54 protein-coding genes (1 of these 54 running past the window's edge) are annotated in these 57,671 nt (G+C 54.1%); 19 read left to right on the plus strand and 35 right to left on the minus strand.

The window, feature by feature from the left end; all coding sequences use genetic code 11:
• Positions 1-82: 82 nt before the first annotated feature.
• Positions 83-697 carry a hypothetical protein gene (locus tag ACVBEJ_RS08640; RefSeq protein ID WP_447129224.1) on the plus strand — a complete coding sequence of 205 codons (615 nt, stop codon included), beginning with the start codon at positions 83-85 and terminating at the stop codon, positions 695-697.
• A gap of 36 nt (positions 698-733) precedes the next feature.
• Here the strand turns inward: ACVBEJ_RS08640 and ACVBEJ_RS08645 are convergent, their stop codons facing one another.
• The 4 genes from ACVBEJ_RS08645 to ACVBEJ_RS08660 all read right to left on the minus strand — a co-directional run bounded on the left by ACVBEJ_RS08645 (position 734) and on the right by ACVBEJ_RS08660 (position 4,726).
• Positions 734-2,005, minus strand: coding sequence for a tyrosine-type recombinase/integrase (locus tag ACVBEJ_RS08645; RefSeq protein ID WP_447129225.1), 1,272 nt, complete (start codon positions 2,003-2,005; stop codon positions 734-736).
• A 383-nt stretch (positions 2,006-2,388) separates the two neighbouring features.
• On the minus strand, positions 2,389-3,303 hold the full coding sequence (locus ACVBEJ_RS08650; RefSeq protein WP_447129226.1) for a nucleotidyl transferase AbiEii/AbiGii toxin family protein: 915 nt from the start codon (positions 3,301-3,303) through the stop codon (positions 2,389-2,391).
• Positions 3,296-4,084 carry a type IV toxin-antitoxin system AbiEi family antitoxin gene (locus ACVBEJ_RS08655; protein ID WP_447129227.1) on the minus strand — a complete coding sequence of 263 codons (789 nt, stop codon included), beginning with the start codon at positions 4,082-4,084 and terminating at the stop codon, positions 3,296-3,298. The genes ACVBEJ_RS08650 and ACVBEJ_RS08655 overlap by 8 nt, the downstream gene beginning before the upstream one ends.
• Positions 4,085-4,366: 282 nt before the next feature.
• Positions 4,367-4,726 carry an antirestriction protein ArdA gene (locus ACVBEJ_RS08660; protein WP_447129228.1) on the minus strand — a complete coding sequence of 120 codons (360 nt, stop codon included), beginning with the start codon at positions 4,724-4,726 and terminating at the stop codon, positions 4,367-4,369.
• 95 nt (positions 4,727-4,821) lie between these two features.
• On the opposite strand from ACVBEJ_RS08660, the gene ACVBEJ_RS08665 reads away from it, so the two are divergent.
• The gene (locus ACVBEJ_RS08665) at positions 4,822-5,535 is read left to right on the plus strand and encodes a 16S rRNA (uracil(1498)-N(3))-methyltransferase (protein ID WP_447129229.1); all 714 of its coding nucleotides are present in this window, start codon (positions 4,822-4,824) and stop codon (positions 5,533-5,535) included.
• A 9-nt stretch (positions 5,536-5,544) separates the two neighbouring features.
• Here the strand turns inward: ACVBEJ_RS08665 and ACVBEJ_RS08670 are convergent, their stop codons facing one another.
• The 5 genes from ACVBEJ_RS08670 to fliM are packed head-to-tail and all read right to left on the minus strand — an operon-like array spanning position 5,545 to position 8,955.
• Positions 5,545-6,000: a DUF2721 domain-containing protein gene (locus tag ACVBEJ_RS08670; RefSeq protein ID WP_447129230.1), complete on the minus strand. Its 456-nt coding sequence runs from the start codon at positions 5,998-6,000 to the stop codon at positions 5,545-5,547.
• A 53-nt stretch (positions 6,001-6,053) separates the two neighbouring features.
• Complete coding sequence (gene fliG / locus ACVBEJ_RS08675) at positions 6,054-7,055, minus strand: flagellar motor switch protein FliG (RefSeq protein WP_447129231.1); 1,002 nt, start codon at positions 7,053-7,055, stop codon at positions 6,054-6,056.
• A gap of 15 nt (positions 7,056-7,070) precedes the next feature.
• Entirely contained in the window at positions 7,071-7,682 is a 612-nt protein-coding gene (locus tag ACVBEJ_RS08680) for a CheB methylesterase domain-containing protein (protein ID WP_447129232.1), read from the minus strand.
• Entirely contained in the window at positions 7,679-7,966 is a 288-nt protein-coding gene (locus ACVBEJ_RS08685; protein ID WP_447129233.1) for a FliM/FliN family flagellar motor switch protein, read from the minus strand. Before ACVBEJ_RS08685 ends, ACVBEJ_RS08680 begins: the two co-directional genes overlap by 4 nt.
• Before the next feature lie 2 nt (positions 7,967-7,968).
• Complete coding sequence (gene fliM / locus ACVBEJ_RS08690) at positions 7,969-8,955, minus strand: flagellar motor switch protein FliM (RefSeq protein ID WP_447129234.1); 987 nt, start codon at positions 8,953-8,955, stop codon at positions 7,969-7,971.
• A gap of 261 nt (positions 8,956-9,216) precedes the next feature.
• Here fliM and ACVBEJ_RS08695 point away from each other — a divergent pair, with 261 nt between their 5' ends.
• The 3 genes from ACVBEJ_RS08695 to arsJ all read left to right on the plus strand — a co-directional run bounded on the left by ACVBEJ_RS08695 (position 9,217) and on the right by arsJ (position 11,931).
• Positions 9,217-9,564 (plus strand): metalloregulator ArsR/SmtB family transcription factor, encoded by a 348-nt coding sequence (locus ACVBEJ_RS08695; protein ID WP_447129235.1) that lies wholly within the window; start codon positions 9,217-9,219, stop codon positions 9,562-9,564.
• Complete coding sequence (locus tag ACVBEJ_RS08700; RefSeq protein WP_447129236.1) at positions 9,561-10,565, plus strand: ArsJ-associated glyceraldehyde-3-phosphate dehydrogenase; 1,005 nt, start codon at positions 9,561-9,563, stop codon at positions 10,563-10,565. The genes ACVBEJ_RS08695 and ACVBEJ_RS08700 overlap by 4 nt, the downstream gene beginning before the upstream one ends.
• A gap of 130 nt (positions 10,566-10,695) precedes the next feature.
• A complete protein-coding gene (arsJ, locus tag ACVBEJ_RS08705; protein WP_447129237.1) occupies positions 10,696-11,931 on the plus strand; it encodes an organoarsenical effux MFS transporter ArsJ in 1,236 nt (411 codons plus the stop codon).
• On the opposite strand, the gene ACVBEJ_RS08710 is transcribed toward arsJ, so the two are convergent.
• Genes ACVBEJ_RS08710 through ACVBEJ_RS08725 form a run of 4 tightly spaced genes read right to left on the minus strand, consistent with a single transcriptional unit; the run spans position 11,916 to position 16,775 of the window.
• Positions 11,916-12,065 carry a hypothetical protein gene (locus ACVBEJ_RS08710; protein ID WP_447129238.1) on the minus strand — a complete coding sequence of 50 codons (150 nt, stop codon included), beginning with the start codon at positions 12,063-12,065 and terminating at the stop codon, positions 11,916-11,918. The genes arsJ and ACVBEJ_RS08710 overlap by 16 nt on opposite strands.
• A 7-nt stretch (positions 12,066-12,072) precedes the next feature.
• On the minus strand, positions 12,073-14,637 hold the full coding sequence (locus ACVBEJ_RS08715; protein WP_447129239.1) for a CHASE2 domain-containing protein: 2,565 nt from the start codon (positions 14,635-14,637) through the stop codon (positions 12,073-12,075).
• Positions 14,638-14,678: 41 nt separating this feature from the next.
• Complete coding sequence (locus tag ACVBEJ_RS08720; RefSeq protein WP_447129240.1) at positions 14,679-16,052, minus strand: FecR domain-containing protein; 1,374 nt, start codon at positions 16,050-16,052, stop codon at positions 14,679-14,681.
• A 9-nt stretch (positions 16,053-16,061) separates the two neighbouring features.
• Positions 16,062-16,775, minus strand: coding sequence for a response regulator transcription factor (locus ACVBEJ_RS08725; RefSeq protein ID WP_447129241.1), 714 nt, complete (start codon positions 16,773-16,775; stop codon positions 16,062-16,064).
• Between the two features lie 194 nt (positions 16,776-16,969).
• Between ACVBEJ_RS08725 and dusA the strand changes: the two genes are divergently transcribed.
• Together dusA and ACVBEJ_RS08735 are read left to right on the plus strand one after the other, a co-directional pair.
• Positions 16,970-17,965, plus strand: a complete 996-nt coding sequence (dusA, locus tag ACVBEJ_RS08730) for a tRNA dihydrouridine(20/20a) synthase DusA (protein ID WP_447129242.1) — start codon at positions 16,970-16,972, stop codon at positions 17,963-17,965.
• Entirely contained in the window at positions 17,962-18,405 is a 444-nt protein-coding gene (locus ACVBEJ_RS08735) for a tellurite resistance TerB family protein (RefSeq protein ID WP_447129243.1), read from the plus strand. Before dusA ends, ACVBEJ_RS08735 begins: the two co-directional genes overlap by 4 nt.
• 98 nt (positions 18,406-18,503) lie before the next feature.
• Here ACVBEJ_RS08735 and ACVBEJ_RS08740 read toward each other — a convergent pair whose 3' ends face one another.
• The 10 genes from ACVBEJ_RS08740 to ACVBEJ_RS08785 form a co-directional block, all read right to left on the minus strand.
• Positions 18,504-19,001, minus strand: a complete 498-nt coding sequence (locus ACVBEJ_RS08740) for an STAS domain-containing protein (protein WP_447129244.1) — start codon at positions 18,999-19,001, stop codon at positions 18,504-18,506.
• An 11-nt stretch (positions 19,002-19,012) separates the two neighbouring features.
• The gene (locus tag ACVBEJ_RS08745; protein WP_447129245.1) at positions 19,013-20,227 is read right to left on the minus strand and encodes a PP2C family protein-serine/threonine phosphatase; all 1,215 of its coding nucleotides are present in this window, start codon (positions 20,225-20,227) and stop codon (positions 19,013-19,015) included.
• A 235-nt stretch (positions 20,228-20,462) separates the two neighbouring features.
• Positions 20,463-21,197 carry an MlaA family lipoprotein gene (locus ACVBEJ_RS08750; protein WP_447129246.1) on the minus strand — a complete coding sequence of 245 codons (735 nt, stop codon included), beginning with the start codon at positions 21,195-21,197 and terminating at the stop codon, positions 20,463-20,465.
• A gap of 194 nt (positions 21,198-21,391) precedes the next feature.
• Entirely contained in the window at positions 21,392-22,795 is a 1,404-nt protein-coding gene (locus tag ACVBEJ_RS08755) for a choice-of-anchor I domain-containing protein (RefSeq protein ID WP_447129247.1), read from the minus strand.
• Between the two features lie 307 nt (positions 22,796-23,102).
• Entirely contained in the window at positions 23,103-24,203 is a 1,101-nt protein-coding gene (locus ACVBEJ_RS08760) for an OprO/OprP family phosphate-selective porin (RefSeq protein ID WP_447129248.1), read from the minus strand.
• Positions 24,204-24,581: 378 nt separating this feature from the next.
• Positions 24,582-25,340: an HvfC family RiPP maturation protein gene (locus ACVBEJ_RS08765; RefSeq protein WP_447129249.1), complete on the minus strand. Its 759-nt coding sequence runs from the start codon at positions 25,338-25,340 to the stop codon at positions 24,582-24,584.
• Positions 25,340-26,185 (minus strand): HvfB family MNIO-type RiPP peptide maturase, encoded by an 846-nt coding sequence (locus tag ACVBEJ_RS08770; RefSeq protein ID WP_447129250.1) that lies wholly within the window; start codon positions 26,183-26,185, stop codon positions 25,340-25,342. Before ACVBEJ_RS08770 ends, ACVBEJ_RS08765 begins: the two co-directional genes overlap by 1 nt.
• 29 nt (positions 26,186-26,214) lie before the next feature.
• On the minus strand, positions 26,215-26,529 hold the full coding sequence (locus ACVBEJ_RS08775; RefSeq protein WP_447129251.1) for an HvfA family oxazolone/thioamide-modified RiPP metallophore: 315 nt from the start codon (positions 26,527-26,529) through the stop codon (positions 26,215-26,217).
• Between the two features lie 145 nt (positions 26,530-26,674).
• The gene (gene hrpA, locus ACVBEJ_RS08780) at positions 26,675-30,646 is read right to left on the minus strand and encodes an ATP-dependent RNA helicase HrpA (protein ID WP_447129252.1); all 3,972 of its coding nucleotides are present in this window, start codon (positions 30,644-30,646) and stop codon (positions 26,675-26,677) included.
• A 207-nt stretch (positions 30,647-30,853) separates the two neighbouring features.
• On the minus strand, positions 30,854-32,518 hold the full coding sequence (locus tag ACVBEJ_RS08785; RefSeq protein ID WP_447129253.1) for an AMP-binding protein: 1,665 nt from the start codon (positions 32,516-32,518) through the stop codon (positions 30,854-30,856).
• Positions 32,519-32,598: 80 nt separating this feature from the next.
• On the opposite strand from ACVBEJ_RS08785, the gene ACVBEJ_RS08790 reads away from it, so the two are divergent.
• Together ACVBEJ_RS08790 and ACVBEJ_RS08795 are read left to right on the plus strand one after the other, a co-directional pair.
• Entirely contained in the window at positions 32,599-34,272 is a 1,674-nt protein-coding gene (locus tag ACVBEJ_RS08790) for a formate--tetrahydrofolate ligase (protein WP_447129254.1), read from the plus strand.
• A 71-nt stretch (positions 34,273-34,343) separates the two neighbouring features.
• Complete coding sequence (locus ACVBEJ_RS08795) at positions 34,344-34,871, plus strand: RDD family protein (RefSeq protein ID WP_447129255.1); 528 nt, start codon at positions 34,344-34,346, stop codon at positions 34,869-34,871.
• Positions 34,872-34,985: 114 nt separating this feature from the next.
• On the opposite strand, the gene ACVBEJ_RS08800 is transcribed toward ACVBEJ_RS08795, so the two are convergent.
• From ACVBEJ_RS08800 to ACVBEJ_RS08810, 3 genes are all read right to left on the minus strand, one after another.
• Entirely contained in the window at positions 34,986-35,762 is a 777-nt protein-coding gene (locus tag ACVBEJ_RS08800; protein WP_447129256.1) for a class II glutamine amidotransferase, read from the minus strand.
• Positions 35,763-35,895: 133 nt separating this feature from the next.
• A complete protein-coding gene (locus ACVBEJ_RS08805; protein WP_447129257.1) occupies positions 35,896-36,381 on the minus strand; it encodes a DUF2489 domain-containing protein in 486 nt (161 codons plus the stop codon).
• 1 nt (position 36,382) lies between these two features.
• Entirely contained in the window at positions 36,383-37,639 is a 1,257-nt protein-coding gene (locus ACVBEJ_RS08810) for a DNA recombination protein RmuC (RefSeq protein WP_447129258.1), read from the minus strand.
• Between the two features lie 39 nt (positions 37,640-37,678).
• Between ACVBEJ_RS08810 and murI the strand changes: the two genes are divergently transcribed.
• Positions 37,679-38,476, plus strand: a complete 798-nt coding sequence (gene murI, locus ACVBEJ_RS08815) for a glutamate racemase (RefSeq protein WP_447129259.1) — start codon at positions 37,679-37,681, stop codon at positions 38,474-38,476.
• On the opposite strand, the gene ACVBEJ_RS08820 is transcribed toward murI, so the two are convergent.
• Entirely contained in the window at positions 38,463-39,098 is a 636-nt protein-coding gene (locus tag ACVBEJ_RS08820; RefSeq protein ID WP_447129260.1) for an NUDIX hydrolase, read from the minus strand. The genes murI and ACVBEJ_RS08820 overlap by 14 nt on opposite strands.
• Positions 39,099-39,308: 210 nt before the next feature.
• Between ACVBEJ_RS08820 and ACVBEJ_RS08825 the strand changes: the two genes are divergently transcribed.
• From ACVBEJ_RS08825 to ACVBEJ_RS08850, 6 genes are all read left to right on the plus strand, one after another.
• Positions 39,309-42,044 (plus strand): PD-(D/E)XK nuclease family protein, encoded by a 2,736-nt coding sequence (locus tag ACVBEJ_RS08825; RefSeq protein ID WP_447129261.1) that lies wholly within the window; start codon positions 39,309-39,311, stop codon positions 42,042-42,044.
• A 274-nt stretch (positions 42,045-42,318) separates the two neighbouring features.
• The gene (locus ACVBEJ_RS08830) at positions 42,319-45,804 is read left to right on the plus strand and encodes a UvrD-helicase domain-containing protein (RefSeq protein WP_447129262.1); all 3,486 of its coding nucleotides are present in this window, start codon (positions 42,319-42,321) and stop codon (positions 45,802-45,804) included.
• A 194-nt stretch (positions 45,805-45,998) separates the two neighbouring features.
• Positions 45,999-47,066, plus strand: coding sequence for a 3-deoxy-7-phosphoheptulonate synthase (locus ACVBEJ_RS08835; protein WP_447129263.1), 1,068 nt, complete (start codon positions 45,999-46,001; stop codon positions 47,064-47,066).
• 4 nt (positions 47,067-47,070) lie between these two features.
• Positions 47,071-48,345, plus strand: a complete 1,275-nt coding sequence (locus ACVBEJ_RS08840) for an ATP-binding protein (RefSeq protein WP_447129264.1) — start codon at positions 47,071-47,073, stop codon at positions 48,343-48,345.
• Complete coding sequence (locus ACVBEJ_RS08845) at positions 48,342-48,881, plus strand: response regulator transcription factor (protein WP_447129265.1); 540 nt, start codon at positions 48,342-48,344, stop codon at positions 48,879-48,881. The genes ACVBEJ_RS08840 and ACVBEJ_RS08845 overlap by 4 nt, the downstream gene beginning before the upstream one ends.
• 13 nt (positions 48,882-48,894) lie before the next feature.
• Positions 48,895-49,416: a retropepsin-like aspartic protease family protein gene (locus ACVBEJ_RS08850; protein WP_447129266.1), complete on the plus strand. Its 522-nt coding sequence runs from the start codon at positions 48,895-48,897 to the stop codon at positions 49,414-49,416.
• Between the two features lie 568 nt (positions 49,417-49,984).
• On the opposite strand, the gene ACVBEJ_RS08855 is transcribed toward ACVBEJ_RS08850, so the two are convergent.
• Positions 49,985-50,362 (minus strand): glycine zipper family protein, encoded by a 378-nt coding sequence (locus tag ACVBEJ_RS08855; protein ID WP_447129267.1) that lies wholly within the window; start codon positions 50,360-50,362, stop codon positions 49,985-49,987.
• Between the two features lie 239 nt (positions 50,363-50,601).
• Between ACVBEJ_RS08855 and ACVBEJ_RS08860 the strand changes: the two genes are divergently transcribed.
• Positions 50,602-51,138 carry a sigma-70 family RNA polymerase sigma factor gene (locus tag ACVBEJ_RS08860; protein ID WP_447129268.1) on the plus strand — a complete coding sequence of 179 codons (537 nt, stop codon included), beginning with the start codon at positions 50,602-50,604 and terminating at the stop codon, positions 51,136-51,138.
• Positions 51,131-51,742 (plus strand): hypothetical protein, encoded by a 612-nt coding sequence (locus ACVBEJ_RS08865; RefSeq protein ID WP_447129269.1) that lies wholly within the window; start codon positions 51,131-51,133, stop codon positions 51,740-51,742. Before ACVBEJ_RS08860 ends, ACVBEJ_RS08865 begins: the two co-directional genes overlap by 8 nt.
• Positions 51,743-51,899: 157 nt before the next feature.
• On the opposite strand, the gene ACVBEJ_RS08870 is transcribed toward ACVBEJ_RS08865, so the two are convergent.
• From ACVBEJ_RS08870 to pssA, 7 genes are all read right to left on the minus strand, one after another.
• A complete protein-coding gene (locus ACVBEJ_RS08870) occupies positions 51,900-52,748 on the minus strand; it encodes an SPFH domain-containing protein (protein ID WP_447129270.1) in 849 nt (282 codons plus the stop codon).
• Between the two features lie 70 nt (positions 52,749-52,818).
• Positions 52,819-53,274 (minus strand): NfeD family protein, encoded by a 456-nt coding sequence (locus ACVBEJ_RS08875; protein ID WP_447129271.1) that lies wholly within the window; start codon positions 53,272-53,274, stop codon positions 52,819-52,821.
• 10 nt (positions 53,275-53,284) lie between these two features.
• On the minus strand, positions 53,285-53,518 hold the full coding sequence (locus ACVBEJ_RS08880) for a hypothetical protein (RefSeq protein ID WP_447129272.1): 234 nt from the start codon (positions 53,516-53,518) through the stop codon (positions 53,285-53,287).
• A gap of 186 nt (positions 53,519-53,704) precedes the next feature.
• Positions 53,705-54,151, minus strand: a complete 447-nt coding sequence (gene rimI, locus ACVBEJ_RS08885) for a ribosomal protein S18-alanine N-acetyltransferase (protein ID WP_447129273.1) — start codon at positions 54,149-54,151, stop codon at positions 53,705-53,707.
• Positions 54,144-54,824: a hypothetical protein gene (locus ACVBEJ_RS08890; protein ID WP_447129274.1), complete on the minus strand. Its 681-nt coding sequence runs from the start codon at positions 54,822-54,824 to the stop codon at positions 54,144-54,146. Before ACVBEJ_RS08890 ends, rimI begins: the two co-directional genes overlap by 8 nt.
• Positions 54,825-54,836: 12 nt before the next feature.
• The gene (locus ACVBEJ_RS08895) at positions 54,837-56,396 is read right to left on the minus strand and encodes a 2-isopropylmalate synthase (RefSeq protein WP_447129275.1); all 1,560 of its coding nucleotides are present in this window, start codon (positions 56,394-56,396) and stop codon (positions 54,837-54,839) included.
• Between the two features lie 251 nt (positions 56,397-56,647).
• Positions 56,648-57,502 (minus strand): CDP-diacylglycerol--serine O-phosphatidyltransferase, encoded by an 855-nt coding sequence (gene pssA, locus ACVBEJ_RS08900; protein ID WP_447129276.1) that lies wholly within the window; start codon positions 57,500-57,502, stop codon positions 56,648-56,650.
• A 167-nt stretch (positions 57,503-57,669) separates the two neighbouring features.
• Between pssA and ACVBEJ_RS08905 the strand changes: the two genes are divergently transcribed.
• Positions 57,670-57,671, plus strand: a 2-nt sliver of a protein-coding gene (locus tag ACVBEJ_RS08905) for a DUF4124 domain-containing protein (protein WP_447129277.1). It continues 454 nt past the right edge of the window; a 2-nt sliver of its 456-nt coding sequence is all that appears in the window; the start codon is cut by the window's right edge — 2 of its three bases fall inside, at positions 57,670-57,671; its stop codon lies beyond the right edge, outside the window.

The raw sequence follows: 57,671 nt of genomic DNA on the forward strand, positions 1-57,671 counted from the left end.
CACATCAACGAGAGGAGAAAAAAGCTGGTAAGAGAAAAACCAACTAGGCCATAATCTGGCCTTCCAGGTGGGTCAATTTTAGATGCAAAACCTGGGTCAAATTTGGGTGCAATTTAACAGGTTTCCTGAAAGAAAGATGTGTAGAGCCATTGGAAAAGCGCCGACAACCATTGAAGGTTATCACCCCATTCATGCAATTAGGACATTCCCTGGGCCGTATGAACGCCATTTGGGGCATTACTATGACTTTGACTTAAAACCCCATGAAAACTTATCTAACAGGCTCAATTCAGGCAGGTCTTACGGTAGAGAGCTTTATGGTTATGGCCCTCGTCATACTTGGGTCTACAAGAAATGTATGGGCGCACCGCAACAAGCTTTGGTCGATAATCTCATAGACGTAATGAGGGCTTGTGATGCGGGTAATTTTGGAATCTATGTTGAAAAGATTGGTGGCGGTGTTGCCGTTGAAGGCGACAACGGGCGTAACTGCCGCCCACTGTATGACGAACTTATCAAAGTTCACCTGCAAGGCTATAAGCCCTCTCTCCTTGGCAGTATCACGGGCTTTTTCGGTGGCGCTCAGGTTGGGCCTATGGTCAAAGCCTTTGATCGGTGTGAGAGTGCGGGGAAAGAATTTAGTATGGAGTATGGCACTGAAACCAATAAACTAACTTTTTCCTGTGGAGGCGAGTAAGCCTTATTCCACACTAATAAGACTTACTCATTTCCATTATCCCCTCTTTCTAAAATCTAACCTCACAACATTATCATTCGCAGGTTTTGGCTCCGGTATATTGTCTTCAACAATATCCATGATACGTTTGTACCAAGCATCATATGCCTTGGCTTGTTCTTGCAGATAATCGTGCCTGTCATATGTCTGTACGATTTTCCCCAGACTGTGGCCTAGCATAACCTCGGCTATATGAAACTCAGTGATTGTCGATAGGTTGCTTCTACAAGTACGGCGCAAATCATGTAATGAGAAGTGAGGAATTTCATACCCCTCTCTTCGCCTTAAATACTGCATTATATTGTAGGGTATCTGTAGACCTGCCCTAGGCCCCATTACTTGGTTAGAACCGTCATTCGTAAAAACATACTCACTTCCAACGCTTAAGCTAAAGGCTTCTTTCAGATAGCCTTTGATTGCTGGCGTAATCGGTCTGAGTAGCGGCCTCCCTGTGCTTTTACCCATCTTGTGATTTTCTGGCGGTATCGACCAGACATTATCATTAAAATCGAAATCCTCTTTTTTCGATAAACGAAGTTCACCATTACGGCAGCCATAGATAAGGCAAAGCTTTACAAAAAGCTTATTTTTCGGCGTGATGCGAGACCCATCAATCGCAATCCATACCATGCGAATTTCTTCGTTGTTAAGAACACGGTCGCAAGAACGTTTTTGTATCTGCAAATCTTCCTTAGCGTAGATTTCAGATAATGGATTGACCTTAATAAGCTTTCTTTTGACTGCAAACTTAAGCATCTGCTTGGCATTAACCAATATGCGCTCTGCGATTGCAGGCGACTTTTTGGCTAGGCTTTCCAGAATATCCAGCCATTCATGTAAAGTAATCTTACCTGCGGGAAGCTTTCCGATCCTTGGGAATACGTGAATCTCAAAGCTGCGCTTGATTTCATGGTGTCCTTTTTTGTTATTTATACAGTATGTTTCGTACCAAACATCAAACAAGCCTTCTAAAGACTTGGCGGCGATAATGGCTTGCTTTTCAAGCTGTCGAACGACTTTTGGATCAAAGCCTCGCTCTAGCTTCTTACGAAGACGCTGATTTTCTTCTCTGGCCTCTTTTAACGACAATAGCGGATAAGTGCCAATATCGTACTCTTTGCGCGCATTGTCATAGTAATAGCGCATCATGAAGGTGATCTTACCTTTCGGAGACACGCGCGCATTCAGCCCGTCCCTATCGGATTTGATCAGTTTTTTGGGTCGAAGTTTATTGTGATTAGTCTTTAACCATGTGTCGGTAATACCCATTGCAAATGCTCCAAGTCATAGAATGGGTGTAAATTATTTTTGAGGGGCAAATTTTTAAAAATTTACACCCAAATTTACACCTATTTGGTGTGACTTAGCATGTCCATTCAAGGTAAGACAGGTCAATACGACAACCTCTGACACGTCATAACTTTTTGATTTTATTGTGTTTTGTGTCGCAACGTGACTCAGGGTGGCTTATGGGTCTAACTAGGGGTGCGAGATGATAGCAAACGTTCTTCTCTTATTGATTTCATTGACAAAATTGCTATCCGCCATACACCTAAAACCCTAGTTTGTACTTAAATTTGTACTTGTTCGTTACATTACCCTTTCGGGGCGAAAAAACGCGTTATTTTACCAATAAACAACCGCGCTATAAATTACTGCTCCAGAACACTTTCCAGCTCACTCAATTGTTGCTGATAAGCCTCTGGATTATCTTTCTTGAATTTCTCCAAGTTCAGAAGTTTCCACTTCACCGATGGAAAGTCCTGATAGTCGTAAATCGACCAGTTTGGCTCCAAACGATTCAAGCTCAATAAAAAGGCTTTATCGTCACCGCTCAAACTGGCTTTTACTGTTTCGATAAGCTGAAGCCTTGTGGCCTCATAATCATCGTAACTAAACTCAATCGTCGTCATGCCTTCGAACTGATTTTCAAAAGCCGTGCGCTGATCCAGTAAATGTGGATCAAGCATTTCATGGGTCGGGCGATTACTGCTCACCAGCCCTAGAATAAATCCCTGTTTGATCTCGTCCGTAAAGCCTTCGTTTTCCAGCCCTTCATTTTCAAACAAGAGCTTTACATCAAACAAATCTCTTGGGTGCTGCCTGTCTAGGGCTGCACATAATTTTCCGCCATATAACTGTGCCAACGGCACCAGCGGCATGGCGCAAAACGCATCGAACTGCTCTTGGGCAGCTTCACAAAGGGGCGCTTTGTTGGATTCGCCCAGTAAGCCCCGCCCTACCATATTCACCTCAATCTTGATGAGTACACCGTGCTCATCAAGTTGCAGCTTACAAACCTTATCTTTGTGCTGAACCCGTATCGACGGACGCAGTGCTTCGATACGTTCTTTAATGCGGATCAGGGCCGCATTAATACCCTCTAGCGTCTCGTTACGCTCGGCAATCTCGACATAAGTTAAGTCGATATCCACCGACAGCCTTGGCATATCCCGTACAAAAAGATTGATCGCCGTGCCGCCATGCATGGCAAAGCAGCCTTCTTTGGCGACTTCGGGCAGCACATCCAAAAGAAGCTTGACCTGCTTTTTATAGGCTTCATTCATGAACAGCCTCCCCGTTCACTGACTCAAGAGCCTTGGGCACGGTTATCTGGTACTTCGAAACATAAACACCGTCATTCACGATTGATCGCTTACCTGAACCCAGATCAACCTTATCGAGGCTGATATAGCTAAGCCATTCATGGCCTGCTTTATCCGCCAAGTACAAAAACAGGCGCTTCACTTTCACGGAAGTACAGCCTTCCAGCAAAAGTTGAACACTGGCTGGTCGTAGATTGTTAAGCCCTTCCATTAACTCAAACACTTCCAAAAGCGGTTGAGACTTAGGAGCCAGATAAAGACACTCCATGACCGCACGTGCGGGGCTGGATACTTTTACCTTAAAGCCCTTATGCTCTATTTCTATCAAGCCAAGTTCCGGCGGCAAAAACGATGTCCGTTTACAATCCACACTGACACCCCAATCCCGCTTTTTAAACCAAAGGGGCAAGCTGTCATCCTTGCCGCCAAAGAGCTGTACCGACTTGGTGGCCAACTCCAAATAATGTGCTTTGCCCTGCATGGATAGCGCGGTTTTAGCGGCTGGATGCACAGATAAACCTAACTGGCTTTGCAGGGCATAGATGCCGCCCAGATAGTCCACCTGATCACTATGGCGTATAAGCGCCCCTGTACCGATAGAATCAAACCACTGGCTACGTTTATAGCGTTTCTGCAAATCAAGGCTGTAACCCTGATCAGCAAGCCATGCCGAAGAAAGCACGACGCCCAAAGGCTGAGTGCTGAGCAAATGGTTTAATTTTGACTCGTTTTCGGTACTCATAGTACCAATTTAACTTACTTTTTAAACTAGATCAATCGAAAGGTTTATATTTTATATTTTTTGGGTACTTTAAGTACCTAAAAAGAGGATATTTTAAACTAAGGGCGGCTTTTCCCCCTCATTTGTCGCAATTGAGACGAAAGGGATCAATGGCACTTTTGGGGCTCAGCCTTGGCGAGATTAGGAGACAAGATACGCGAAGCATGAGCGTTTATGGCCATAGGCCGCTGAGCCCCAAAAGTTCGGGCAGTTAAGCCCCTGCCGTGGCAGAGGCTATTCCTATTAATGATTCCAAAATATGTGGACTTCGCGGTATCCCGTCTCGATAGTGAAGATGTCACCGCCAAGCTCAAGATCACGCCCCATCTTTTCATAGTCGATGTAGAACGCTAAGCTTTCGGGTATCTCAGTTGTATCGGTTGTTAGCTCTTCGGCAAAGTCAGCGACGCTTTCATGACAACCTGCATAGTTTTCTTCCATCGCCTTTTTAGCTTCGTCAATCGTTGAAAAATGACTTAGCAACTCGGCGGCTATTTCTCCGTGCTCCTCTATAAAACACGCGATTTCATGCGCACTCTGAATGCCTTCGTACTCTGACAGTCTATAAGAACCATAACCCTCATAATCATGTATTGCCCACACTTAGCGCTTACTTTTGGTGTTAAGAGCCAAAATGGGCTCCAGCAGCAGCTCACTGATTGTTAACACCATCGAGCAATCCCTTATAATCCGCAGCCATGAATCTGCTGCTGATTGAACAGAAAGACCTGACGGGCACCGACCGGGCATTAATTTCCGGGCGGCGCTTCCAGCATATGCTGGAAGTGCATCGGGTCAACACGGGTGACTCCCTGAAAGCCGGTCTGGTCAACGGCGACATGGGCACGGCCACCGTTCTCAACCTGAACGACCAACAGGCGGAATTACAGTTACATTTGAATCAACCACCACCGCCCCCTCTGCCCACCACCGTTGTGCTCGCCCTGCCGCGCCCAAAAATGCTGCGCCGGGTACTGCAAACTGTGGCCGCCATGGGGGTGAAGCAGCTCTATCTGATTAACAGCTATCGAGTGGAAAAAAGTTTTTGGCAGAGTCCGTTTTTACAAACAGACGCCATTCGCGAACAGCTGATATTGGGTTTGGAGCAAGCCTGTGACACCGCCCTGCCCCAGGTACAACTGCGCCAACGCTTTAAACCCTTTGTGGAAGACGAGCTGCCCGCCATCGCTGCAAACACCAGGGCACTGGTTGCACACCCCAAAAACGCCGGAGCCTGCCCGGTTAATATCACCGACACCACCACACTGGCAGTAGGCCCGGAAGGTGGCTTTATTGATTACGAAGTCGAGAAACTGGCAGAGTGCGGGTTTACCGCCGTGTCACTGGGGCCGAGAATTTTGCGTGTGGAAACTGCGGTGCCGGTGTTGTTGAGCAGGATTTATTGCCCGTAACTGGGCATGCTAAATTTTTTCCTCTGGCAAATACTCTCTGGCGATGCGTAGGGTGTGAGAACCAAGATAGACTTCTCGCAAAAAAAAGATCAGCGCGGCAATCAATAGTGACATGGACAGCACAAAGAACAGGGTAATCAGGCCACTGATTTCCAGTTTTAATGACTGCGCTGAAAACAGGCAAACGATCACCGTACACACCAGCAGTGCAGCAGTAGTACAGAGTGCGATGGAACGGTTAATCCAACGAATACGTACCCCCAGCAAATCCAACTCCTGACAGGATGTGGCGATTTTTTCTTTGTCCTTGAGGGCGGCAATGCGCCGGTCAACAATGCGGGAACGATCAATAATACGGCCCAGGCGGTTAGACATTACACTCAAAAAACCGGCGATGCCTGCCAGTAAAAACACCGGTGTTACCGCCAGTTGGATGATATTTGCCAGGTCGGTGGTGGAAGCCATTTAATGAATACCCATAATCATTACCATCCCATAAACTCGCCACCCGTCGCCGGTTACCCCACCATCTCCGCGCCACCGGCGATGGAGATTTTGCCTTCGTCCAGCAACCGCTTGGCGGTTACCATAATTTCCCGCTGGGCCGCTTCCACTTCGCTGACTTTTACCGGGCCACCGGCTTCCATATCTTCACGCAGCATTTCTGCCGCTCGCTTGGACATATTGCGGAATACCTTGTCTTTGACTTCCTGGTCCGCGCCCTTCAAGGCAACCACCAGTTGGTCCATTTGAATTTCCTGCACCAGTGCCTGGAATTCCCGGTCCGGAACGCCCACCAGGTCGTCGAATACGAACATCAGCTGTTGGATATTAAGGGCCATTTCCGCGTCCATCTCGTTGAGTTTTTCCATCAGTTCTTCTTCCTGGGCGCTATCCAGGCTGTTGACGATGGCGGCCACTGTTTTCAGCCCCCCCAGTGTACTCTCAGCGGTGGTGGGGGTGCTGCTGTCCAGCTGTTTGTCCAGCACTTCGCTGAGTTCTTTCATAGCGTCCGGGTGCAACGGTTGCAGTGACACTACCCGCATCACAATATCCAGGCGGGTTTGTGCATCCAGAAACGCCAGCACTTCGGCACCTTTTTCCGGTTCCAGATAAGAAACCACGGTGGCCTGTATTTGCGGGTGCTCCCCCTGAATCAAATCAGCGATAGCCCGTGGCGGCATCAGCTTGAGCGCATCCAGACCGGTGGCGTCATCGTTGAGAAAAATCCGGCTGGTGATGCGTTTGGCTTCCACTTCACCCACCGCCTTGGTGAGGGTATCGCGAATGTAATCTTCGGTACCCACCTCAAAACCGATAGAGGATGTGGTTTCCTGCAGGAATTCACCAATGGCGCCTTTGATTTCATCCAGGTTGACCCGTTTGAGTTGCTTCATGGCCTGGCCAATGCGCTGCACATCGGATTGGTGCAGGTAACGAAATACCCCGGCGGCGTATTCTTCCCCAACCACCGCCAGTAGCAGTGCCGCTTTGTCCAGCTTGCTTAAGTCTGCTGACATAGTTCCTCTGTCTTTTTATTGTCTGGTTGCCAATACGCTGGCAATTTTTTCCGCCATGTCATCTATGGCAGCCACATCGTTTACGGCCCCAAGGCGCACCGCCTCACCGGGCATCCCCCATATCACGCTGCTGGCTTCATCCTGGGCAATGGTGTACGCGCCCTGTTTGTGCATGGCCAACAGCCCTTTGGCACCGTCTTTGCCCATACCGGTCAGCAACACGCCAACAATCTGATCAACAGGGTGCGCCAGCAGTGATTCAAACAAGGCATCCACCGAGGGCTTGCATTTGTCCCGCGGCGGGCCATCGCCCAGGCGACAAAAGTAATTGCCATCACAGTAATCAACCAGTAGATGACTGTCGCCCGGAGCCAGATACACCCGGCCAGCGTCCATCTGCTCGCCATTGCCTGCCAGTGTCACCTGCAGCGAACCGGCTTTGTGCAAACTGTCCGCCAGGGCCTGTGCAAAACCGGCATCAATGTGTTGAGTAACCGCAATAATTGGCTCCACAGTCAAACCGTATTGAGCCAATTGCCCGGGCAACTCCGCCAGCAATGTCGCCAGTGCTTTGGTGCCCCCGGTAGAGGCGCCCACTGCGATCAGTGATGGCTGCTCACTGCTCACGAGCCCAGAGACTTGATGCGTTCTTTGGCACTGGCCACCGATACAATACGAGCGCCGTAGTGCTCGCCCACCTCCACTGTTTCTGCTGTGGCCATGGAAATACCATTGATGCACACCTCCAGGGGATCGTCGGTGTAACTGTCCAGCTCCACCAGCGATTCCGGCCCCCAGGCTAGCACCTCTCGTATGGTCAGCTGGGTGCTGCCAACCACCGCAGAGATGGCCACGGGGATATTGAGTATCATGCCCAGGTCCGCATCCTGGCTTTCAGTGTCGTCAGACATTGTTATTCTCCTCCCACTGTACCCAGAATCCGCAACGCCACCTTACCGCCGGAACTGCCGATACGAGCGCGATACACCGGTGAGCCATTGGCGCACAGGGTGGCTGGATCGTTCATGGTAATGGGTATTACATCCCCCGCCTTGAGGTTTTTGATATCGCCGATAGTAAGCTGGGATTCCGCCATGGCGCAGCTCACCTCCACCTCTGTGCCGGCAATATGCTGCAGCAGGGACTCTGCCCAATTGTGATCCCCAAGCGGCGCAGGTTCCTCGTCGTTATTCGCCTTTTCCAGAATTGGCTCCAGCATGCTGAAGGGCATGGCGATGTCTATATCGCCGCTGACGTGGTCCAGCTCCAGCTGAAAGGTACTCACCACCCAGGGCTCGTCCGGGCTGTAAGCGGCGGCCATCATCGGGTTCATTTCACTGCCGGCGCGCTCAATCTGCAGCTCAAGGGTGTTCTCCCAGGCGGCCTTGATGTCTTCCAGGGTGCGACCCAATAGTTTGTCGATAATGCGATTTTCGATGCTGGTAAATTCCCGCCCATCAATACTGGCCTGGCGACCGGCACCGCCAAAAAACAGATCCACCAGGCCGAACACCAGGCGGGCGTCGAACACCACCATGGCAATGCCCTGCAGAGGGTTGAGGCGCACGATATTAAGGCTGGTGGGCACATCCATGCGTTGCAGGTATTCCGAGAAACGCAGTATCTCGATGGCCTTGGCGTCGATTTCCGCCTTGCGTTGCAGCAGGCTGAACACGGTCATGCGCAGCTGCCGAACGTAGCGGTTATTGATGGCATTTACCGGCGTCAAACGGCCGTGAATCAGGTTGGCTTTGTCGGTCAGATCACAGAGTTTGGCGGCCCCAGCGTAACCCCGTTCCCTGGCAGCGGGCTTGGCTTCAGTGGGCACATCGCCGGATTCCACCCCATCCAGCAAGGCATCCAATTCATCCTGCGAGAGAATTTCTTCAGGTTCTGACAAGTGTTGCTCCCAATCACCAAACTGCCACGTTGCAACAGCGCCGGTAAACCGCCGCTATTCATCTGTACACAGGAATTAAGCAAAGGTTATGCCAGCTATTGTGCACCGCAACGATGGGGGCTCTGCAAGTATGCCCGCGACAAACGTCAGACATTTGACACCAAACGCCACCAGTGAAGTGCCCCCACAAATATTCGCTATTTCATATATACGGGAAATCGAATATAATGCCAACTACTTTTATCTGAACCGGAATACGCCATGGAGCCCACCGAGTTATTCAAAAGTCTGGCGGATCACACCCGCCTGCGCAGTTTGCTACTGATCCAACAGCAAGGAGAATTGTGTGTGTGCGAACTGATGGCGGCGCTCGGCGAGAGCCAGCCAAAAATTTCCCGCCATTTGGCCCAGCTGCGCGGCAACAAGATTCTGCTGGACCGGCGTCAGGGGCAGTGGGTGTTTTACCGTATCAACCCGCAACTGCCCGCCTGGGTGACTGACATTCTGGACACAACCCTGTCATCAAACCGCCCTATGATTGCCACCGAATTGCAGCAATTACGCGCCGCTGGCGACCTGCGCGCCGATACCAAGGAGACGCAACCATGACCATTAAAGTTGGCATCAATGGCTTTGGCCGTATGGGAAGGCTGGCCCTGCGTGCGGCCTGGAACTGGCCAGAATTCGAGTTTGTGACCATCAACGATCCAGGAGTCGACGCCCGCACCCTGGCGCACTTGCTCAACTTCGACTCCGTACACGGTACCTGGGCTCACAGTGCTTGCGCTTCTGCGGACAAGATAACTATTGACGGCAAATCCATCGTCGTCAGCCAGCACCCGACCATCTCCGAAGGGGATTGGTCCGGTTGCGACCTGGTGATCGAAGCCTCCGGCAAATTCCGCACTTCGCAATCGCTACAGCCCTATCTGGAGCAGGGAGTCAAACGAATTGTGGTTACAGCACCAGTGAAAGAGCCCGGCGTGCTCAATGTGGTAATGGGGGTAAACGACCATCTCTACGACCCCGACCGCCACCGCATTGTCACCGCAGCCTCCTGCACCACCAATTGCCTGGCGCCGGCTGTAAAGGTAATTCACGAAAATCTGGGGATTCGTCACGGCTCCATGACCACCATTCACGCCCTGACCAATACCCAGACTATTGTCGATGGCCCCCACAAGGATCTGCGCCGGGCCCGCGCCTGCGGTATGAGCCTGATCCCTACAACCACTGGCTCCGCCACTGCCATTACCGAAATATTTCCTGAGTTGAAGGGGCGGCTCAATGGCCATGCGGTACGAGTGCCACTGACAAACGGTTCCCTCACCGACTGTGTGTTTGAACTGGAACAGGCAACTAGCGCTGAGGCGGTGAACACCCTGTTCAAAGAAGCCGCAAACGGCTCACTCAAGGGCATCCTCGGTTACGAGGAACGGCCACTGGTATCAAGCGATTACCGCAGCGACCCCCGCTCTACCATCGTCGATGCCCTCAGCACCATGGTAGTCAACGATACCCAGCTGAAACTCTACCTGTGGTACGACAATGAGTGGGGTTACGTGAATCGCACGGTGGAGTTGGCGCGGATAGTTGGCAGCGTAATTTGACAGGCCAGATGTCTGAAGTCGGAAGTCTGATGCACGCGGCTTTGCCGCGAAGCGGCTGCATCCGACGTCAGACTTCCGGCATCCAGCCTGCACAACAAACACGAAAAACCTTGAGCAACAAATAAGCACAATGCCACTCCCCCAAAACATCAAACAATACCTGCTAATCACCGGCAACTACTGGGCCTTTACTCTAACCGATGGCGCTCTGCGCATGTTGGTCGTGCTGCATTTTCACCAGCTCGGTTACAGTCCGCTGGCCATCGCCATGCTGTTTTTGTTTTACGAGTTTTTCGGCGTGGTCACCAATCTGGTGGGGGGCTGGCTGGGTGCACGCCTGGGGCTTAATCGCACCATGAATATCGGCTTGCTGTTGCAAGTGGTGGCACTGCTGATGCTGGCGGTAAACCCCGCCTACCTGACCGTGGCTTGGGTAATGGCGGCACAGGCGCTATCCGGCATAGCCAAAGACCTGAATAAGATGAGTGCCAAAAGCGCGGTAAAATCCCTGGTGCCAGACGGTGCCCAGGGCAAGCTCTATAAATGGGTAGCGGTGTTAACCGGCTCCAAAAACGCCCTTAAAGGCACCGGGTTTTTCCTCGGGGGCGGGCTGCTGGTCATGCTCGGATTCCAGGTCGCGATAACGGCCATGGCAGCGGTGCTGGCGGTGATTTGGGTATTCAGTATTTTTTGTTTGCAGCCGGATCTGGGGCGCGCAAAAAACACACCCAAATTTCACCAGCTATTTTCCAAAAGCCGGGCCATCAATATTCTGTCGGCGGCGCGATTGTTTTTATTTGGCGCCAGAGATGTGTGGTTTGTAGTGGCTCTGCCGGTTTATCTGAGCAGCGCACTCAACTGGAACCACTGGCAGGTAGGCAGTTTTCTCGCTTGCTGGGTGATCGGCTACGGCATTGTTCAAGCCTTCGCCCCCGCCATCACCGGGCGTCGCTCTGGCACCACAGCGGGGGGCCGCGATGTGATGGGTTGGGGTATCGGCCTGGCACTGGTTATCGGCGCACTGGCTGCCGCCATGCAATACGGCAGCAACCCTTCTGTCACGTTGATTACCGGTTTGGCCGTATTCGGCGGCTTGTTTGCCATCAATTCATCCCTGCACAGCTATCTGATAGTCAGCTTTGCCAACCGCGACAGTGTGTCATTGGATGTGGGCTTTTATTACATGGCCAACGCCATGGGTCGGTTGTTGGGAACGCTGTTGTCCGGGTGGGTGTTTCAAAGGGTCGGCATTGAAGCCTGCCTGTGGTTGTCTACCGGATTTGTTGCAGTGGCAGCGGTGTGCGGGGGTTGGTTGCCCGCCAGTGCAACACAAAAAGCGGATAGCGAGCCTCAAGACTCCAACTGAAAATCCCGATCATCCAGCCAGCCTTTCATCCAGTCTGATGCGGACAGGGCATCACTGGGGCAAGACAGGTCAAACTGCTCGTCCCAATTGGACACATGAAGTACATCGACATTGCGAGCACCAGGTAACGACACCGTAAAATTAGCGGTCTTTGTGATCACTTATAAAAGGCAACTCAACACAAATTCGCAGCCCCTTTCCGGGAATATTACTGGCACTGATATCACCCCCATGGCGGGCAATGACAGACGCGGACAAACGCAAGCCAAGCCCTGTGCCTGAAATTCTGTTGGCACGGGCATTTTTCCCCTGCCGGAAAGCATCAAACAGGCTTTCCAGCTCCTCCTCACTGACACCCTCGCCGCTGTCGGTAACGTCCACCTGTACCACACTACCCTTGCGGCAGGTTTCAATGTCCACCACACCGTTATCACCACCATATTTAATGGCGTTGTCCATCAGGTTAAGAAAAGCGCGCTCCAACATAACCGGATCGCCGCTAACCAGCACATCATCATCCTGACGATTGATCTGAAAACGAATACCGCGACTTTTTGCCAAGCTGTACAGTTGCGCAACTGCAGAATCCAAAATTGAACCCAGCAAACAGTCAGAAAAATTCAAATTAGCGTTAGATTCAATCTTGGAGAGATGAATAAAATTATCTGCGTAATTGATACTGCGTTCCATAATACCTTCAATGGACTGCAGCAATTCGCTATCTCCACCCCGGCTTTTTCTGTCGCCAATCAAAGCCAGGACAGAGCTCATCGGTGATCGCAGATCGTGAGAAAGAAAATTGATTGCCTCCAGGCGCTTTTTTTCCTCGCTTTTCAGCAAACTGATGTCAGTAAGTGTGATCAGCAGAAACGGTGCATCCGCATGAAACACAGCCCCTTCACATTGCAATTCTCTGCCATTTTCCGCGACAGCTTCCACGGAAAAAGCGCATTCACGAAATATCAGTTCGGAGAGTAGTTTTCGCCAGCTATTCTGCCCCTTGATGGAGAGCCTTGCCAGGTTTTTGTATAGGCCGCAGCCGTGGTCAATTTCTCCAAGAAAGTGAATGGCCTGACGATTCACTTTTAGCATCGCACCACTGGGTTCCAACAACAGCACACCGTGGCCGATTTGATCCAGGGTATTCAACATCAAACGGCTACTGGCTTGCGCGCGTTTGTTGGCATCTGCAAGTGCCTCCATGGATTCGCCGACAACGGTTTTTTGACAGGGCCGATACTGCGAGTGCCAGCGGCCTATAGGAAAAACCCGCTGCAGCACAGCTGGCTGTAATGGAACCACATGGGCTGCATCGGCATCCCACTGCAATGCCAGATAAAAACTGTCATCGCCGGCGGGCAGTTTTACCAGGCCGTAATTTTCAATGACTTTCCATGACTCACTGTACTCAGAAGCTTCAGTACCCAACAAGCAAGTGCCCATCTTTTCGATGGGCACCAAATCAACATCCCTGAGACACCAAGAAGTCAAGGGATAAAACGACTGCAAGAACTGGATACTCTGCAAAATATTGCTGAGATGCGGTTTTGTCCGTGAAAAAATATCTTGTTTTTTCAGCCTGACAAGTTCTTTTTTAAGAATTTTTAACTCACTGCTGAGGCGCCACCAATTCATTACCGGAAAGCAAATCATCAACGCCAAAGTAGCCAATCCAAAAGGCAACCAGTAACCATTGACAAAACCCGCCAGCGACGCAGAATTAAGCACTAACAACACCACCACCGTAGTGGTGATGTTATGACGCACAGACGCCGAAAAAAGCAGCAAACCCCACAACAAAAGAACACACAGATTCGCCAGTAAAACCACTTTACTGGACAGCGGGTAGACAAGATTTTGATGGCGCAGCCCATTGAGAATATTGGCGTTCAGCTCCACACCAGGCATCGGCCCCAAGGCGGTCACCACCGGGTCCATCCCCTGCGCTACAGCACCCACCAGGATAATTTTGTGGCGAAAATCATCGAGCGGAACACGCCCGTGGATAACATCCGTAAAGGAAACTGAAGGAAAAGTTCCTGCACCACCAACAAGGGGAATGTAATTTTTGTAATTTTTAACAAACTCGCTACTGTCTTCCTGACTCGTTGTGTTCTTCAGCCCCGGCAAAGCGCCCGATGCACCGTTTAGCAATTGTTCTATAGCCACCGAAAAATGCAGTTGGCGACTCTCGCCAAGGCTGTGTAACAAATACACTGCACGACTTTTACCGTCGCCATCAACAGCCACCTGCACATGTCCCAGCGCCGGAGCCGCCACTGCCAACTCGGGCATCGGCAACACTTCAAGATAGTGGTTACCTTTATCCAGAAATTCTATGTACACAGGCAGCACTACAGTTGATGATTTAGCGACCTGCTCTATTAAAAACTCATCATCAGCGGGGTAGAGGGAATACTCTGCAAAAAGAATATCCAGGCCAATAGCCTTTGGATTCACGTTGCCCAGCTGTTGCAGTAACTGCGCGTGATACTTTCTGGCAAATGGCCACTGCCCCAGTTCCAGAAGTGTTTTTTCGTCGATGGCGACAATAACAATATCGTTAGAAATTTCTGCCGGGAGCCATTCGACAGTGGTGTCGTAAACCGCATTATCCAGGTTGGTATGCCAACCCTGGAAATACAGTAAAAGCGCCAGCACAATGGAAAACAGGGCCGAAAGAAATCGCTGTCGAAAACGCGGCATACGTAAATATACTCAGGCGGTTTTACGTCAATATAACAGCATCAAAGAGCAATCAGCAGCACAGCGACTACAGACGTCAGGATAGCCCCCCAATCCAGAGACTTGTGCTTAAGCTCCACTGTTGTGGAGTACTCGCTCTCGCGTCCATCTGCAGCCACAGCCTTCACCCGCACATAGATAGCGCCCTTGGTATCAAGTTTTTCGGTAACAGCGGTTTCGGTAAGCTGCTGACTCCAGATAACCTCCTGAAAATCAGCCTGTCGAGAGACTTCCAACAAATAATGTTGGGCGTTCTCCACCACTGGCCAGTGGATGTTTAATGTACGTTTTTCATATTTGGCAGTTACCTGATCGAAAACAGGTGTTGCCAGCTTCTCCAAAGTCTGAAAATGAAAGGGGACACTGTCTTGACCGCGCAAACCATCATTGGCTATGGCGCGCACCACCAGACGATATTTATCTACAGGCAAACTGGCGAAGCGGTATTCAGCGCTTGTGGACTGCTGCTGGTAAAGAATCGCTTCACCACTTGCACCTTTGTAAAGTTCCAGCTGGTAGCCACTGGCTCCGATTACCTGCTGCCAAGCAAGAGTGACACTGCCGCTGTCAAAACGACTTTTGGCACCGTCAAATCCGGGCGCAGGCAGCAATTTTATCGGTGCTTGCACCGGCAGCCCTTTAACGGCGTTAACACCAAAGCCCCCGGCCACCAGCTGCCCGCTTTTGCCCGCTGCCACATCAACTCCACCTTCAAGCACTTCCACCTGAGTGGTCAGGCCATCAGGCTTTGCGAATACGCGAAATTCGGTTCCGCGAACAGCGGCTACTGCTCCCGGAGTCAGCACACGGAAAAGGCTGTCACCCTGACGGCGTGGAACATCCACATCAACACTGCCGCGATTGAGCTTCAGGGTGCTGCGCGCAGACTCATTACCGTGAGTAGTCAGGGCCTGCAAGTACAACTCTGAATGATTGCGCAACAACAATTCGGAGCCGTCGTTAAAACGCAAAACCGCGCCGCCATCTGCCACTGTGACACGGGTACCCAGGTGCAATGGATCGCCAGTCACTACCGGCAGTGTATTGCTGGCACCATACTTTTGCTGGCGCACATCTCCACGGGCAAACTCCACCATTGCGGCAACGGGAATACTTTGTATCCAGGAAATGGGAATGCGCAAACGCACGCCGGGGTACATGCGTTTTGGCACAGAAATACCATTGTGTTGCTGGACGTTTTTCCAGCAACGGATAACATCACTGCGACCCAAATAGTGATTGCAAAAATCCCACAGGGTATCGCCCTTTTTTACGTAGTAAATCCACTCAGCCTCCGGCTCTGAAGCCGCTGATAACGGCAGGCTGGATAACCACAGAGAGGTGGCAATCAAGACAGTTTTTGATATTTTTGACATTGATACCTACTAGTTGGTACTCAACTCTTCAAAGCGGTAGCCGTGTTGATACACCGTCTTGATATAGTATCCGGTCTCGGGACCAATCTTCAGTGCTTTTCGAACCCGGCTCATGTGCATATCCACGGTGCGGGTATCTATATCCGCATCCACTCCCCACACCTTATTAAGCAGGTATTCGCGAGTCAGCAGTTGCCCCTTCCTGGCCAACAGGCAGGCGGCCAACTCAAACTCCTTGGGACGCATTTTTACCACCTCACCATCCACGTAGGCAGTGCGGGAAATCATATCCAGGTGAATGGGCCCCACTTTAAAAACCGGCTCCGGCATACGCCGCTGGCTGGCCCGTCGCATCAGAGCGCTGACTCGCGCCACAAACTCCTTTTCCCGTAATGGTTTGACAAGATAGTCATCAGCCCCTGCATCGAGGGCACGAACTATGCAATCTTCAGTTTCCAACTGAGTAGAAAATAGAATCGGCCCGCTAAACTGTTGATCCTGGCGCAGGTAAGCCAATACCTGCAAACCGTCGGTATCCGGCAACAGCCAATCCAGTACAAAAAGATCCACCGTCTGGTTCTGCAATATTTTCTTGAGCTGATGACTCGTACTGCAACAGATAACCTGGCAGCCCACATCTGCCAGCCAACCAGCCATCATATCGGCATGGAGCTGCTCATCTTCCACAATACAAACAGTATAATTATCACCTTGTGATTCCATTCGTCCCCCTTCTACAAGGATATTTTTTTAATCTGTTATCTTCAGGGCATTAACAGACCTCAGAGTATATGGCACTGCCTGCTCAGGTAAGCATGCACTTCGGGATCATTTACATTTTTGTTACATTTTCTCACGGTATGCAGCCGGCCCGAGATTGACTAAAATCCCTCCCCCGACCAACGACCACCACCGCCATGCCTGCACCACTCAATCGCCGTTTCTCCATCGCCCCCATGCTGGATTGGACAGATCGGCACTGCCGGTACTTCCTGCGTCTGTTGAGCAAACATACCCTGCTCTATACGGAAATGGTAAACAGCGGCACCATCAAATACGGCGACAAAGACTACCACCTGGGTTTTGACTCATCAGAACACCCCATTGCCTTGCAGTTGGGTGGCAGCGACCCGGCGGAATTGGCAGAGGCCTGCCACAGTGCCACAAAATTTGGCTACGACGAAGTCAACCTCAACTGCGGCTGCCCCAGCGACCGGGTACAGCGTGGCCGTTTTGGTGCCTGCCTGATGGCGGAGCCGAATGTAGTGGCCAACTGCGTTGTCGCCATGAAAAACGCCTGTGACCTGCCGGTTACCATCAAATCCCGCATTGGTATCGACAACCTGGACAGCTACCAGAACCTGCTGGATTTTGTCGGTCCGGTACAGGAAGCGGGTTGCCAGACTTTTATTGTCCATGCCCGCAAAGCCTGGTTGCAGGGGCTGAGCCCCAAGCAAAATCGGGAAATACCGCCACTGGACTACCAGCGAGTTTACCAGCTGAAAAAGGATTTGCCGCATCTGGAAATTATTATCAATGGCGGCATTACCTCGCTGGACCAGGCGGAGCAACACCTGCAACATGTGGATGGTGTAATGGTGGGTCGCGAGGCTTATCACAATCCCTACATTCTGGCAGAAGTGGATCGGCGCTTTTTTGGCAGTACCACTCCCGCCTCAAGCCGACTGGATGTCTACCAACAATTTCTTCAGTACGTGGAACAGCAGCACAGCAATGGCGTCAAACTCAGTCACATGAGCCGTCATATTCTCGGCCTGTTCCAGGGTATGCCGGGGGCGCGTAAATTTCGCCGCTATATCAGTGAAAACGCCCACCTTGCAGATGCAGGAGTGGATACCCTGTATGCGGCCCTGGAACAACTCAACACACAACCCGCTGTAACTGACCCATGATTGCAAAACTGCGCCAATTGCTGAACAGCGACCCGTCGAGCGATCAACCATCGCCATCGAACACCCTGCAGGTGGCCGCCGCCGCACTACTGGTGGAAGTCATGGTTACCGACCAGGACGTAGACCGCCAGGAGCAGCGGGTTATTGAGAAAATACTGAAAACTCGCTTTTCACTCGCTGACAGCGAAGTGAATGAGCTGTTTGCCGAAGCCCACAGCGCCAATCGTGAAGCCACCTGCCTGTATCGTTTTACCCGTCAAATCAACGAACGCTACGGAGCCACCGAGCGCTTTCAACTGGTGGTGGAGTTGTGGCGCATCGCCTACGCCGACGGCCACCTGGACAAATACGAAGAAGGCACCATTCGCCAGATTTGCGAGTTGATACACGTCTCTCACAGCGACTTTATTCGCGCCAAGCATTTGGCGAAAGATCAATAATCTGACATTGGGATCCTTCGCTGCGCTCAGGATGACGTAGCAGGGTGAGAGTGCCGGGCACTGTCATCCTGAGCGCAGCGAAGGATCTATCTATCCCTTTAAACCGATTTTTCCAAACTGCGTATCAGGTCGATAAAGTCATCGCGATTGGCGGGGTTGAGTTCAATCAGTTGCCGGTGGGCTTCCAGTACCCGCTGGCGGCAGCGTTCCTCATCCAGGTCATCGCATTGCAGTTCTGACCAGTCGAGTTCTTCCCCTACCGGGCCTTCAAACAGATCAAAAACTTCATCCAGCCCCATAACTTTAAGGGTGTGATTTATGCCGTCATTATTGCAAAACAATTTGGGGCGCAGGCCAAACTGCCGATTGCAGTGAATGGCCAATTTAGCCAACAACCCCAAAGTGGTGCTGTCTACACCACTGGCTTCCAGCAAATCCACCAGCACTTCACTGGCATCACCGCGCTGAAAAACAGACTCTATGTAATCGGACAAGGAGGTGCACAGCACCATGCGCACATCACCTATAAATTTGATGTCGTACAAACCCTGTTGCTCGGCAACCAGGATACGCCCTCTTTCGTCACTCGCGCTCATTACTTTCTCGATTACAGCTGCCGACAGATGGTCAGCAGGGAAATATCGTCCGGGGCTTCCTGCACATCGTTAAGGCCCAGGCGATCCAGCATGCCTTGCTGAAAGTCGCCGCTTGCTCCACAGCCTTCCGCCTGAGCTGCATCGTACAGGCTCTGTTGTTTGTCGGCCATGGAATTTCCGGGCATATAATCAAACACGCCATCGGACACCACACACAGGGAAAAATGGCGAGGCAGTTCAATTTCTTCCACTTCCCAGGTGGCGTCATCAAACAACCCGATAGGCTTGCCTTTGCCCGGCAACACCTGGGCCCCATCCTCGCTGACCAGGATGGGGGCTGGCATCTGGGCACAGGTTACGTAGCGCATGACATGGCGCTTCATATCGATGGAGCCGGCAAACAGAGTCATGTGTTTGTCCAGGCCGGTGGCAATCAACTGACGGTTAAGGGATTCCGCCAGACCACCGGGGGCCTGGGCGAGATTGGCTTCGTCCCGCCGGATCACATGGTTGCGAATAATTTTGTTGAGCATAAAACGCAACAGCACGGTGACAAAAGCCGAGGAAGCGCCGTGCCCGGAGACATCGGCAAAGTAAAACGTCAGGTAGCGATCCAGCAACGTGTGGTAACCGACGAAATCACCACTCAGATAAAGTGACGGCACAATGTGGTGGCCGATGGTGTAGTCGTGAAAATGCTGCGGGGTTTTGGGCAACATGCTCAGTTGCACCTGACGGCCAGCCTGCTGATCCTGACGCAACACCTGCAGTTTTTCCTGCAGTTCACGGTTGGTGGCTTCCAACTGCTGACGGTAATTCTGGCTGTCGCGCAACAGCTCCCGCGCTTTCCAGGCAGACTCTGCCACAATCAGCAAATTGCGGGGGTCAAAAGGCACCAGCAACACATCGCTGGCCCCGTGATGGATACAGGTCAATACCTGGCGGGCAGAGGCATCTTTGAGAATGGGCACCACGGTGTGAGCTTCGCTAAACGCAATACAAAAACCGAGGGTTTCGATAACCGAGTCGAACTGGCTGTCCACATCGATGTGGCTGCAATCCAAAAGAATGACTGCGGGGTTTAACGCCCGCAGTATTTCGTCGAGAGGGTCGTCCAGGTGAGCGTATTTTATCACCCAGTTTTGATCCGACAGATCGGGGTTTTGAAACACCGTATCCGGTTTGTGGCAACCGATGTAAAGGAGTTCGCGCGTACTGCCCTGCATCTCTGGCTGATACCTTGAGATTACGTAGCTATTCAGCTCACGCGTCAAAACGCGCATGGCTGTGTTAAAAATTGATCATTTACACGTGTAAACTCAGCAATTTTCGCCTTGCCCTGCACGTTTTGACACGCAATCTGAACAGCTACAGGACATACTAAATAGTTACGAGATTGTTATTATTTGCCTGAACTCGCGTTACAGCTCACCCTGTCAGGCTACCGCCAGACACCATCCGTCAGTAATCGTCGCTGTCGTCACCGTAGTCATCGCCGAAGTCATCTTCTACTTCGCCATCCTTGATCAGGTACTCGCGACGCTGCAGAAAGGCGTCTTTAATAAAAGTATAGCGGTCGCCGGTGATCAATTCCTCCGAATCGAGCAATTGGGCACGGGTATCGATAGTGCGCAGCCCGTAAATGCTGTTGCGCAGGCTGATATTGTTTTCGTAACGCACCGCATCAAAGGCCAGGCTGTCCACCGCACCCGCTGGCAGGTCGCGCAAAGTGCTGGGGCCAAAGAACGGCACCACCACATAGGGCCCGGCGGGAACACCCCAGGACGCCAGGGTCTGCCCCAGGTCTTCACCTTCGCTCTTTTTCAGGCCCATACTGTCGGCCACTTCAAAAATGCCTCCCACCCCAATGGTGGTATTCACCAGTAAGCGGCCGGTGTCATTTGCAGCCTGTTTGAATTTGCCCTGCAACAGGTCATTGGGAATATTCACCACCTCTTTGAGGTTGCCAAACACGTTGCTGACACCCCGCTCTACCGGGTCGGGCGTGATCCACTTGTAGCCTTTGGTCACTGGCTTTAACAACCACTTGTCCAGATGGTGATTAAAACCGTGCATGGCGCGGTTAAAACCTTCAAGGGCTCCGCCTTTTTTGCGGGTTTCGCCAGCATCTTCAGCCAAAGCGCCAGCCAGGGGCGCCAATAAGACAACGGCGAGAATCAGTTTATTCAGCTTCATGGTATTAACCTTTGGTTCCAGTCCCTGTTTGGCCGCAATTGTAGCTCAGGGTTCCACCAAAGTGATAACTCTACTTTGCGTTGACAAACTCTACTTTGTCATCCTGAGCGCAGCGAAGGATCTCACAACAAACAGAAAATAAAGAGATTCTTCGCTGCGCTCAGAATGACAACGAATAGCCCGCAAGCAGTGGGTCAGCGGATAGTCACCACCGACAGGGTGCCGCGTTTTTCGTTGGCGCAAAACAGGTAATACTTGCCATTGGCCTGGTACAGCGCCAACCCTTCCGGGCCATAGGCTTTTGCCTTGTCACCGGCGGTGCGCAGCGGCACCACGGATTCCACCAGCGGCTTTTGCGGATTGCTGATATTGACCAGTGCCAGTGCGTCAGCGCGCTCAAGGGTGACCACTGCGTAGTGAGTACCATCCAGCTCCAGATAAACCACAGTTTCCGGTTCCGAACCCTTGTTGTCACTGCGGCCATCCGGGTAAATGCCCAGCGCGTGCGCCATAGCGTCCAGTTGGTTGCCGGTATCGCCCAACAGTTCGCCGCTGGCGGCATCAAAAATACTCAGGGTACGGCCGCCACCCGCTTTCTGGCCAGCTTTGATTTTCGACGCTTTGGGCTCGGTGTCGCCCTCATCAGCGGTCAACAACCATTTGCCGCCATTGCCCAGGGCAATGCCATCCGGCTCCCGAAAGGCGGTCAACTCATTGACAAACGCCACCCGGCCATCGTCCTGGGTATCCGCCAGGTGTTGAGTCACTCCCAGGCCAAATGAGCGGGCAACCTGAGCACTTGCGGTATCCACAACCACCACGGCGTTGTTTTCCTGCAAAGCAACAAACAGTGTTGTGCCGTCGGGGGTAAAAGCCAGATACTCTGGCTCCAGGTAGTCCGGGGTGGCGGCACTAATGGGGAGTTCCTGTTCTTCCTCATCGCCGTCAATGTGGCCATCGCCATTGAGGTCTATATCCCGTTCAAAAGAGCGCTTGTCGGAGCCTTGCAGCACACCGTCTACACCGCTGAGGTCCGGCAGGGCAATCTGGTGAATAACGGGATTATTCAGGCCCTTTTGCATATCCACCAGGGTAATGCTTCCCGGTGGAGTCACCAGTTCACCGTTACCGGCCACCACAAAGGGTTCGCCCTCATTGGCTACCCCCAGCCAGCGGCCATCGCTACTGAACAGCACCGAATCCGGCCAGTAACCACTGGCAACGCTGTTTAACAGCTCGCCGTTTGACGCGCTGTAAAAAAACACCTTGCCGCTTGCCAACGGGTTTTTGGCGATAGCTGCCACCGCCACATAGTCATCAGTGGGGTGAAAAGCCACTGATGAAATATCATCGATATCCTGCCCTTCAACAGTAATACGCAGCCGTCGTTCTGGCTGAGCGGGATTACTCAGGGACAGTATGTCCACTTGATTTTTGCCCGAAACAGTCAGTGCGGCCCGGCCACTGCTTTGCTGAACGCTGATTATTTCCGCGCCTTTTTTATAGCCGGTGTCGTAGCTGCCCAACCACTGCAACTGGGCAGCGAATGCCAAGGGAGAAACGGCAGCGCATAAAAATGCAAAAGCAAAACGATTCATTGCAAATGTCCTTTGTTAAAAGCCAAATCACTGCTGTCCCATAAACATATATTGAAAGTTCACTGAGGCCAGAATCACTATAGTGCTAACCATTAAACGCCAGCTCCAGACATAAATCTGGAACAGTCTGCTGTGACACGCTGTAAATACATCCGTGTACGCTCGGATGCAGCAGCCATGCTGCATACGGTCACAGCAGACTGTTCCAGATTCATGCCCTCAAGTTTGTGGGGCAGCCATGAAGCCAAATACAAAAAACCCCGCACCTTTCAATGCGGGGTTTTTATTACGCAGGCAAGTATATGAATTACTTGTAAACGTATTGCAGACGAACGCGGAACTCGTCACCGTCTTCGCCGGTTACGTCGTCTTCACCAGTCATCAGGCTGGCGCCGATGCGGATGGCGCTGTTGGGGTAGTAGTTCAGGCCCAGAGCCAGCTGGCTGCCATCGGTACGACCCAGCTCGATGTCGCTGAAGTTGCCGTCGCCCGCTTCATAGCGAACAACCGCTTCCCAGGCACCGGCATCAGTGGAAGGCTTGATGATTTTGAACTTGCCGTCTTTGTAGGGGCGAGATTCGCCGGTAAATACCCAGCCAGCTTGTACGTAGTAACCGTCCAGGCTGTCACCGTCTACCTGGTCGGTGTCAAAGTACTCGCCCTGGTAGTGGAAAGCGCCGTTTACGCCGGCAATTTCGTAAGCCATGGCAGACTCGGCAGCGTTGCCGCTAACACCTTGGGTGCCGCTGCGCTCAGAGAACGCCAGACCCAGGTGGAAAACGTTGCCTTTGTCATTGATAGGCGCGTAAGTGAAGCGGCCAGTCAGGGCCAAGTCTTCAGCGCCACGGTCGTCATCGGCAGTTTCGTTTTCAAACAGACCAACACCGTAAGTCCAGTTTTTGCCTTTACCGTGCAGCTGAACACCGGTGTTACGACCAAAAGCGTGCTGCTCGGTCAAAGCGGAGCGCTCGAGGATAGAAATATCTTTGGAGCTGGTTTGCTCTTCCAGACCAAAAGGCTCTTTTTGACGACCCACAGTCAGGTTGGCGGCCTTGCCCCAGCCCTTGTAACGGATGTACAGGTCTTCAACGTCACCGGCTTCGGATTCGCCGATATTGAATTGGGCTTTGTAGTCCCAGTTTTTGTCAACGGTGCCTTTCAGGAAGATACGGGCGCGGCGAACAGACAGGTTATTCTCGTCTGGCTCGCTGTCGGAATCTGCTTCGGCGTTGTTGTAGTCCCACTGAATACGGCCGCCGATATTGAAGGCGTTCTTCTTGTCAGCGGTTTTGACACTGAAACCACCTTTGGTGGCAACGATAACGTCACCGCCGTCGGAAGTTACAGTACCGGCATTGGCGCCAACAGAAATGCTGGCAATGGCCAAAGCGAGAATGGTCTTTTTCATCAGAGTTGTCCCCTATTTATTGGACGATCGATTAGTGATCAAAGGATCCACAGGTTCGGTTTCGGATCGAGGCGTATTCTGATGAGGGTTTGTGACAGGTATATGACAAGAAAATGGCCGTTACTTTACAGTAACGGCCCAAATAGAAGAGGGATCAAGAAGTTTGCATTGATATTTCAGCACATCTGACCGTGAAGATAGTGGACAGAAAATGGAGAAGCGGCGAAGAAGTGTGGAGAAGGTCTCATATTTACGTCATGGCGAGGCTTCAGGCCGCGGCAATCTTCATCCGGTTATCACTGCACTCACAAAGCCCTCTGCCAATTTGGTCGAGATTGCCGCGGTCGCTTCGCAGCCTCGCAATGACGGACAATATTTTCAATCACAACCGCAAATAATGCTCAGGTCCGCCAATTTTCTCAATAATGGTATTCCGCTGGCCACCACCTGTTCGGGGTTGGGGTGTTGCAGTTCTTCCGCAATCTGTTCCAATGCCTGCTGGCCACTGAGTTCGCTGTCGTCTTCCAGAAGCTGCAAAAGACGCACGGTAACGCCGTTTGCCTCCATAAAGCGCACCCGCTCTTTGCGGTTGCGGTATACCACCAGAAACGTCGGCTGTTGTGGCGCTTGTTGAGGTTGATATTCCGGGCCCAACTGGTGAACCGGGTACTGATAGGAAAGCCTCCATGCCAGTGGGGAGACAACCGGGTGGCGTTGCAACAGGTCGCTGTCGCTGACATCTTGTTCCGGCGGCAGTGACTCCGGCGACACGTCCAGCGCCAGCTCTACCCATTCGTAATGGGCCAGCTCCTGCAAAAATGGTGGGTCGCAGGGTTGCTGTTGGTGTTCTTCCTGCAAATAGCGCAAGAACTCCTGTGAAATTTCCAGAAAATACGGCGTGCTGCTCTGATGGCGACTGACAAAGTCACGCACCATGTGGTGCCAGTCCGCCTCGGAGTAAAGGGTTTTCAGCACCGGAAAGCCGCTGGCAATAAAATTCTGGATATTGTTGTAAATCAGGTCCCGGTAAATACCCATGCGCCGGTCTTCAATTTCAGATGGCGCTGGGTTTTGCTCCGGGTTGCGCAGGTGGGCAGCAAAGGAAAACTGGGTATCCTGAAATGAAGGTGCGCTCATCAGGCACTCATCACTTGGGTGGCGTGTTGCTGTTGAATTGCTTTGATATGGTCGATTTCTGTCATCAACTCAGGCAGTGGGGGGATATTAAAGTCCCGCTCCAGCAGCGTCGGCATAACGCCAAACAGCTGGTAAGCACGGTCCAACAATGCCCATACCGGGTCGATCACATCCGTGCCGTGGGTATCCACCCGCAGGTCTTCCGCCTCATTGTAATGGCCGGCAATGTGCACATAACTGACTCTCTCGCCGGGCAGTGCTGCCAGAAATTCATCGGGGTCGTAGCGGTGGTTGATGCTGTTGACGTAGATATTATTGACGTCCAACAGCAGGTCACAGTCTGCCTCGGCCAATACCGCGTTGATAAATTCAATTTCGCTCATTTCCTGTTGCGGGGCCGCGTAGTAGGAGGCATTTTCCATGGCAATACGCTGCCCCAGAAAATCCTGCACCTGGCGAATGCGGTCTGCCACATAGTGAATGGCTTGTTCGGTAAAGGGGATGGGCAACAGGTCGTACAGATGACCGTTGTCACTGCAATAGGTAAGGTGTTCGGTATAGGTGGTTATACCGTGATCGGACATAAAGGCTTTTACGTCCGCCAGAAAATCGAAATCCAGCGGCGCAGGGGAACCAATGGAGAGGGACAGGCCGTGGCACACGAACGGAAAACGCTCCGTATACTGGCGAAACTTGCGGCCAAAGCGCCCACCCACATTGATCCAGTTTTCGGGAGCCACTTCCATAAACTGAACATCATCAGAAGAAAGGGACTGGAAGTTGTCTAACTGACAACGTCGCAGTCCCAATCCGGCTCCCGTAACGGGATATGACTTAGTTGTCATATTCAGTGCCTACAGCAAATAACAGGTGATTAGCTCGCGCCACACTTGCCTTCGCCGCACTTGCCTTCTTCACCTTTGTCTTCACCACATTTGCCTTCACCGCATTTACCTTCGCCGCACTTGCCTTCTTCGCCTTTATCTTCGCCGCACTTGCCTTCGCCGCATTTGCCTTCACCGCACTTGCCTTCTTCACCCTTGTCACCGGTCAGGGTGTTGTTGTAGCCAGAAGTCAGTTCGCTGGCCTCGAAGGGGTTATCAGCCATTGCTGCCGGTGCAATAGCAACAGAAGCCAGAAACGCTGCGCCAACTGCAGCCGCCAGAGGTTTAATGGTTTGCTTAGCCATGATGGATCTCTCCTAATCGTTATCTCAAGATATAGTTATGCAGCAAAGCCATCTCCGGCATTGCTGGGCTTTATGACCTAAGGGTCGAGAGTTAGTTTCCACTATTTTTGCGATATTGCAAAATTTTTACACCGCGAGTGTGAACTCAAGCAAATGACGCTGCCACTTGTTGCCACTGAGCCACAAGGCGTTTCTCTGAAACCGGCAGCGCGGTGCGCAGCTGTTGGGCAAACAGCGAAACCCGGTATTCCTGCAGCATGTGGCGGTATTGGGCCACTTCGGTTTGCTGTTGTTCCGTCCACTCCTGACGCTGGGAAGGCAATTCGTCCAGCTTGTGCAGCAAGCCCTGCAGCTGCAAGGTGTACTGGCGGTCTTTGGCGGCGTTGCTGGCGATTTTTCCCAACCGCTGCTGCAGTGCCTTGATGTAGCGAGGGTACTGCTGCAACCGTTGTTCGCCCTGATGTTGCAAAAAGCCATCAGCAAACAGCTCATCCAGTTGGCACTGAATATCCTCTACCGCGTGAAACGCCGCCAAGCCGGATTTTTTAAGCAATTTGCGGACGACTCCCAACGGTTCCAGCAGCGACAACAGCAACCCTTCCAGCTGATTGGCCCGGGTCACAATCTGACCGCCGCCCCGGGTCAGCAGTTCATCAAACTGCTGGCCATTGCGGGGGGTTGACTGGCCCTCAAACAATGCCTGCCAGTAAGCAGCGGCAACCACATCAAGGGCTAACTCCTGGCGCTTGGGCAGCCCTGCCGCCATCAGTTTCAAATCCGCCCCTTTGAACAAATTTTTGTGGAGGTATTTGGCCGTTTGCGTCTGTTGCAGCAAGGCCAGGCGCAACAGGCCACCCTGTGTACGGTTGCGTGCTTGTTGCGGATGGTCCAGCAGTTTCAGGGCAACACTGTCGCCCTCGTCCACCAACGCTGGCCAGGCGCGCACGGTCAGAGCGCCACGGGTGTGGTTGTAGATCTCGGGCAACTCACCAAAATCCCAACAGCGCAGGCCCGTGCGTTCAAAACTCGGGGCAGCGGTTTGCTGAAGGGTACTTTGCACTTCACTGCGATACTCCGTTTGCAGCTGTTGCAAGTCCCTGGCCATGGCCAGCGATTCTCCGCTGTCGTCCAACAGCCGGAAGTTCATGCGATAGTAGGCATCCAGAGTCTCGGGCTGCCAACCAGCACCGTCCAGGTCAACCCCGTAGTGGCGTTTTAGCTGTTCGGCCAGGGCCTCTGTCAAGGGGCGATTGTCTGATTTCAAATCCCGCAGGGCTTTATCCACCGCATCCGGCACTGGCACAAACTGGCGGCGCTGGGGTTTGGGCAGGGATTTCACCAGGGCGATGCACTTGTCTCGCAAAATGCCCGGCACCATCCATTCAAAGCGATATTTGGGGACCTGATGCAAAACCGCCAGGGGAATATCCACAGTCACGCCGTCTCTGGGATGGCCCGGCTCAAAATGGTAGTGCAATGGGTAGGCCATACCCTGCCATTCAATACAATTGGGAAATTGCGCTTCAGAGCTGTCACTTACTGCCCGTTGCATCAGTAGCTCGCGCTCCATGCACAGCAGGCGCGGCTGATCTTGCTCTGCCGATTTGCGCCACTGCTCAAAAGCCACCAGGTTGGTAATGTCGTCAGGCACACGTTGGTCAAAGAAGTCGTAGATCACCTGTTCTTCGGCAACAATGTCCCGCCGCCGGGTGCGCGCCTCCAGTTGTTCCAGGTCGTCCAGCAGTTGTTGGTTATGCTTGAAAAACCGCCCTTTGCCGCGGCGGTTTTTGCTGTAGCCGCCTTCCACCAGACAACCCTGAATAAATATCTGGCGGGATACCGTTGGGTCAATACTGCCGTAGCGACAGCGCTTGCGTTCCACAATGGTCAGGCCGTAGAGGGTTTGTTTTTCAAACGCCATTACCTCGCCACGGCGACTGTCGTAGTGGGGTTCGGAGTAGCTTTTGTTCACCAGGTGCGCGGCCAGCTGCGGCAACCATTGATTATCGATAGCCGCCACGGTGTGTGCGTAGAGTTTGCTGGTTTCCAGCAATTCGGCGCACATCAGCCACTTGGGTATTTTTTTCCCTCCCCTGGAAAACACGCCAGAACCGGGAAAGATCATAAATTTACGGTTGCGGGTACCCAGGTATTCGCGCCCTTCCTGCAGACGAGCCACCTGCCCCAGCAATCCGTGTAACAAAGCGCGATGAATAGCGTCCTGATTGTAGAGCTGTGGCGCCAACGGGTCGTCACTGGGCTCATTTTTCAAACCGGCACTGCGGTAAGGCAGTTTTAATTCCCGCACCACCTGGTGTAACTGATGATGCAAATCGCGCCACTCGCGCATGCGCAGGTAGGAAACAAAGTTGGCCTTGCAGTATTTGCTGAACTGGTTGCCGGATAAATCCTGGCGTTGCTGCTCCATGTGGTCCCATAGATTCAGCAGGCTGATAAAATCGGAACCTTTGTCCCGCCAACGGGCGTGGGCCTGGTCCGCCTGTTGCTGTTTGTCCGCAGGGCGTTCTCTGGGGTCTTGAATACTCAAACCCGAGGCAATGATCAGCAATTCCCGCAAACAGTCGCTTTGACTGGCTGCCAGCAACATACGCCCCATACGGGGGTCGACGGGCAGGCGGCACAGCTGCTTGCCGACCGCAGTTAAATGCTCTTTATGGTCAATGGCGCCCAGCTCTTTGAGCAGGCTAAAGCCATCGTTAATAAGGCGCTGATCCGGGGCATCGACAAAATCAAAATTGCGAATATCGCCAATGCGCAAGTGCAACATTTGCAGAATTACCGCCGCCAGATTAGTGCGCACAATTTCCGGGTCGGTAAATTCCGAACGACTCAGAAAATCTTCTTCGTCGTACAGGCGAACACAAACCCCGTCACTCAAACGCCCACAGCGCCCCTTGCGCTGGTTGGCACTGGCCTGGGAAATGGCCTCAATGGGCAGGCGCTGTACTTTGGTGCGGTAGCTGTAACGGCTGATACGAGCAGTACCGGGGTCGATCACATAGCGAATACCGGGCACGGTGACCGAGGTTTCAGCCACATTGGTAGCCAACACAACACGTATGCCCCGGCGATTACCCGCCTGAAACACTTTGTTCTGCTCCGCCAGACTGAGGCGCGCATACAGCGGCAGCACGTCCAGTTGCGGTAACAGCCGCTGGGTGACCGCCCGGCGCAGGCTTAGTGCCAGCTCGCGAATATCTCGCTCGCCGCTGAGAAATACCAGTACATCACCCCGTTGAGGCAGTTCCAACAATTCCTGCAGTGCTGCGATAACCTGCTCACCCAACTCGTTATCGTCTTCTTGCGGCGGGCGATAGAGAACCTCTACCGGGTAGGTGCGGCCTGAAACTTCAATAATTGGCGCGTTATGAAAGTGTTGTGAAAAGCGCTCCACGTCGATAGTGGCGGAGGTGATTATTATTTTCAGATCCGGGCGCTTGGGCAGTATCTGCTTCAAATAACCCAGCAAAAAATCGATATTGAGGCTGCGTTCGTGAGCCTCGTCAATAATGATGGTGTCGTAACGATTGAGGTAGCGATCGTGCTGAATTTCCGCCAGCAAAATACCGTCGGTCATCAGTTTGATAAAGGTGTTGTCGCTGCTGTGGTCGTTAAAACGCACCTGGTAGCCGACTTTGTCACCCAGCGGGGTTTGCAGTTCTTCGGCAATACGGCTGGCCACCGTGCGAGCGGCTATACGGCGCGGCTGGGTGTGGCCGATTAGCCCACGGGTACCACGCCCTGTGCCCAGATTTAAGTCCAGGCAAATTTTTGGCAACTGGGTGGTTTTACCCGAGCCGGTTTCGCCAGCCACAATCACTACCTGATGTTCACCAATAGCGTCGGCAATTTCTTCCCGCCGGGCAGATACTGGCAGGTCAGGGTATTCAATAGCCGGAATCTGTTCCGCCCTGGCAGCCACCTGTTGTTGTGACTTTTCCGCCAGTTCGAGTAAGCGCTGTAGCTCCTTATCCACCGGCTGCTTGCGCTTGAGCCGTTGCCGCACTCGCCCCAAGCCCGCCAGCAGACGGCCACGGTCAGATGACAGGCAACTGTCTAACTGCTGATAGAGGTTGTTGATGATGGAATCAGACATTACTTGGGGCGGAGTTAAAGCCGGGGACTTTAGCACGGAAATTCAGTTTGGGTGGCAAGAAGCGCCGGGATACTACCCAAACTTGGAAAGCAGGTATTGGGTGGTACCTGATGTGACCGCCGCCAGCAAGGATGCTGGCGACGAGCTTACATGGACGTACTTGCTGCGTGTCACAGCAGGTACCACCCAATACCTGCCTGGCACAGGCTAATCCCGCAATTTCGCCCTCAAAACTTTCCCCACATTCGACTTGGGCAAATCCTCGCAGAACTCAAACTGCTGGGGCACTTTGTAGCCTGTCAGCTGCTCCCGGCACCAGACCTTAAGTTTTTCAGCGGTCAGTTGCGGGTCGGTGATTACCGCAAATACTTTGATGGCTTCGCCACTGTTCGGATCGGGAATACCAATGGCGGCGCTTTCCTGAACGTCCGGGTGGCTGTTGAGCACGTTTTCGATCTCGTTGGGGTAGACATTAAAGCCTGAGACAATAATCATATCCTTCATGCGATCGAGAATACGCAGTAAACCACTGTCATCCACGCTGGCAATATCGCCGGTGCGCAGCCAGCCGTCATCGTCGATGCAATTGGCAGTTTCCCGGGGACTGTTCCAGTATCCCCTCATAACCTGGGGGCCGCGCACCCACAGCTCGCCGCCCTCATTGAGCGGTTGGTCTTGCCCCTCATTGACAATGCGTATTTCCGTTCCCGGTACCGCCACACCAATACTGCCGATCACCTCTTGACCGGGAATATTCACCGACACCACCGGTGATGTCTCTGTCAGGCCATAACCTTCTGTGATGGTACAACCGGTCGCCTGCTGCCATTGTTCAGCCACCACATCGGTCAGCGCCATACCACCGGAAACAGTCAGCTTTAATGCCGAGCAATCCACTTTGAGGAAATCCTTGTGACGCATCAGCCCCGCAAACAGGGTGTTGAGCCCATAGAAAATAGTAAAGGGGGTTTTGCGCAGCACCTTGATCATAGAAGGCAGGTTGCGCGGGTCTGGGATCAAGTGCACATGGCCGCGAAGATAGATCATCAACAACATGCTGCTCATAAAGGCAAAAATATGGTACAGCGGCAGTGGCGCAATAATCACTTCTTTACCCACTCGCACACCGCCTTCCTTCAACATTCCCAGTGTCTGGATGATATTGGCCAGCATATTGCGGTGGGTCAGCTCTGCACCCTTGGCAACGCCCGTGGTGCCGCCGGTGTACTGCAGCAAGGCCAGGGTTTGCGGTTGAATATCCACTCTTGTGCGCGATTTCCTGCCCCCCAAAACCAGGGCTTTTCGCAGAGCCACTTCGTTGTTCTGTCGCGCCACCTTGCGACCTTTGCCCAACAGTTTGATGACCGGACTCATCAAGCCACGCTTGACCGATGGCAGCATATCCACGGCGGAGGTGGATATAATCAAATCCACACCGGTGTTGTGCAGTGCCTCCAGAGAGTTGTGCAGCAGACTGTCCAGCACCACCAGAGCACGGGCGCCGGAATCCGCCAGCTGTTTTTCCAGCTCTCTGGGGGTGTACAGCGGGTTGGTATTGACCAACACCATTCCCGCCTTGAGAGCGCCAAACACCACCACTGGATACTGCAACAGGTTGGGCAGCTGGATCGCTACACGATCACCGGGCCTGAGCGCTGTGTGGTGTTGCAGGTAACTGGCAAAGTTATCAGAGAGTTTATCCAGATTGCGATAGCTGAGAGTACCACCCAGAGCACTAAAAGCCGGCGCCTTTGGTGACGCCTTAGCGCTCTGACTCAATACATCTACAATGTTGGTGGGAATGCGCTCCGGCAAGTTATGCGCAATACCAAAGTGTTCACGCGCAGCGTGTATGGCATCTTGAACAGACATGGCTGAATTCTGGTTATTTTTTGCTACCATAACTTTTACGACAACCTGCAACCACAAAAATTTCACTACGGAACCCAACAATGGCCAATACCGATATCGACATAGCCCGCAAAGCCAGCATGCAACCCATTATGGACATTGGCACCAAACTGGGCATTCCCTCCGAAAGCCTGGTGCCTTACGGCCACACAAAAGCCAAAATTGGCCTGGAGTACATCAACTCACTGAAAGAGCACCCGGATGGCAAACTGATTCTGGTCACCGCCATCAGCCCCACTCCCGCCGGCGAGGGCAAAACCACCACCACCATCGGCCTTGGTGACGCCCTCAATCGCATCGGCAAAAATGCCAGCATCTGCATTCGCGAGCCGAGCCTCGGCCCCTGCTTCGGCATGAAGGGCGGTGCCGCTGGCGGGGGCTACTCGCAGGTGGTGCCCATGGAAGACATCAACCTGCACTTTACCGGCGACATGCACGCCATTGGCGCGGCCCACAACCTGCTGTCGGCGCTGATCGACAACTACGTACACTGGGGCAACGACCTGCGCCTGGACTTGCGCCGCATCAACTGGCGGCGAGTGGTGGATATGAACGACCGCCAGCTGCGCCATGTGATGACCGGCATAGGCGGCCCCGGCAACGGCTTCCCCATGGAGGGCGGTTTTGATATCACCGTGGCGTCGGAGATTATGGCCATCTTCTGCCTGGCCAATGACCTTGAAGACCTGCAACAACGGCTGGGCAAAATTGTAGTGGGCTACACCCGCGACAAACAAGCCATCACCGCCACACACATGTCTGCACCGGGCGCCATGACCGCCCTGCTAAAAGACGCCCTGCAACCCAACCTGGTGCAAACCCTGGAAAACAACCCGGCGTTTATTCACGGCGGGCCATTTGCCAATATCGCCCACGGCTGCAACAGCGTTATCGCCACCAAAACCGCTTTAAAGCTGTCTGATTATGTAGTCACCGAAGCGGGCTTTGGCGCCGACCTGGGGGCGGAAAAATTCTTCGACATCAAATGCCGCAAGGCCGGTTTAAAACCGGATGCTGCGGTGATTGTCGCCACCGTTCGCGCCCTGAAAATGCACGGCGGCGTAGCCAAAGACAAGCTGGACAGCGAAAACATCGAGGCGGTGCAAAAAGGCCTGAAAAACCTGGGCCGCCACATTCGCAACGTGGGGCAATTTGGCGTACCGGTAGCGGTGTGCATCAACCACTTTACCAACGATACCGACGCCGAAGTCGCCGCCGTCAAAGAATACGTGGAACAACGGGGCGCCCAGGCCTACGTTTGCACCCACTGGGCCAATGGCGGTGCCGGTGCCGAAGAACTGGCCAACGCGGTTGTCGCCATGACCGATAGCGACCAATCCCAATTCCGCACCCTGTACGATGACGACATGCCCCTGTGGGAAAAAACCCGCCATATCGCCCGCTCCATCTACGGAGCCGACGACATTACCGCTGATAAAAAAATTCGCGACCAGTTCAAGCAGTATCAGGAAGCAGGCTACGGCCACTTCCCCATCTGCATGGCAAAAACCCAGTACAGTTTTTCCACCGACCCCAAGCTGATGGGCGCCCCCAGCAATCACGTAGTGCCTATACGGGAACTGGCCCTGTCTGCCGGGGCAGAATTTCTGGTAGCGATTTGCGGCGATATTATGCGCATGCCCGGCCTGCCCAGGGTACCGGCGGCGAATAATATTTTTGTCAATGAAAGCGGGGAAATTGAAGGGCTTTTTTAAGGTACAGTTAACAGACAACAGGACGCGCTGCGCGCTTACAGGAACAATATTAAAAACAGGAAAACCTGATTATGGAAGAAAAAGAAAACGTTTACCAAACGCCGGAAGCGGATCTTATTGACAGTGGCAATTCTGCCAGTGATGAAAGAGAGCTGGCATCGCGATGGCTTCGCCTTGGGGCTAACATACTGGATTCACTTATCGTTGGAATACCGTTTTTTGTTTTGATGTACGTAACCGGGTTTTGGAGCTCCATGCTCGACAACCCGGAAAACTACACAACACAGATCGGCCTATTCCTGGCCGGAACAGCCATGTGGCTGGCATTTAACGGGGCACTACTGAAAAACCACGGACAAACCATTGGCAAACGAGTAGTGGATATTCAGATCGTTGAGATGGACAGCGACAAAGTGCCAACCCTGATGAACACCGCAGGCATCCGGTACATTCTTATACAAGTCATCGCATGGATTCCACTCATTGGAAGTCTTTTCGCATTGGTGGATATATTATTTATCTTCAGAAAAGACAAACGCTGTATCCATGATCTAATGGCAAAAACCAAAGTCGTGAAATACCAACCACCCTGCACCTGACAATCCTGTCATCCTGAGCGCAGCGAAGGATCTCACAACTTCCCGGCATTGAGATTCTTCGCTGCGCTCAGAATGACAGGCACCCTCCATCTGTCTTCTGCCATCTGTCCCCTGTCATCTGATACGCCGAAACACCTCGCCTTTCTTGAACGCAATAAACTCCCCCGGCACCATTTTGTTCCATTCTTCATTAGCCGTCAGTGGCTCTGTGGCTATAACGGTGCCTGCCGTTACCGGAGTGTTTTTGAGTTTAAAGTCCACCGTTACGTCGGCGTCTTTCAGGGTGGCTTCGGCGAAGGGCGGGCGCCGGGTGTACCAGCACAGTTTGGTGGAGCAATAGGCATAAGTGTAACGGGAGTCACTGAATATCAGATTGCACACCCCCTGCTCTCGCAGCAGATCACACCATTCCTTGAGTTTGGTGTGCAGGCGATTGGGGCGTTTGGGGATTTCCGGGAATTCCTCGTCAATCATTTTCATCAGCCAACAAAAAGCGTGTTCAGAATCGGTAGTACCCACGGGGGTAAAACGTCCCAGGGGCCATTTTTTCACGCTTTTAAACTGGCCATTGTGGGCGAATACCCAGTTGCGCCCCCAGAGTTCGCGAACAAACGGATGGGTATTGGCCAGGCTTACCTTGCCTGCATTGGCCTGGCGAATATGGCCAATTACATTGCAACTGCGAATGGGATAGGAGCACACAAAATCAGCAATTTTTGAACAGTGACTGGGCTCCGGATCAAGAAAAGAGCGCACCCCCAGGTTGTCGTAAAACGCAATGCCCCAGCCGTCCCGGTGGGGCCCGGCATCGCCGCCACGCTTCATCAGCTCGGTAAAGCTGAAGCAAATATCGGTGGGCTGGTCCGTAGACATCCCCAATAATTCACACATAAGTCTTACCTTATTTTAATGCACCACGTCATTGCGAGGAGCCGCAGGCGACGTGGCAATCTCCTGAAATCAAGTGCAAAAGTCACGAGATTGCCGCGGCCTTCGGCCTCGCAATGACGACAGCGAACACCAGTCAGGGTTGGTAGTAATCAACTGCTTTTTTGTTCGCCGCATTCACACCGTCTTTTTGAATGGTTGCGCAAATATCCAGTACAAAATCGCCGTACTTTTTCTCCACCGCGTCCATCTCTTTCATGTGTGTCATTTGCTCGCGAAATTTGAGTTTTTTCCACTCATCGAGAATGGGAATATGTTCCAGTTCCGCCGCTGCCCGGTGCAAACTTTGGAAGCGTTCCTGGGCCGCTACCGGGCCCAGCTGGTGAAGCAATGTGCTGAGACGAATCACACACTCACTGATAGTCATTTGCCTTTCAAGCATGGCGGCGGCAATCACTTCAATGCTGTTGCGAATCTTGCCGCTGCGCTCTTGCACCATCTGCTCAACTTCACTGCGCCACAGGGCACGCTGGTTGTTGCGCTGGCGCAGTTTTACAATCAAATAAATAGCATATCCACTCAGAGCAGCGACAATCGCACCGGCAACAAATATCCACCCCACCCTATCTGTCCTCTGTCATCTGCTCTCTGTCTTCTGAACCGCTGTCTTCTGACAGCTCCAGTGCTTCTTTGGCAATTTGTTTTTTCGCCTTGGCACCCAATACTTTGATATCTTCGACCCGTTTTACCAGATTGCCACGGCCACTGTGCAGGCGTTTGCTGGCGGTATCCCAGGCCTGCTGACTGCGTTCCAGATGCTTGCCCACGTCATTAAACGCTTCCATCAACAATACAAACTGGTCGTACAGCCCGCCCGCTTGACTGGCAATTTTTTCCGCATTGCGGTTCTGGTCTTCAAAGCGCCAGATATTGTGGATAGTGCGCAAGGTGGCCAGCAAGGTGCTGGGGCTTACCAGGATAATGCCTTTGTCGTAGGCGTCGCGAAACAATGTGTGGTCGTTTTCCAGAGCCACCATAAAGGCCGCTTCAATGGGCACAAAAATCAGCACAAAATCCAGAGTGCGAATGGCGTCCAGCTGCTCGTAGCCCTTGCGCGACAAGCCGGTGATATGGGTGCGCAGGGAGTTGATATGGGCTTTCAAGTGCTGCTGGCGCGTGTTGTCGTCACCGGCGCTGCAATAGCGTTCATAGTCGGTGAGCGACACCTTGGAATCAATCACAATGTCGCGTTCGTCCGGCAGGCGCACAATCACATCGGGCATTTTGCGTTTGCCGTCTGCATCGGTAAAGGATTCCTGAGTCTGGTATTCACGCCCCTGACGCAAGCCGGACTCCTCCAACAACCGCTCCAGCACCACCTCGCCCCAGTTGCCCTGCACTTTGCTGTCGCCCTTAAGGGCGTTGGTGAGATTTTCTGCGCCCTGACTGATCTGCTGGGCCTGCTTCTGCAGCTCGCTGATTTGCCCCACCAGGCGGTTGCGCTCGGCACTCTCCTTGTCGTACACATCCTCCACTTTCTTGCGAAAACTTTTCAGCTCCTCGCGCACCGGTGCCAGTGTCGTATCCAGCGCCTGCTTGCTGTCCCGGGAAAACTTCGCCTGTTTTGCATCAAAGATTTTATTGGCGAGGTTTTCAAACTCCCGACCCATGTTCTCCCGCGCGTCTCTGAGTTCCTCCAGGCGTTCTTCGTAGCGAGTGGTATTTGCCTGCAAACGCTCCTGAAGCGCAGCAATTTCCACCGCCGCCATCTGCTCCGCCTGGCCAGCCTTGTGCCGGGCTGTTAAATAACCCACCAGAACACCCACGGTCAGCCCCAGCAGGGATATAATCAGCCAATCAATTTCTATGGATTCCATCATGTGGGCATTCTACCAGTCTCACCAAGGCAACGGATACCGATGAGCACACCCAAAATTCTGGTATTCGACTCCGGTGTCGGCGGGCTCAGCATTCTCGCCGAACTGCGCCGTACCCTGCCCCAGTGTCAGCTGGTATTCGCCTGCGACAACGCCGCCTTTCCCTACGGCACCAAAGACGAACAAACCCTCAGCGAACGGGTAGACCGGGTGCTCCAGGTCCTGATTCAACGAGTTGACCCGGATATTGTGGTGGTGGCCTGCAACAGCGCCAGTACATTGGTACTGCCGCGTATTCGCTCACACTTCAAAAAGCCCGTGGTGGGCGTGGTACCCGCCATCAAACCGGCAGCGGAACTGAGCCAGAGCAAATGCATCGGCCTGCTGGCCACACCGGGCACGGTAAAACGCCCGTACACTCAACAGCTCATTGACGACTTTGCCAGCCACTGCCAAGTCATTTCTGTGGGGTCATCAGAACTGGTGACATTGGCCGAAGAAAAATTGCGAGGTACAGCCATCTCCGCACCGCCACTGCAGGAAATACTGAAACCGTTTTTAAGCGCACCGAAACTGGATACCGTGGTCCTGGCCTGCACCCATTTCCCCCTGTTGCGAGAAGAATTAAGTGCGGCAGCAGGCAAATCAATACACTGGATAGACTCTGGCGAAGCCATAGCAAGGCGAGTGTGCTCCCTGCTGCCGGAGTTACATAAAAATCTGCCCCAACAACCGGAGAGTCTGGCACTGTTTACTGCTCCACAACCGCAGGAATTAGTTGCAGGTTTGCGCCAATTTGGTTGCGTAAACTCTACCGTGCTTGAAATTAAACCGTCTTGATGGGGTACTCCGTAATCCCAAAACCCACCTCCACCGGCACATGGGCCACGCCTTTGCCATCGCGAAACGACAACTCCGGTTTCACCGCCTCTACCACCCGCCCGGCGGCATCTGCCAACACATCCGTCACCGTATCAAACTCCATCAAACGGCGGGCATTCATCATGGTTGGGAACATCACCAACAGCTCGCCGCTGTCCGCCCCGGCCACCAGATCGGCGGGATAAAACCAGCGCAACTCCACCAACTCACCGCCATCCGCCTGAGGTATTTGCTCCGCTGGCATGCGCACCGCAAAAAACCGCGTATCAAAACGCATGGCCATCTGATCCGGGGCAACCCAGCGAGAGAAATACACCAGAGAATCCACTGGCGTAACCTCTATCGCCACCTCCTCCTGGGTTTCACGCACCGCATTCAAACGGAATGACAACAATTCGTCACCACCTGCCTGCTGGCGATCACAGTCCTCCAACGCTCCGCCGGGAAACACCCAAAAATCCCCAGCCATACGCAGCCTGGGATTGCGGCGCGCCATAAGCACCTGCATGCCGTTATCCGTATCCCGCAACAAAATCAGGCTGGCGGATGGGACGGCGGGTACGGGTTCACAATCGCTCAACCCAAAACCTCCGGAAGAATTTATTGAGCAGTGGTGGTGGGTACCTTTTGAAACCGTACGCCGCAGGGAAGCGGCGTCCGAGCGTACATGGACGTATTTACCGTGTGTTTCAAAAGGTACCCATCACCGCTGCGGGATCGCGGCAAACAGCTTTGCTCGCATTCATACATGTGCCATCATTCCCCATCCCACAAGGACTGTAAACACACCATGCTCACCCCTCTGTTCGACATCAACCCGCTGTTGCCCGACATCGAATCCGGGGCGCTTATTCTTACCCCCAACAATCGCATCGCCAGCAAAATGCTCGACGCCTGGGGGCAACACCAGCAACAACAGGGGAAAACCGCATGGCGCGCACCCACTATTTGCGCCATCGAAAACTGGGTGAGCGAACAATGGCAACAACTACTGGCTGCCGGACAAGCCGACAAACTGGTGCTCTCCAAACCCCAGGAACTGCTGCTGTGGCAACAAGTCATCGACGCAGACAGTGAAAAACCGCCTCTGCTCAATGCCACCGGCCTGGCCAACAGCGCCCGCGATGCCCAGCACAACCTGCAACTGTGGTGCATCGACGATGCCGAACTGGAAAAGTACCCGGAGCCCGGTATCAAACTGCTACAGCGCTGGCGTCACAGCCTGCAACAGCATTTACAGTCACTCAATGCCATCACCGCCAATCAGCGCCTGCCCCATTTACAAACAGCTTACGCCAATGGCCTGCTGCAACCCTGCCAGCGCATCTTGTTGGTGGACTTTCAAACCCTGGCCCCCTTGCACCTGCAATTACTGCAAACTGCCAGCAGCGAAGTGCAGCACTTTCAATGGCCCGACAAAACGCCAGACAAACATCAACAAACACAATTCAGCGACCCCCAACAGGAACTGCAACAGGCCGCTATTTGGGCTCAGGAAAAACTCACCACAGCCCCCCACAGTCGGGTCGGCATTATCATTCCCGACCTGCCCAGCCGCCGCCAACAGGTAGAGCGAGTATTTCGCCAGCAGTTTGAAGCGGACTACAGCCACCCTGAAGTCCCCCGTTACACCGCACCGTTCAACATCTCCACCGCCACCCCACTGGGCAGCACACCGTTGGTGGCAGCGGCATTACAACTGCTCAAACTCAACCTGCCCAGCCAGCCCCTGGCGGACTACTGTCGGGTACTCAACTCGCCGTTCTGGGGCGACTGGCAAAAGGAGCTGGCATCGCGCGCCCAGGCGGAAAAGCAACTGCGAGAATTGGCCAAAGCACAGCTCAGCGGTGTGGAATTTCGTGAACTGTGGAATCAGGCAGCAAATTGTTCGACGTTCGACGTTCGACGTTTGACGCCGGCAAGCTCGGCAGAGAACTCCGGCGCCGGCACCTCGTCCAACGTCAAACATCAAACGTCAAACCCCCTGAGCCACTTTGAAACCCTGCGCCGGGAAGCCCCCAAACGCGGCAAACACAATCACTGGTGTACCCTGTTCGGCGCCCAGCTGAAAAGTCTCGGCTGGCCCGGCAATCGCCCTCTGGACAGCGTTGAATTTCAACAACTGGAACACTGGCAACAACTGCTGGATCAGTTTGACGAACTGCAACTGGTCTCCCCGGACATCGACCTGCGTCAAGCCCTGAAGCAACTGGAACAGCTGGCCCAAAGAACCCCCTTCCAGGCCCAAACCGAAGACTCGCCGCTGCAAATTCTCGGCCTGCTGGAAGGCGCCGGCCTGCGCTTTGACCACCTGTGGATGATGGCCATGGACGACCGCCAGTGGCCACCACCACCAGAGCCCAACCCACTGCTGCCCATTGACCTGCAACGCCGGCACAACATGCCCAGGGCCAGCGCTGAACGGGAACTGCAACTGGCGCAACAACTGCTGACCACCTACCAGAGCCGCACAGACGAGCTGCTGTTCAGCCACAGTCAATTCGACGGCGATGTCACCCTGGCAGCAAGCGGCCTGATCGCCCACATCCCGGCCACAGCATTCACCCCGCAGGAAGCTGCGCCGCCAGAAAGCCAAGTTGAATTGGTCGCCCTGGAAAACCCGTCACCGCTCAATACCGCCAACACATCCGTACGCGGAGGCAGCGGCCTGTTAAAAGACCAGGCAGTGTGCCCGTTTAACGCCTTTGCCCGCTGGCGGCTGGGCGCCCTGGAAGCGATGGAACCCACAACGGGGCTATCCCCCGCAGAGCGCGGCACCATTCTTCACGACCTGCTGGACAGTATCTGGCAACAACTGCAAAGCCAAAGCGTACTGCTGACCATGGGCAACGAGCAGATCGAAGCACTGATTCAACACCACTGCCAACCCATTCTGCGCCGCTGGCAACAACGCAAACCGGAACTGGGACCGCGCTACTGGCAACTGGAACAAGAGCGTCTGACCGGGCTGCTGCAAAAATGGCTGGACATGGAAAAACAGCGCCCGGAATTTACCGTAATTGCCAGAGAAGCCGACATCGAACAATCCTTTGCCGGCCTGACACTGAAATTGCGCATCGACAGAATCGACCGCAGCGCCAGCGGCGAAACCCTGCTGATGGATTACAAAACCGGCAACGCCACCGTCAACGGCTGGCTGGATGAACGCCCCAACGAACCGCAACTGCCTCTCTACGCCCTGCTGCAGGATCAGGCGCCCAGCGCCATCAGCTTTGCCATCATCAATGCCGACAAACAAGTAATGGTGGGGCTCACCGACAATCCGGCGTTAATTCCAAACTACAAACCTCCGCACCAACCGCTGCCGGAAAGCTGGCAGGAACTGCTGCAACAATGGCGCGATTCCCTCACTGAACTGGCCACCAGCTACAAGCAAGGAGACGCGGAAATCACCCCCTACCACTCCCAGGCATTTTATTACCAGAGCGAACTGCTGCCCCTGAACCGCTGGCCGGAGCAAACAGAAATTACACGCAAATTGGAAAACCAGAAGGTGCCAGCATGAGCAACGGAGCAGAACCGGTATTGCCTTCTGTGACACGCCGTCAACCCTTCCCTGGGGGCTCGTGGCCAGCATCCTTGCTGGCCGCGGTCACAGAAGGCAATACCGGTTCTACTCCTTCAGAGCTCTGCCCAGACATCAAAGGTGTGTTCGGGGTGGCATTTCAAAACCGTCAGCAGCATGGATGCTGCTGTCGAGCTTACATGGATGTACTTGCAGCGTGTTTTGAAATGCCACCCCGAAAACACCAAACCACGATACACAAGCACTAAAAAACATGACCGCCCAACCCGCCGACTACCAACAGCGCCAGCAAGCCCTGGACCCCAGCCGCTCCTTTGCCGTAGCCGCCCCCGCCGGTTCCGGCAAAACCGGCCTGCTTACCCAGCGGGTGCTCACCTTGCTGGCCACCTGCCAGAACCCGGAAGAAGTGCTCGCCATCACCTTTACCCGCAAGGCCGCCGCCGAAATGCGCCACCGTATTGTGGAAGCACTGCAACTGGCACAATCCTCCAGCGCGCCAGACGACGATCATCAACGGCAAACCTGGCAACTGGCCCGCAAGGTGTTGGCAAAAGATGCCGAGCACAACTGGCAGCTGCTCACCGCCACCAGTCGCCTGCGCATCCAGACCATCGACGGTCTATGCCGCAACCTGGCGCGGCAACTGGTGCTGGAAAACGGCCTCGGTGAACTGCCACAACCGGCAGATAACCCCCAGGAACTGTATCGGGAAGCGGTGCAGGAATTGTTTAAAGAGTTGGACAGTTCGACGCTGGACGTTGGACGTTGGACGAAAGACAGCTCGGCAGAGGATTCAAGCGCCGGCACCTCGTCAAACGTCGAACACCCAACGTCCAACGCCATAGCCACCCTCCTGCGCCACCTGGACAACAACATGCCACGGTTGGAAGGGCTGCTGATCAACCTGCTGGCCAAACGGGAGCAATGGCTCAGCCACATCCTGTCGATTCGCGATGCCCGCCCGTATCTGGAACAACAACTGCAACAAACCATTACAGACAATCTGCAACAAGCCCGCCAACAACTACAGCCCTGGGCAAGCGAACTGGCGCTGCTGCTGGACTACGCCGCCAGCAACCTGGCCAACAGCAACCCGGATCACCCCCTGTGCCAACTGCAAAACAGCCGCGAGCTACCAGAACCGACAGCGGACAATGGCTATATCTGGCAGGTAATGCTGAATTTACTGCTGATTAAAAGTGGCGACTGGCGAAAAACCATCAATGTGCGCGACGGCTTTCCGGCGGGCCGGGGCCAAGCCAAAGAGCGCAAAGACCAGCTATTGACCCTTGTTGGCGAATTAAAAAAACAGGACGGCCTGCACGACATTCTGCTGGACATTCGCACCCTGCCCTACCCGCAATATCCGCACAAACAATGGCAGGCATTACAGGCACTCACCGAACTGCTGCCTCAATTGAGCGCCCGCCTGAGCCTGGTATTTTTGCGCAACAACGCCTGCGACTTTACCGAAGTCACCCTGGCAGCGCTGCGTGCCCTGGGCACGGAAGACAACCCCACCGACACCGCCCTGCGCCTGGACTACCGCATTCGTCATATTCTGGTGGACGAATTTCAAGACACTTCCAGCAGCCAGATGCAACTGCTGCGCCGCCTTACCGCTGGCTGGCAGCCCGACAGTGAAGATGGCCGCAGCCTGTTCATTGTCGGCGATGGCATGCAATCCCTGTACGGATTCCGCAGCGCCAACGTGGGGTTGTTCCTGGAAGCCCGCCGCCACCCGGTTGGCGATATACAACTGCAACCGCTGGATTTGCAGGTCAATTTCCGTTCGCAAAACAACCTGGTGGAATGGGTCAACCAACTGTTTCGCCGCGCCTTTCCCCAAAAAGACGATATCGCCCGCGGCGCGGTGCGCTACAACGATGCGGTGGCCTTTAAACAGGCGCTGCCCGGAGACGCAGTCACCATCGACGCCATTGTCGACGCCGACAACCGCCAGCGGGAAGCGCAATTGGTGGTAGAAAAAATTCACAGCGCCCAGGCCGATGATCCGCAGGGCTCCATCGCCGTACTGGTGCGCGGCCGCAGCCATTTGCAAGACATACTGCCCGCGCTCTACCAGGCGGGACTGAGCTGGCAGGCCATCGACATCGAACCGCTGGCCACCAAAATGGCCGTTATTGATGTACACAGCCTCACCAGGGCATTGCTGTCACCGGCAGACCGCATTGCCTGGCTTGCCATTCTGCGAGCGCCCTGGTGCGGCCTGCAACTGGCGGATATTGAGTGTCTGGCCACGGAACACTGTGGTGCCAATCCCAGGGCAGAGGGGGAACAGCATCCGCTGCTGCTGGGCCAACTGATGCACTGGCAAAATCTGCAAGGGCTCTCTGAAGAAGGCCGCACCATACTCAATCGCACAGTGCCGCCATTGCTGACGGGCTTGCAACAACGGGGCCGCAAACCCCTGCGCAGCTGGGTAGAGGGCATCTGGCTGGCCCTTGGCGGAGCTGCCGCGCTGCTGGACACTGGCGACTTGCAACACGTACGCCGCTATTTCGACCTGCTGGAAGCGCACAGCGGCGAAGGCGAGGTACAAGACTGGCAGGCTTTTACCCAGGCAGTAGACAATCTGTACGCCGCACCACCGGCCAACAGCAGTGCGCAACTGCAACTGATGACCATACACAAATCCAAAGGGCTGGAATTCGACACCGTGATTATTCCCGGCCTGGACAAAGCCCCCCCTGCCAACAACACCGAAATACTGCTGTGGCGAGAACGCATCGACCGCCACGGCCAGCCGCAACTGCTACTGGGGCCATTGCAGGCCAGCGGCGACTCCGACGATCACCTGTTCGAGCATTTAAAACAGGAAGCCAAACTGAAAACCCGCCTGGAAAACGCTCGGGTAATCTACGTGGGTGCCACCCGCGCCATTAAACGCTTGCACCTGCTGTTCCACCTGACAAGCAACCCCAAAGAGGGCTACAAAACACCGCCCATCAATAGCCTGCTGGCACCGCTCTGGCCTACGCTGGAGCCGGACCTGGAGCAATGTGCACGTCTGCACCAGGTCGAGCAGATCGAAGCAGAATCCCCCACCCCCAGCCTTACCCACTTCGGCCGCTTGCCCTCCGGCTGGCAACCGCCACCTGTTTGCAACGGTTCACTGCTGGCGGATTACCGGGGCCGCGCCGAAGGCTATGAGCTCGCCTCTGAACAACCGGAATCCAGCGCCCGACACATAGGCACCGTGCTACACCGCACCCTGCAACAAGTAGCCACAGAAGGCACCGCCCAATGGAGCCAGGCACGCATTGATCAGCAACAGCGTTATTGGCAAGTACAACTGCAACAGCTGGGAGCCCCCCCGGATACCCTGCCCGCCGCCATCAACCAATTGGCTACCGCCCTCACCAACAGCCTGAACGACAACCGCGGCCTGTGGATACTGGACAACCGACATCAAGACAGCCAATGCGAACTGGCCCTGGGCTACAGCAACAGTCACAACCACCGCCAGGCAGTGATAGACCGCACCTTTATCGCCGATGGCCAGCGCTGGATTGTGGACTACAAAAGCGCGCAACCGGCTGCCGGACAAAGCCTGGAAGAATTTGGCCAACAACAAACCAGGCACTACCACCAACAACTGCAACATTACGGAGAACTGTTTGCGGCCATGGAAGACCTGCCGGTGCGCCTGGCGCTTTACTTCCCCCTGGTGCCCTGTTGGGTGGAGCTGCCGTTTGGACAAACCCTGTCATCCTGAGCGCAACGAAGGACATCGCACTCCGATCAAACAAAGAGATCCTTCGCTGCGCGAAGGATGACAGCAACGAACCAAGAGACACGCTTAAAGCATATTCCATCAATTTTCAGTATCATAAATTTTAGCTATTTCCATGCACGGCAAGCTCTGCCTAGTATTGCCGGTTTGCGCCAAACACCCACGGACTTGTAACCATGTCACCACAGCTGTTAGACAACCTGCGGATTGCCTCCCAGGAAACCCTGATTACCCCGCGCCAACTGAAAGAACAACTGCCCCTCAGCGATACCGCTGCCGAGGTCGTAAGCAAAGGCCGTCAGGACATTCAGAATATTCTCGACCGCAAAGATCACCGCCTGATGGTGGTGGTTGGGCCCTGTTCTATTCACGATGTGGACGCCGCCATGGAATACGCCCGGCGCCTGAAAGAGCTGGCCGCCAAAGTCGATGACACCCTGCTGCTGGTGATGCGCGTGTACTTTGAAAAACCCCGCACCACCGTGGGCTGGAAGGGGCTGATCAACGACCCTTACCTGGACGACTCCTTCAAGATTCAGGATGGCCTGGGCATCGGTCGCAAACTGCTGATGGATGTTTCAGAGCTGGGCCTGCCTACCTCCACCGAAGCGCTGGACCCCATCTCCCCCCAGTACATGCAGGACTTGATCAGCTGGTCTGCCATTGGCGCCCGCACCACCGAGTCACAAACTCACCGGGAAATGGCCAGCGGCCTATCTTCCGCAGTGGGCTTTAAAAACGGCACCGACGGTGGCCTGGAAATTGCCATCCACGCCATTCAATCGTCATCCAAGCCACACCGCTTTTTGGGCATTAACGGTCAGGGGCAAGTGGCCATAATCGAAACCGCCGGCAACCCCTACGGCCACGTGGTATTGCGCGGCGGCAACGGCAAGCCCAACTACGATTCAGTGAGCGTCTCCATGTGCGAGCGCGAGCTGCAACAGGCGGGTGTTATTCCCAACATCATGGTGGATTGCAGCCACGCCAACTCCAACAAAAACCACGAACTGCAACCCCTGGTGATCGACAACGTCGCCAACCAGATTGCCGAAGGCAACCACTCCATTATCGGCATTATGGTGGAAAGCCACCTCCACGCTGGCAACCAAAAAGCCGGCCCGGACATGGCCTACGGCGTTTCCATTACCGACAAATGCATCAGCTGGGAAACCACAGAAAAATCGCTGATGGATATGCGGGACAAAATTAAAGACGCGTTGGTGCACCGCCAAGTATCATAGGCCCATGCCTACCCTGCCACCCAATTCCAGTGCGCTGATTCGCCGCAACCTCAAACGCCTGAACCTGATTCGCTGTATCGCCATCGGCGGTCAGTTTCTGGCGCTGTACTATTTTTGGGCGCTGTCGGACATTGGGCTGCCCGGCAATATCCTCACCATTATCCTGCTAATTTACAGCACAGTGCTGGCCGCCAGCATTTGGCGAAGCCACTGGCGGGCAGCACTGACAGAAGCGGAGTTTTTCGCTCACTTGCTGGCGGACATGGTGTTTTTCTCCGCCCTGCTCTACTTCAGCGGCGGTGCCAGTAACCCGTTTGTGTCTTACTACCTGGTGCCCATTTGCATCGCCGCAGCAACCCTGCCGCGCAGTTACAGCTGGCTGATTGCGGTGCTGTCGCTGCTGGCCTACGGCGCGTTGTTTTACTACCACCACCCGGTGATGGCACTGGCTCCCGACCACCATCACCACGGCGGTGGCGATGATGCCAACCTCCACCTTATTGGCATGTGGGCAAACTTTGCCGTCAGCGCCGCATTGATCACCTTTTTTATTTCCAGCATGGCCGCTGATCTGCGCCGCCAGGAAGCCGCCGCCAACCGGCTGCGGGAAGATGAGTTGAGAAACGATCAAGTCTTGGCCGTAGCTACACTGGCGGCGGGCACCGCTCACGAACTGGGCACACCACTGAATACCATGCAGCTGTTGCTGGACGATATGGCCGAGGCCCAACATCAGGACAACGACGACCTCCGTGTACTGCAAGAGCAGGTAAAACAGTGCCGAACCACCCTGCAACATCTGGTGAGCACCGCCGACATCAACAGCGACCAACAGCAACCGGGGCGCGACTTGCGTCAATATTTGCAAGAGCTGTTTACCCGCTGGCAGGTGATGCGCCCGGATGCCAAAGCGGATATTGCCTGGCGGGACGACTGCCCGGCGGTGGATGTGCACTTCCGGCCCACAGTGGCACAATCCATTCACAACATTCTCAACAACGCCGCTGATGCCAGCTCGAACATTGACATTGCCGTGCAGTGGGATCATCACCAATTGCAGTTGATGGTGCGCGATTTTGGCGCTGGCCTTACTCCGCAGCAACGTGAGCAGATGGGCCAGCCGTTCACCAGCTCCAAAGCCGGCGGCATGGGCCTGGGGTTATTTCTCACCCACACTACCCTGAATCGAATCGGCGGCCAGGTACTGATGGATAACGCCGATGGCGGCGGCACTTTAACGCAGGTTCTGTTGCCACTGGCAGAGGTACCAGCACAGTGACCGGCGACAAGCGCAAATGGCTGCTGGTGGATGATGACGTCACCTTCGCAGCCACTCTGTGTCGCTCCCTGCAACGGCGCGATGAACTGGTTTTGGTAGCCAACACAGAGCAACAAGCACTGGCTCTGGCTGAACAAGAGCAGCCCTCCCATGCCGTGCTCGACTTAAAACTGGCAGAGACATCCGGCCTGCACCTGCTGCAGGAACTCAAACAGCGGCTGCCCAATTGCCAGATAGTCATTCTTACCGGTTACTCCAGTGTCGCCACCGCCGTAGAAGCCATCAAACTGGGCGCCCTTAACTACCTGTGCAAACCCGCCACCCTGACGGAAATACTGTCTGCCTTCCACGGGGAAGATGGCGATCCGGACACAGCCATCGCCGATACTCCACCGTCCATGGATCGCCTGGAATGGGAGCACATCCAGCGGGTGCTGGCAGAAAATCACAACAATATTTCCGCCAGTGCGCGGCAGCTGGGGATGCACCGGCGCACATTACAGCGCAAATTGCACAAAAGGCCGGTTAAAAAGTAACGGAGCTGTTTCCATGACGCCACAACAAACACCCTCTCCGGAAAAAACCATGGGTCGCGGCATGATGATCGCCGGGTGGCTTATTGTCCTGGCCCTACTCACCTGGGTATTTGGCGATTGGGAAGAAAGCCGCTACAACCCCAACCGGGACGTCACCAGCTCGACCACCGGCGGCCAGGTGGAAGTCACTCTCAAGCGCAATCGCTGGGGGCACTATGTGGCCAATGGCACTATTAACGGGAAAGTGGTGACATACCTGCTGGACACCGGCGCAACGGATGTGTCCATTCCCGGCCACCTGGAAACCAAACTGAACCTGCGCCGAGGCCGCAGCCACAACGCTTCCACCGCCAACGGCACCATTCAGGTTTACAGCACCACGGTAGACAAATTCACTCTTGGAAAAATCGAAATGCGCAACGTGCGCGCCAGCATTAACCCCCACATGAGAGAGAACGAAATTCTGCTCGGGATGAGTGTGTTGCAACACCTGGAATTGGTGCAGAGGGGAGATACGTTGACGATTCGGCAATAGGTTAATTCTTGCCAGAGGGCATAAATACGGCATTGCTTTCTGAGACACGCCGTGAACCCGTCCATGGGGGCTCGTCGCCAGCATCCCTGCTGGCCACGGTCACAGAAAGCAATACCGTATTCATGCCTTTGACGTTTGGGAGTGATGACAACAGAGTCATTGCGAATATTGGCTGCTATCTCGTAGGCCATGGGTGGGGTTAGTACTTGCTGAGACCGTATGCGACATGGATGTCGCATCCGAGCCCCCATGGATGGGTTCACGGCGTGTCGCAGCAAGTACTAACCCCACCCACGGCCGAATTCCGAGAAGACCGCGAGGTAACTATCAACTCACGCGTCAAACCACCGTGGAATCAAGAACGTATGCCATGCGCCGCACTGGAGCCACGGATTCAGGTTTTATTAAACCGGCAACCTTATAGGTTGCGTTTAATAATGCGGCACAAGGATGTGCCGCCGCTGGCGAAGCCAGCGCAAGCTCAATAAAATCAAGCACTTCCGCGCAAGTGCGTTAGGTTTTATTGAGCGCGCAATACAAAAGGCAGGACGCCTTTTGTACTGCCGGGTTAATAGTTAAGAACTTTATAACCCCGACCACGCAAACAAGTGCGCACCACCCGGCGCTTTTCCCACTCTGCTGAGCGCGCGCCTCTGACACCGGACAACACCGCACCGGTGCCAGCACCTCGGGCAGCGCCGGTACTGCCGTCAAAAATACCGCCCAGTACACCACCGACTACCGCGCCCTCTGCCGCGCGGCCAGCCACTCGCTCGCCCTTGTTAATAAAACCGGCGTATCCCTCACAGTCCGCCAGGTCACCGTGGAAGGCGGCCATATCCACACCTTTTTCATCAATAATCACCCCACTGTGGCCATAGCCACGGTAGGTATTGGCACAAGCCGCCAGTAACAGGCAGCAGGCCACAGAGACAACCAGCTTCATCACACCAACCTCAAAAAGACCATTTGCTGAAAAAACGGCGCAGCAGACCTGCCGTTGACAACAACCCGAATGGTTAACGCTGACGTTTATACAGTGTAGGCATCACTTCAGTATGCGCAGAGCAATCACCGCCAGGGCTATCGCGCAGAAATGATTCAATTGGTTAAAATGGCGCGAGCCCTTCAAGGAGCGGAGCAGGGCCAAACCCTTTCTGCACGCTGACAGAACTGAGGACACCTATGGACGATCACGCATTGATGCAAGAATGGCAGCAAGGTGATGTAACTGCTTTCGAGCGCCTCTACCGCCGCCACAAAGATGCTCTGCTGCGCTTTCTGTGGCGCCAGGTTGGACATTCTGCGGCAGAAGAACTTTTCCAGGACATATGGATGAAGGTAATCCGGGCGCGGTTACGCTACCGCCCTACCGCCAGTTTTAAAACCTGGCTGTACACCATTGCCCGCAACCGGCTGCTGGACCACTACCGCAGCCAACAGCGTCAGCCGGTGATGGAATGGGACCAAGAACAACCGTTGTGTGCCGCATCTGATCCCCAGGGTGAGTCCGCCAATCATCAACAAATGCAGCGTTTGCTGGCGCTGTTAAAAACCCTACCCACAGAACAACGAGAGGTTTTTCTGTTAAAAGAGGAAGCGGGTTTTACGGTGCCGGAGATTGCCCGGCTGATCGACTGTAGCCTGGAAGCGGCCAAAAGCCGCCTGCGTTACGCCATCAAAAAATTGCAACAGGGTATGGAGGCAACCTGCGATGCCTGAACACGAACAGAAACACCACAAAGCCATTTCCGAGCTCTACCAACAGAGCCAAGAGGAAACCATGATCACCCGCGACCTGGACGACAAAATCCTGACCGCCGCCAAAGCAGACCTGACAACGGTCCCCAAAAAAGCCGTCAATGTCGTTCGCTATTCTGGCTCGCGCCGTTGGAGCACACCGGTAGCAGCAGCGGCCTGCCTGCTGCTGGCCACCTCTGTAGGCTTTAACGTGGTGCTCTATCAACAGGCGCAACCGTCCGTTGAACCACAAACCGCCAGATATGCAGATTTGGCAGTTGTGGCACCCTCTCCCGCGTCCACCAGCACACCGAAAACCGCTCAAGCCCGCAAAAAAGAAGCCCTCGAATCCCGGCAAATAGCCGCGGAATTACGCGAGCAGCGTTTCTCCACAGGGGAGTCAGATCTGAGTTTCGAAACTGCCGATGCAGAGGAAAAAGTGGTTGTTACCGGCAACCAACTATCGGTAGACCCGCAACAGGAACAACGCATCGAAGCCATTATTACACTGCTGGAAAACGGCGAGCTAAAACAGGCGGAGCAAGCGTTGGCGATGTTATTGAGTACTCATCAGCGACAGGAATAGTCTCGTCATCGAGCGAAGCGCGGCGACTCAACGGCTTTGCTTGTAAATCAGTGACATAAAAGACACTGGGTTGCCGCGCTGCGCTCGCAATGACAGTTTGGGTGGTTACCCCCGACAGCAGTGCGCGCAGGCGGGGATGACGACAATAGGAAAGCAATCACCGCCCTCCCATAATCCCCCGCACCGCCGCAGGAATATCAGCCGGCAACACAACGGTTTTGGAATTTTCCGACAGCGCCATATCCTGGATGGCGTCTACGTATTTGTCACCCAGCAGGTACATCACCGGCAGCTCTTTGTCCTGCACGGCCAAGGCCACTCGCTCCACCGCTTCCTTGGTGGCTTCTGCCAGTACCACTTTGGCCTTGGCGTCGCGGCGGGAGGCTTCCAGGCGGCCATCCGCTTCCAAAATGGCGGCTTCTTTTTCACCATCCGCACGGGTCACCGTGGCACGGCGTTCGCGCTCGGCGGCGGCCTGCTCTTCCATCGCCTTCTGCATGGTGGGCGACGGGTTGATGTCTTGAATCTCCACGGTTTTCAGGGTGATACCCCAATCGGCAATATCGTCGGAAATGGCGCCTTTCAACTTCGCCTTGATCTGATCCCGGGAAGACAGGGCATCGTCCAGGTCCATCTCACCGATAATGGAGCGCAGCGAGGTTTGCACCAGGGTTTGAATGGCAATCTCGTAATTCTCAATGCCGTATACCGCTTTTTCCGGGGTCACAATATTGATGTAAGCCACTGCGTTGGCAATGATCACCGCGTTATCGCGGGTAATCACTTCCTGGGAGGGAATATCCAGAACGATGTCTTTGGTGGTTACCTTATAAGCCACCGCATCAAAAAACGGTACGATAAAATTCAAGCCCGGCGGCAGGGTTTTGTGATATTTGCCCAATCGCTGCACGACATATTTCATGCCCTGGGGAACGGTTTTTACGCCACTGGTAAGAACAATAAACGCAAAGACAACGGCAATACCGAGAGTAATAATTGAATCCATATTTTCTATCTCCTGAAGTTATTGAATAGACCTGTCATTGCCAGCGCAGCCAGGCAATGAGTGCAAATATTTATTGTTTTTTATTAACAATCAGAGTATTGCCGGAAATTTTCGCAATGGTCACCCGGTCGCCTACTTCTACATCCTGCTGACAAATAAACTCCCACTCGTCGTTTCCCAATAACGGAGTGGCAAAGCGTACCTGGCCGCGATTGCCTTCTACTGGAGCACGAATCACATGGCCGGTTTCGCCAATGGCGGCCTCGCCACTGATGCCAGCGGTGGTGCGGTCCGCCATGCGGGGTTTGAAGTATTTAAACCAGAACACAGTAAAGGCGCAGGACGCCACCAACCAGATCAACAGCTCTGTGGCGAACCCCATTTCCGGGGCCACCGCCTTGATCAGACCCACCACGATGGCTCCGAGGCCAAACCAGAGGATAGTAAAGCTCGGCAAAAAAATCTCTGCGGCCACCAGTACAACGCCGAAGATCAACCAGTGCCAGTAGGCGAGATCCAATTCCATAATGCGCTCCTTATTTGATAATGCCTTTTATACCACGGGGTTTTTTGCTGCTTTTGCCCGCCTGCTTGACGATAAAAATAATCAGCGGCAGCGTCAGGGCAGCGCCAAATACAATCAACAGTAACGGCAGGCTACCCGGCATTTGAGTCAGTTTCATGTACAGGCCGGCACCGATCAGCACCACCCCCAGCAAATCCAGCAACAGCAGCTTGCCGGGAATAGTCAGTTTTATTTTACGGCTCATATCATTGCTGCCCCACAAACTCGCAAAACGTGAATTGGGTATTGCTTGATGTGACCGTGGCCAGCATGAATGCTGGCGACGAGCCTACAGGGAAGTATTCACGGCGCGTCACAGCAAGCAATACCCAATTTATCTCGGCTGATAATTTAAGTTCCCAAGGCTTTATGTTTCCTACGCTTCAAACATCTATATCAACTCTTTTGCCATCATCAACGCGTCCTCACTGCCTTGATCCGTTCGGTAATAATCCCGGCGCTCGCCAATCTGGTTAAAGCCGCTATCCAGGTAAAGATGGATAGCCGCAAAGTTACTGGCGCGTACTTCCAGAAATACCATACGAGCTTTTTGGGCCGCTTGCAGCAAACAGTGATCGAGTAGCTGGCGACCCAGACCCTTACTTTGATATTTGGGCGCAACCGCTATATTCAAGACTTCCGCTTCACCCACCACCAGAGAATACAAATAATAGCCTGCTACCCGACCACTGGATTCCAGCACCCAGCAGTGATGGCAAGATTCTAAACTTTGTTGGAATTGATTGCGGCTCCAGGGGTGTGGCGACACCTGCGTTTCAATGGCAGATACCGCGTCAATATCCCCTGGCTCCATGGGGCGTATGGATGCATCACCCACTGTTTGAAGTCACAGGGCGCAGCAATTGCCATGTGGTGCGCTTATGGGCCGGGTCTGCCAACATGTCATCCAGACCGGGAGTAACCACCCATTGACACCGCTCCGACAACTGCCCCCTGCCAGTTTCCCTCTGACCTTCCGGCAACAGGTATTGGCTGGCACGCTGCCCCATCACCAAAACCAGACTGCAACCGCTCTGCTCAACCCGCCCACTCAACAGAGAAGCGAACATGGCGCGGGCATCTTCCAGGCCGCCGGGGGCATTGGCCACCACAGGCCATTGCACCAGCTCCGGTTCCGCGAGAGAAGAATCCAAACGGCCAATAGCGCGCAATATATTGGCGAGTAACTGGTGTTGGTTCTGGGGTGGGTTCTGGTCGTAATCCAGGGCACCAAACACCAGGGTGTCGCCCACCCGCCAGTGACACATGGCAAAGCGCAGAGGTTCTGCTTCCTCGCCCGCTGACCGTGCTTTTGCTGGCTGTGCGGGCGCGGGCGACTGGCTGGGCTGGGCTATTTTCAGGTCAATGAGTGGCTTTTTGGGTGATGGTTTGACATCCGCCACCGGGGTGGCCTTCACTGGCGATGGTGAGGGCTTTTGCGGGGCAAAAAACTCCCTGGGAACGTATTGCACAACCCCCAGGGTTTTCAGACAGTAATCCCGCTGTAACATCGCCACTCTCCGTTATACTGCGCCCACATGAGGGTTGGTGCGTTCCTCACGCCCCAGGGCATTAAGAGCATTGATGTAGGCCTTGGCGCTGGCCACCAGAATATCCAGATCGGCACCGGAACCATTCACCTTGCGATCCCCCTTGTTGAGAGAGACCTTAACTTCCGCCTGGGATTCGGTACCGGCAGTCACCGCATTCACGTTATACAGCTCCAGCTCGCAGCCACTTTTGGCCAGCCCTTCAATGGCTTTAAACACCGCATCCACCGGGCCGTTGCCCTCGCCTTTGAGGTTGTGCTCGGTGCCGTCTTCCTTGATCACCATATGAGCCACCGGGGTTTCCCCCATACGGGAATCCACATCCATGGTCACCAGTTTGAATACATGCCCATCGGTGTCGAGCGGGGTTTGTTCGTTGCGCATTTCCGACACCAGTTTGCGCAGGTCATCGTCGTAAATCTCCCGCTTTTTGTCCGCCATCAGTTTGAAGCGGGCGAAGGCGTCGTTGAGTTCTTCCTTGGTGTCAAAACCAATACCCAGTTCATCCAGGCGGGACGAAAACGCCGCCCGACCAGACAACTTGCCCAGCACCAGCTTGTTGGTGTTCCAACCCACGTCTTCGGCTTTCATAATTTCGTAGGTTTCCCGGTGCTTGAGAATGCCATCCTGGTGAATACCGGATTCGTGGGAAAACGCATTGGCACCGACAATGGCTTTGTTGGGCTGCACCGGAAAACCGGTGATGGACGACACCAGCTTGGACGCGGGCACGATGTTTTCCGTGCGAATGCCGGTTTGCACCGGGTACAAATCCTGGCGGGTGCGAATGGCCATAACGATCTCTTCCAGAGAGGCGTTACCGGCGCGCTCACCCAGGCCATTGATAGTGCACTCCACCTGGCGTGCACCGCGATGCACCGCCGCCAGTGAGTTGGCCACCGCCAGTCCCAGGTCGTTGTGGCAGTGCACCGAAAAAATCGCCTTGTCGGAATTGGGCACATTATCTATCAAACGGCCAATGGTATCGCCGTATTCTTCCGGTGTGCCGTAGCCCACAGTGTCGGGCACGTTGATGGTACCGGCACCGGCATCAATCACCGCCTCGACAATACGGCACATAAAATCAAACTCGGAACGGCTGGCGTCTTCCAGGGAAAACTCCACATCGTCGATCAGATTGCGGGCCATGGTCACCGCACTGACCGCCTGCTCCACCACCTGATCCGGCTCCATCTGCAACTTGTACTTCATGTGGATGGGCGAGGTGGCGATAAAGGTGTGAATGCGGCCGGAGTTGGCCACCTTCACTGCCTCGCCAGCGCGCTCAATATCCGCGCGCACCGCCCGCGACAGGCTGCACACGGTGCTGTCTTTTACCAACTCGGCAATGGAACGCACTGAATCGAAGTCGCCGGGGCTGGCAATGGCAAAACCCGCCTCGATCACATCGACACCCAGCTTCTCTAGTGTACGGGCAACCTGGAGCTTTTCCTCTTTTGTCATGGATGCACCGGGGCTTTGCTCGCCATCACGCAGGGTGGTATCAAAGATAACCAAACGATTCTTACTCATTACTGCCTCTCTAAACTCTATTTTGGGTTGCTGACTTTCAGGGAATGCTCCGGGAGGAGCGGGTAAAGCGGGTATTCGTGAGCCTTCTGCCTTAAGGCAGAAGGAGAATAAGCGGGGATAGCACAGCGCCAGCCAGGTTGGGAACCTGACCGAAGCGGTTACTGTGTTGAATAGAGGTAGTAGTCACTGTCATTCGCTGTGCTGGATACTGCCCTGAATTTGAGCAGTTTTTCAGTGCTAGTGCAAGCACATCATCCGGTTTGACGCCGCAGCCGCCGCACAATTTGTGCAACCGGCCCGGAAGCCGCATAAACCAGGCCCAGCAGCAACAGCATTTTGGGCGGGTCGATAGACACAACCACAAACACAAACACCGCCACCAGGATCATTACAAAAGGCACCCTGCCCCGCAGATCGAGTCCTTTAAAGCTGTGGTAGCGAACGTTCAGTACCATCAGAATACCTGCCACACCGGTAATCACCGCCGCCACCAACGCCAGCCCCACACCGATCTCGGTATCGTGCCCCGCCCACACCATGGCAGCCACCAATGCCGCCGCCGCCGGGCTCGCCAGGCCGATAAAGAAACGGCTGTCGACCGTCCCCACCTGGGTATTGAACCGCGCCAGCCGCAACGCCGCACAGGACACGTAGATAAACGCCACCGCCCAGCCCAGCTTGCCCAGTTCATTGAGCCCCCAACTGAACGACACCACCGCCGGCGCCACCCCAAAAGACACCATGTCTGACAGGCTGTCGTACTGAACCCCAAAGGCGCTCTGAGTGTTGGTCAGGCGCGCTACCCGGCCATCCAGACCGTCGAATACCATGGCCACAAAAATAGCGATAGCGGCCACTTCAAAGTGGCCATTCATGCCCGCCAGAATCGCGTAAAAACCACTGAACAAAGCACCGGTGGTCAACAGGTTGGGCAGCAGATAAATGCCACGGCGCCGCACCGGGCGGCCATCCACAGTCTCCTCCTCCTCGTGCTCCTGAATCGGCAGTGCCTGCTCCAGTTCCTGAGCCAGGCTTTCCTGTGGGGCATCGGTTGCATGCTGCGGGTCGTGACTATCGTTGGCGTGACTGTCGCTGGAATGATTCATAAGGTACTCTGCATCTCCAATTGGGCACATCATAGGCCAATATCGAGCAAAAACAACCAATTGCGATGAAACCATCTATAATCACAAAAGACAGTTTTATGACCTGTGCACAGTTTTCACCACCGATGACTGACGTACAATGGGCTCATTCTTCAAGGAGCAAAATAAT

Source organism: Porticoccus sp. GXU_MW_L64 (assembly GCF_052983295.1).

What these genes read in the sequence shown, in the direction of transcription:
- ACVBEJ_RS08640 (WP_447129224.1), top strand. Translation starts at nt 83, where the DNA reads ATGCAAAACCTGGGTCAAATTTGGGTGCAATTTAACAGGTTTCCTGAA.
- ACVBEJ_RS08645 (WP_447129225.1), bottom strand. Translation starts at nt 2,005, where the DNA reads ATGGGTATTACCGACACATGGTTAAAGACTAATCACAATAAACTTCGA.
- ACVBEJ_RS08650 (WP_447129226.1), bottom strand. Translation starts at nt 3,303, where the DNA reads ATGAATGAAGCCTATAAAAAGCAGGTCAAGCTTCTTTTGGATGTGCTG.
- ACVBEJ_RS08655 (WP_447129227.1), bottom strand. Translation starts at nt 4,084, where the DNA reads ATGAGTACCGAAAACGAGTCAAAATTAAACCATTTGCTCAGCACTCAG.
- ACVBEJ_RS08665 (WP_447129229.1), top strand. Translation starts at nt 4,822, where the DNA reads ATGAATCTGCTGCTGATTGAACAGAAAGACCTGACGGGCACCGACCGG.
- ACVBEJ_RS08670 (WP_447129230.1), bottom strand. Translation starts at nt 6,000, where the DNA reads ATGGCTTCCACCACCGACCTGGCAAATATCATCCAACTGGCGGTAACA.
- fliG (WP_447129231.1), bottom strand. Translation starts at nt 7,055, where the DNA reads ATGTCAGCAGACTTAAGCAAGCTGGACAAAGCGGCACTGCTACTGGCG.
- ACVBEJ_RS08685 (WP_447129233.1), bottom strand. Translation starts at nt 7,966, where the DNA reads ATGTCTGACGACACTGAAAGCCAGGATGCGGACCTGGGCATGATACTC.
- ACVBEJ_RS08695 (WP_447129235.1), top strand. Translation starts at nt 9,217, where the DNA reads ATGGAGCCCACCGAGTTATTCAAAAGTCTGGCGGATCACACCCGCCTG.
- ACVBEJ_RS08700 (WP_447129236.1), top strand. Translation starts at nt 9,561, where the DNA reads ATGACCATTAAAGTTGGCATCAATGGCTTTGGCCGTATGGGAAGGCTG.
- arsJ (WP_447129237.1), top strand. Translation starts at nt 10,696, where the DNA reads ATGCCACTCCCCCAAAACATCAAACAATACCTGCTAATCACCGGCAAC.
- ACVBEJ_RS08715 (WP_447129239.1), bottom strand. Translation starts at nt 14,637, where the DNA reads ATGCCGCGTTTTCGACAGCGATTTCTTTCGGCCCTGTTTTCCATTGTG.
- ACVBEJ_RS08720 (WP_447129240.1), bottom strand. Translation starts at nt 16,052, where the DNA reads ATGTCAAAAATATCAAAAACTGTCTTGATTGCCACCTCTCTGTGGTTA.
- ACVBEJ_RS08725 (WP_447129241.1), bottom strand. Translation starts at nt 16,775, where the DNA reads ATGGAATCACAAGGTGATAATTATACTGTTTGTATTGTGGAAGATGAG.
- dusA (WP_447129242.1), top strand. Translation starts at nt 16,970, where the DNA reads ATGCCTGCACCACTCAATCGCCGTTTCTCCATCGCCCCCATGCTGGAT.
- ACVBEJ_RS08735 (WP_447129243.1), top strand. Translation starts at nt 17,962, where the DNA reads ATGATTGCAAAACTGCGCCAATTGCTGAACAGCGACCCGTCGAGCGAT.
- ACVBEJ_RS08740 (WP_447129244.1), bottom strand. Translation starts at nt 19,001, where the DNA reads ATGAGCGCGAGTGACGAAAGAGGGCGTATCCTGGTTGCCGAGCAACAG.
- ACVBEJ_RS08745 (WP_447129245.1), bottom strand. Translation starts at nt 20,227, where the DNA reads ATGCAGGGCAGTACGCGCGAACTCCTTTACATCGGTTGCCACAAACCG.
- ACVBEJ_RS08750 (WP_447129246.1), bottom strand. Translation starts at nt 21,197, where the DNA reads ATGAAGCTGAATAAACTGATTCTCGCCGTTGTCTTATTGGCGCCCCTG.
- ACVBEJ_RS08755 (WP_447129247.1), bottom strand. Translation starts at nt 22,795, where the DNA reads ATGAATCGTTTTGCTTTTGCATTTTTATGCGCTGCCGTTTCTCCCTTG.
- ACVBEJ_RS08760 (WP_447129248.1), bottom strand. Translation starts at nt 24,203, where the DNA reads ATGAAAAAGACCATTCTCGCTTTGGCCATTGCCAGCATTTCTGTTGGC.
- ACVBEJ_RS08765 (WP_447129249.1), bottom strand. Translation starts at nt 25,340, where the DNA reads ATGAGCGCACCTTCATTTCAGGATACCCAGTTTTCCTTTGCTGCCCAC.
- ACVBEJ_RS08770 (WP_447129250.1), bottom strand. Translation starts at nt 26,185, where the DNA reads ATGACAACTAAGTCATATCCCGTTACGGGAGCCGGATTGGGACTGCGA.
- ACVBEJ_RS08775 (WP_447129251.1), bottom strand. Translation starts at nt 26,529, where the DNA reads ATGGCTAAGCAAACCATTAAACCTCTGGCGGCTGCAGTTGGCGCAGCG.
- hrpA (WP_447129252.1), bottom strand. Translation starts at nt 30,646, where the DNA reads ATGTCTGATTCCATCATCAACAACCTCTATCAGCAGTTAGACAGTTGC.
- ACVBEJ_RS08785 (WP_447129253.1), bottom strand. Translation starts at nt 32,518, where the DNA reads ATGTCTGTTCAAGATGCCATACACGCTGCGCGTGAACACTTTGGTATT.
- ACVBEJ_RS08790 (WP_447129254.1), top strand. Translation starts at nt 32,599, where the DNA reads ATGGCCAATACCGATATCGACATAGCCCGCAAAGCCAGCATGCAACCC.
- ACVBEJ_RS08795 (WP_447129255.1), top strand. Translation starts at nt 34,344, where the DNA reads ATGGAAGAAAAAGAAAACGTTTACCAAACGCCGGAAGCGGATCTTATT.
- ACVBEJ_RS08800 (WP_447129256.1), bottom strand. Translation starts at nt 35,762, where the DNA reads ATGTGTGAATTATTGGGGATGTCTACGGACCAGCCCACCGATATTTGC.
- ACVBEJ_RS08810 (WP_447129258.1), bottom strand. Translation starts at nt 37,639, where the DNA reads ATGATGGAATCCATAGAAATTGATTGGCTGATTATATCCCTGCTGGGG.
- murI (WP_447129259.1), top strand. Translation starts at nt 37,679, where the DNA reads ATGAGCACACCCAAAATTCTGGTATTCGACTCCGGTGTCGGCGGGCTC.
- ACVBEJ_RS08825 (WP_447129261.1), top strand. Translation starts at nt 39,309, where the DNA reads ATGCTCACCCCTCTGTTCGACATCAACCCGCTGTTGCCCGACATCGAA.
- ACVBEJ_RS08830 (WP_447129262.1), top strand. Translation starts at nt 42,319, where the DNA reads ATGACCGCCCAACCCGCCGACTACCAACAGCGCCAGCAAGCCCTGGAC.
- ACVBEJ_RS08835 (WP_447129263.1), top strand. Translation starts at nt 45,999, where the DNA reads ATGTCACCACAGCTGTTAGACAACCTGCGGATTGCCTCCCAGGAAACC.
- ACVBEJ_RS08840 (WP_447129264.1), top strand. Translation starts at nt 47,071, where the DNA reads ATGCCTACCCTGCCACCCAATTCCAGTGCGCTGATTCGCCGCAACCTC.
- ACVBEJ_RS08850 (WP_447129266.1), top strand. Translation starts at nt 48,895, where the DNA reads ATGACGCCACAACAAACACCCTCTCCGGAAAAAACCATGGGTCGCGGC.
- ACVBEJ_RS08855 (WP_447129267.1), bottom strand. Translation starts at nt 50,362, where the DNA reads ATGAAGCTGGTTGTCTCTGTGGCCTGCTGCCTGTTACTGGCGGCTTGT.
- ACVBEJ_RS08860 (WP_447129268.1), top strand. Translation starts at nt 50,602, where the DNA reads ATGGACGATCACGCATTGATGCAAGAATGGCAGCAAGGTGATGTAACT.
- ACVBEJ_RS08865 (WP_447129269.1), top strand. Translation starts at nt 51,131, where the DNA reads ATGCCTGAACACGAACAGAAACACCACAAAGCCATTTCCGAGCTCTAC.
- ACVBEJ_RS08870 (WP_447129270.1), bottom strand. Translation starts at nt 52,748, where the DNA reads ATGGATTCAATTATTACTCTCGGTATTGCCGTTGTCTTTGCGTTTATT.
- ACVBEJ_RS08875 (WP_447129271.1), bottom strand. Translation starts at nt 53,274, where the DNA reads ATGGAATTGGATCTCGCCTACTGGCACTGGTTGATCTTCGGCGTTGTA.
- ACVBEJ_RS08880 (WP_447129272.1), bottom strand. Translation starts at nt 53,518, where the DNA reads ATGAGCCGTAAAATAAAACTGACTATTCCCGGCAAGCTGCTGTTGCTG.
- ACVBEJ_RS08890 (WP_447129274.1), bottom strand. Translation starts at nt 54,824, where the DNA reads ATGTTACAGCGGGATTACTGTCTGAAAACCCTGGGGGTTGTGCAATAC.
- ACVBEJ_RS08895 (WP_447129275.1), bottom strand. Translation starts at nt 56,396, where the DNA reads ATGAGTAAGAATCGTTTGGTTATCTTTGATACCACCCTGCGTGATGGC.
- pssA (WP_447129276.1), bottom strand. Translation starts at nt 57,502, where the DNA reads ATGAATCATTCCAGCGACAGTCACGCCAACGATAGTCACGACCCGCAG.